The organism is Candidatus Krumholzibacteriota bacterium, assembly GCA_016931295.1.
GTDB lineage: Bacteria > Krumholzibacteriota > Krumholzibacteriia > Krumholzibacteriales > Krumholzibacteriaceae > JAFGEZ01.
The window spans coordinates 1-57,671 of sequence record JAFGEZ010000011.1; the positions used below are offsets into that span (position 1 = coordinate 1).

A 57,671-nucleotide genomic window follows, 5' to 3' on the forward strand; every position below is an offset into this window, starting at 1 on the left:
ACGAAGCAGGCGGAGAGCTGCTGGAGCTCGGCGCCGGCGTTCATCAGCGTCGGCGAATTGGGGAGGAACTCGAGGCTCGTCATGAGCCGGTAGAACTCCTCCTGCCACGTCTTCCGGTTGGCGCTGTCACCGTAGCGGCGCTCGGCCGAGGCGATGTTGTGCGCGACTCGCTGGAACATCTCCTCGGGCGTCTCGGCGAGCCTGCCGTCGATGTCCTTGCGCAGGTAGCGTCTCTCGACCACGCGGAGGGCGTTCTCGGAGAGGTGCGGCGCCGGCCGATCCACAGACATTCCAACCTCCGTTCCTTCAATGCCTTATCATATTGTGTCTGAATCGTGTATGTATCCCGATTGCGCAATATCTTGCGGCGAGGAGACTATGCCACACGACATATTGTGCGTCAACAGGAAATTTTCCCGGCCGTTTTTCGTGTACTTTCGGCCCGCCGGCACGTATACATACAGACAGTGGAGCGGCTGAACCCCGCCGACGATCAGGAAGGTGCGACGTGACGAACAAGAGATCGACCAGGGCCCGTGTTGCGGCCGTCGTCGCCGCGGCGGCGCTCCTCGTGCCCGCCGCCGCCGGCGCGCAGATCTTCGGGACGCTCACCAACGCGGCGATCGCCTCCGACGGCGAGGGCGGCGTCTTCATGCTGGGAGGCGGCGACGTCTTCCGCACCGGCGTCATGGCCCGATTCCGGACGACGAAGAACACCGACCTCGGCTTCCAGGGCGGCTACGACCGCATCGAGGGGGAGAACTCCTGGGGCGCGGCGGTCGACTTCAAGGTCTACATGATCGGCGGCGAATCGACGATCCCCGTCGATCTCGCCCTCGACGGCGCGCTCGGGCACCTGCGCTCCGACGATTTCACCCGCAACATCTTCCAGCTCTCCCTCCTCGCGAGCGGCATCCTCCGGGCCTCGACGGCCGTCTCCCTCGAGCCGTACGGCTCGATCGGCCTCAGGAGCTCCTTCTTCTCGAAGAAGGGCCCGCGGGGCGCCGACGGCCCCGGCGAGTGGCCGCGCGAAAACGACAGCGTGGACAACCTCACCGAGGCGCTCCTGCGCGGCGGCGTGCGGATCCATCTCTCCGAGGAATACCAGATTCTCGCGGAATTCGAGATCGGCGAGGATTCGTCGTGCTTCGGCGGCGGCGTGAACGTCGTCTTCTGACCCGCCCCCCGCTCAGCGCCTTCTCGCGACCACGACGGTGATGTTGTCCTCGCCGCCCGCGGCGTTCGCCGCCTCGACGAGGCCGGCGCAGGCGCCGCGCACCGAGCCGGCTGCGAGTGCCGCGGCGATCTCGTCGGCGCCGATCATCGAAGTGAGCCCGTCCGAGCAGACGAGGAGCACGTCGCCCAACTCGACCGGCAAGGGCGCCGAGACGTCGGCGGCGACCGATCCACGGAGCCCGACGGCCTTCGTGATGACGTTGCGCCGCGGGTGCTTCATCGCCTCGTCGTCGCCGATGAGCCCCTTGCGGAGCATCTCCCCCACCTCGCTGTGGTCGTCGGTGAGCTGCTCGATCGCGCCGCCGCGCAGGAGGTAGGCGCGCGAGTCGCCGGCGTGCGCCACGACGATGCGGTCGGGGAAGAGGATCGCCGCCGTGCAGGTCGTGCCGGCCACGGAGTTCCGGCCGCCGCCGACCTCGTCGAAGACGGCGCGGTTCGCCGCGGCGAACGCGTCGGCGAGCCGGTCGGCCGGGGAGGGTTCCTCCTCATCCTTCTTCCGCTTTTCGCCGGCGTCCCCGTCGTCGCGGAAGTACTCGTCGCCGAGGGCCTCGACGGCCGTTCTGCTCGCCCGGCCGCCCGAGAGATGCCCGCCCATGCCGTCGGCGACGACGACGAGTATCCCGCGGCGGCGTTCGAGCTCGGCCGTTTCCGGCTCGAACACCCCGAAATAGTCCTCGTTGCGCTCGCGCTCGCGGCCGCGGTCGGTGGCCGCCGCGATCTCCCACGCTCCGTTCGGTTCGGTCATCGGGTGGCCTTTCCGTTCAGTTCGAGCCCGGGCGCCGGGCCAGATCGATCGTCATCGGCCTGCAACCGGCGTCGAGAGCCTCCCGCACCGCGCGCCGCCCGCGCAGCTCGCCGGGAAGCCGCTCGGCCGGCACGATCCGGAAGCCGAAGCGTTCGAAGAAGCCGCCTGCCGGGCCGGCGACGACGAAGACGCGGTCGCAGCCGGTCGAGAGGAAGAGGAGCAGGTGGTTGACGAGTGCGCTCCCCGTGCCCTCCCCGCCGGGCCGCGCGGCGACGAGGTGGATCACCCCGTCGCGGTCGAGTCGTTCGGCGAGCGCGATCCCGAGCGGCGAACCGGCGCCGCCCAGGACGGCGAAGAGTTCGGCGTCCGGCGTCCAGCGGGCCGCCGTGCCGGTCTCCTCCACGAGCCGCGCGATCTCCATCCCGAGACCGGGCGTCGGCTCCGCGATCCTCACCACCTGTGCTGCCATGCGCATCGTTCCGGCCGGGGACGGTGCGTCCCCGCGGCGGATTTGTACGTTACCACGGCCGCGCGGCCGCCGCAACGACGAATCCCCCGCGCGGCCAGGCGCGCCGGACACGGCCGCACTCCCGCGGCCGCCGCATCCGCCGCCTGTCGCAGAACACCCGCCGCCTCTCGCAGGACACCCGCCGCCTCTCGCAGGACACCCGCCGCCTGTCGCAGGACACCCGCCGGACCGCTTGCCCCCCCGCGGGGGGCGTGCTAGCATGGGGACAGGAGGTGCCCGTGAAGCGTTCCTTTCCCCCGTACGGCTGGCTCGGCGTGGCGATCGTCGCCGTCGCCGAGTACCTGGTTTACCGCGGCGTCCGCGTCGTGGAACTCTACTTCACGCCGATCGCGTGGACGGGCTGGATACTCTTCGCAGACGCGCTCGTTCATCGCCTTCGCGGCGCCTCCCCGATCGCCGACCGCCGGCGCGAGTTCCTCCTCGCCCTGCCCGCGTCGATCGCCTGCTGGTACGTCTTCGAGGGGGTGAACCTGCTCCTCGGCTCGTGGTCGTACCACGCGATGCCCGAGCACACCGCGGCGCGCTGGCTCGGCTACGCATGGTCATACGCCACGATATTCCCGGCGATCTTCGTGACGGCGGCCCTCGTCGAGGCGCTCCTCGGCGACCGCCTCCGCGAACGCCGCCCGGTGGACCCCGGCCCGACAACGCAGCGGGTCTTCTTCTGGACCGGTCTCGCCCTCTTCGTCGTCCCGCTCCTCTTCCCCTCGCCGTGGCTCTGCCCGCTGCCGTGGATCAGCGCGCTCCTGCTCTTCGAGGGGATGAACGACCGCCTCGAAATCGGCTCCTTCTCAGCCGGCCTGCGCCGGGGCGATTACACCCTCCCCGTCTCCCTCCTCGTCTCCGGGCTTTTCTGCGGGCTGCTCTGGGAGGCGTGGAACTTCCAGGCGATCACGCGCTGGCACTACCACGTGCCCTACCTCCCCGGCGTGAAGCTCTTCGAGATGCCGGTCCTCGGCTTTCTCGGCTTCCCCCCATTCGCCCTCGAATGCTGGCTGATGTACCGGTTCGTCCGGCACGTGACGCCGATCGACACACCCGCCGACCTCCTCGACCGCCCCTGGCGGACGGGCGCCGGCGACTGACGCGCCCCGCGAACGGAAAGGAAGACCCGTGACGAACACGGATACGCTGAAAAGAATCCTCGACGGCGCGAAGGCCGTCATCTTCGATTTCGACAACGTCGTCGTCGACTCCGAGCCCTTCCATTACGAGGCCTACGCGGCGGTCTTCGCCGCGCACGGCCACACGATCGACCGCGACGACTACTGGCTCGAATGGACGTCGAAGGGGGGCGGCGCGGCGAAGGAGATCCGCCGATACGGCCTCGATCTCGATCCGGCCGCGATCCAGGCGGAGAAGGATCCGATCTACGCGGCGTTCTGCCGGGACGGCTCCGTCGCGCCCTTTCCCGAGGCGATCGAGACGGCGCGGCTCCTCCGGGGGGCCGGCTTCCTCGTGGCCATCGCCTCGGGCTCGTACCGGAGCGACATCGAGGCGATCCTCGAGGCGAACGACGCGCGCGACCTTTTCGCCGCGATCGTCGGCAAGGACGGCATCGCGCGGTACAAGCCCGATCCCGAGACCTACCTCGCCGCCTGCGCCGAGCTCCGGCTCGCCCCCTCGGCGTGCGTCGCCGTCGAGGACGCCGAGAAGGGCGTGAAGAGCGCCCGGGCGGCTGGAATGAAGGTGATTCTCGTGGAGACGGCGATCACGCGGGGGCTCTCGATCGGCGGGGCCGACCTGTCGCTTTCGGGCGTCGCGGAGCTGCGCGACCTGCTTCGCCGGATCCTCGCCTGACAAAGAAACCGGCGCTTTCGAGGTTGAACGCGGGAAGCGGGCGCAGGATCGCCTTCACCCGGATATTCGTCCGGACGCACGCCGACCTTGGGCCCGGTTTCTCCGGTCCGCGGGGAATGTCGCGCAGATCGACGGATCAGTCGAGACGCAGCTTGATGTCGCCCCAGCTCGAGCTCTCGACCGCGATCTCGCCGTCGGTGAAGGTCGTGTCCGTCGACTCGCACTCGACGAACCCGTTCTTCAGCACGGCGCCGTTGCCGTCGGTCGTCAGGGAGAAGGCGGCGTAGTAGAGGATCTGGCCGCGCGGCGCTCCCGTGTGGAAGTACTGCTGGTGCTCTCCCGGCGCGCTCGGCATGGAGACGACGAACTCGCCGTCCTCGTAGCCGGTGGGGAAGCGGTCCGTCCGGTACCGGAGGACCGTCGTATTGCCCGTGCCGGCGGTCCAGACGAGCTTGACCGAGAGGCCGAAGCCCGAGGAGGCCTCGAGATCCATCACCTGCACGTTCGGCTCCGGGCAGACCGGAGGCTGGCAGGTGTAGAGGTAGCTCGAGCCGATGTATGCGCCGTGCTGGGGCGGGAAGAGGTAGTGCTGATCGCCGTAGCCGTCGACGACCTGCATCTTGAAGAACATGCGGTTCGGCGTGAGCTCGACCCAGATCGGATCGACGCCCCGCGTCGGCACGATGAGGGCATAGCCGACGAGGACCGGGCCGCAGACGGGGCCGAACGCGGAGAGCTTGAGATCGAGGCTGTAGTAACCGTCGTGGACGGTGAGAACCTCGCTGTCCACCTCGAAGCCGTCGCGCGGGTCGAATCCCGCGATCGAGTCGTTGCTCTCGACGGCGAACCAGGCGGAGACGATCCCGTCATGGACGTTGTACGCGTAGATCGGCACCTCGATCGGCGATTCGCCGGGGACGAGCGACCGGCTGCAGTCGATCCCCTCGGGAATGGCCGAGACGTCGCCGAAATGGACGCAGAGACGCACGAGATAGTCGTACTTGAAGAAATCGGGGGCGAGCAGCAGCGATCCGTAGCACTGCGCGCGCGCGGGCGCGGGCACCGAGATGACCGTGGCCGCAAGAATCAGCAATGAAAGAAACAGGGCGTTCGCACTCTTCATGTTGTCATTCCTCCGTTGTGCCCCGTTCAGGTAATCGTTACCGGGCGAAACATGCACTCCGACACGCCAATTATCGCACAGCGCAAGGGAAAAGTCAAGCGAGGGAAAGAGGTTGCGGGGCCGCGCGGAAAGCGGCCGCCGGCGCGCCGCGGCCGCGGGTTCGCGGCCGTCATTCCTTCGAGTCGCGCCGCTCGGCGCGTTTGCGGCGCCAGTAGGCCATCCGCTTGGCGATCTCGCGCTCGAAACCCCGCTCGACGGGCTCGTAGTAGCGGCGACCGACGAGGCCCTCGGGCAGGTATTCTTGGTCGACGACCGCATCGGGATCGTCGTGGGGGTACCGGTACCCCTCGCCGTAGCCGATCCGTTTCATGAGACGCGTGGGAGCGTTGCGGATCCAGAGCGGGACGGGCAGGGGGCCGCGGTCGCGCACGTCCTTCGCCGCCGCGGCGTAGGCGACGTACAGCGAGTTGCTCTTCGGCGCCGCGGCGAGGTAGACGACCGCCTGCGCGAGGGCGAGGCTCGCCTCGGGCATCCCGATGAACCGGACCGTGTCGGCGGCGTCGAGGGCCGTCCGGAGCGCCTGGGGATCGGCGTTGCCGATATCCTCCGATGCGAAGCGCACGAGGCGGCGCGCGACGTAGAGCGGGTCCTCCCCCGCCTCGAGCATCCGGGCGAGCCAGTAGAGCCCCGCGTCGGCATCGCCGCCCCGCAGGCACTTGTGGAGGGCCGAGATGATGTTGAAGTGCCCCTCGCCCCCCTTGTCGTAGAGCAGGTTGCGCCGCTGGAGGGCCTCCTCGAGAATGCCGCGCGTCAGCAGGATCGGCCCGGCCGACTCGTCCATCGAGCTCACCGCCATCTCCAGCGCGTTCAGCGCCGTCCGGGCGTCGCCGCCGGCCAGCTCGGCGAGGTAGGCCAGGTCCTCCGGGGCGCAGGAGACGTCGAGCGATCCGAAGCCGCGCTCGGCGTCGGCCAGGGCGCGTTCGAGGAGCCGGGCGACGTGTGCGGGACCGAGCGGCTCGAGGACGAAGACGCGGCAGCGCGAGAGGAGCGGGTTGATCACCTCGAAGCTCGGGTTCTCCGTCGTCGCCCCGATGAGGACGATCGTGCCCTTCTCGATGTGGGGAAGGAAGGCGTCCTGCTGCGCCTTGTTGAAGCGGTGGATCTCGTCGACGAAGAGGATCGTCCGGCTCCCCCCCTCGCGGAGCTTCAGGTCGGCCTCGGCGACGATGCGCCGGACGTCGGCGATCCCGCTCGTCACGGCGGAGAAGAAGACGAACCGTGCCTCGACGGAGGCGGCCACGAGGTGCGCGAGCGTCGTCTTGCCGCACCCGGGCGGCCCCCAGAAGATGACGGAGGACTCGAGCTGGCCCTTGTCGAGTATGCGCCGGAGGATCTTCCCCTCGCCGACGATCTCCTCCTGGCCGACGAACTCCTCGAGCGTGCGGGGGCGCATCCGCTCGGCGAGCGGCGGCGTCACCTCGCGTTCGAAGAGATCGTTCATGCGCTCACGAGTAGTCGGGTGCCTTGTCGAAGAAATGTTCGGTCCTGAGATACCGGATCGTGCCCGACTTGCCGCGGAAGACCACGCTGTCGGTGATCGCGCCGCCGGGCCGGAAGCGCACGCCGTCGAGGACGTCGCTGTGCGAGACGCCGGTGGCGGCGAACATCACGTTGTCTCCGCCGACGAGGTCGCGCTCGGTGTAGACCGTGCGGTACTCATCCGGAAGGTCCCGCGCGTCGATCCCCTCCGCCGGCACGAGCCGGCCGCGGAATCCCCCCCCGATGCAGGCGAGGGCCGCCGCGGCGATGACGCCCTGGGTGGTGTCGCCGATCCCCATCAGGACGTCGACGCCCGTCCCCGGGAGGGCCGCCGCGATCGCGGCTGCGAGATCGCCGCTGCGCAGGAGCTCGATGCGCGCCCCCGCGCGCCTGACCTCCTCGATGAGCCCGCGGTGCCGCTGCCGGTCGAGGATCGCCACGGTCAGGTCCTCCACGTAGATGCGTTTCGACTGGGCGATGGCGACGAGGTTGTCGAAGACGGAGGCCTCGAGGTCGATCGCCTCGGCCGCCTCGCCGTCGACGGCGATCTTGTCCATCCGGGGCGCGGCGAAGTTGCGGAAGGCGCCGCGCGGGCCGAGCGCGATCGCCGAGACGGCGTTGGCCTGCCCGTCGGCCACCGAGTCGATGCAGTCGAGGGGATCGAGCGCGACGTCGACCTCGGGCTCCTCGCACGTGCCCACCGTGTCGCCCGCGCAGAGACGCGACGACGCGCTCAGCCGTTCCTCGCCGATGACGATGTGGCCGGTGATCTTGACGCCGCGGATTGCCAGTTCCATCGCGCCGACGGCCGCCGCGTCGGCGGCCGTCGGATCGCCCTTGCCGAAGAAGCGCGCCGACGCGAGCGCGGCGGCCTCGGTTACCCGGACGAGTTCGAGGGCGAGGTTGCGGTCCACCGCTGCCTTTCGTTACAGCTCTTCGAACGTGCGATCGACCTCGGGCTCATCCACGTCCGCATACCCGTTGGGGGGCAGCGGAGGAAGCATGCCGTTCAGGTCCTTCGCCATCTGGTACTGATGTATGGCGAGCACGATCGGGAGCAGCGGATACGCGAACCCCACGGACAGCGGGATGGCGAAGATCTGGATGGCGAAGGTCAGCCAGAACCAGTTCCACTGCCCGAGGTAGATGTACCCGACCGGTCCGAGGAAGATCCAGCCGAGGAAGAACCCGATCGCAGCAGCGACACCGGGACTCTTCTGCTCGTCGACAGGCTTCAGCCGGGTGACTTCCCACGTGTGGTAGAGCTTGCGGGAGAAGGTCTCGCCGTTCTCACGCTGCTTCTTGCCGCACCCGGGGCAGTACTCGACGGCCTCCTCGATCTCCCTGCCACAGTGTCTGCAGAACATCGCGTTACCTCCGTTCCTGGAATCTCCATCTATCTATACGATTCCAGTCGCGGTGTTGTTTCAGGGGGGGATTCTACCGCATGCCCCGCCGCGGCACAACCCCTTTCACCCGACGACGCATCTCATCCGTCGCCCGTTCGAGCTGTTCGAGATTGTATGCGGCGGTGGCGTTCTCCGGATCGATCTCGAGCGCGCGGCGGAGGAGGTCGCCGGCGATCGCCAGCTCCCCCCGCGCCGCGCGGATGACGGCGAGATTGACGAGGTAGATTGGCTCGTCGGGGGCTGCCTCGTTCGCCCGCAGCGACCAGGCGAGGGCCGCCTCGTTGTCGCCGAGCGCGTGGTGGCACATCGCGACGCGGTCCATCGACTCGGCCGTCGGCGGCAGCGCGCCGAAGAGGTCGAGGGCCTCCTCGAACCGCTTTGCCGAGAAGAGGACGCGCCCGAGGCGCAACCGCACGGCGTCGTCGTCCCCGCCGCCGAGGAGCCCGCGCAGGACGGTCTCGGCGTCGTCGAACGAGCCGAGCCTGCGCCAGGCCTCGGCGAGGTTCATGCGCAGCGTCCGCTCGCGTTCTCCGCCCGGCGGGACCCGCTCGAGGATCGCGGCCGCCTCCCGGGGGCGACCGGCCCGCAAGAGCAGGAGGGCATACTGGTAGGAGAACTCGGGATCGGCGGCGCCGCCGGCCGTCGAGGCGGCGAGGAGGCTCTCCGCGCGGACCGGCTCGGTCTCCGCGACGAGCAGCCCCTCGAGGCCGAGGAGCCATGGATCGCCGGGGCGCTCGGCGAGCCCGCGCCTGACCTGGTCGACTGCCCGGTCGTAGCGCTCCATCTTCATGCAGGCGACGGCGATGTTCCGCCGGACCGTCGCGCGGTCGACCCCGTCGCAGAAGAGGAGGGCCTCGTCGAATTCGGTGATCGCGCGGCCCGTGCGGCCCATCCGCATCAGCAGGACGGCGAAGTCGAGGTGGCTCGCGCAGGCCTCGTAATCGAGGATGATCGCCCGTTCCCACGCGGCGACCGCCTCCTCGGGGCGGTCGAGGCCGGCGAGCGATCGCGCCCGCTGCGCATGGAGGCGCGCGTCCGCCTCGCCTGCGGCGAGGGCGCCGTCGACGAGCGCGAGCGCGTCGCCGTACTGCGCGGTGCCGACGAGCCACTCGATCCGCCGGTCGAGCGCGGCTCGCTCGGCGTCCCACTCCCTCCCCGCGGCTCCCGCCCGGGGCCCGCCGCCGCAGGACACGGAAAGCACGGCGAGGGCGAAAAGCAGCAGGACGAGGCCCGGTGCGGCCGCGAAGCGGGACGCGGCCGCGGCGTGACGCGGGGGGGCGCTCCCGCGGCAGGGACCGGCCGGGCCGGTCGCGCGGTCTGTTCGTCGGAATGGCATGACAGGGTGGATTCTAGAGGGCGCGGGCGCCGGGCGCTACTGCTTTTTCAGTTCCTGGCTCCGCCAGCAGGAGATGCGGTGGCGCAGCTTGCCGAGATAAACGTTCAAGGGATGATTCCGCGGGAGGAACTTCAGGACCGGCCGTCTGCGGACGCCCATGCGGGAAAGCTCCAGGGCCGCCGGGGCGTTGGTGTTGTCCATGCGGTAGGCCCGCATGAAGTGCTCGCGGGCCTCCTGGCGCTGTCCCCTGCACAGCAGGACACGTCCCATGTTGACGTACATCATCGGCTCCTTCGATCGCATCGCCGTGGCCGTCATGCACATCTTCTCCCCCCCCTCCACGTCGCCCCGCATCGCCACGCAGACGCCGAGGTAGGAGAGATAGAGCGGGTGGTTCGGGGAGATCTTGAGGGCCTCGGTGAGCAACCCCGCGGCCCGCGCGTACTTGTTGCGCCTGAAATGGATCTCCGCCTTGCGGAAGAGATCGCGCGACTCGAAGGTCTCCGTGTCGAGCGTCGTCGTCAACTCGCATGCTCCTTCGAAATCATTGCAGACTACAACACGGCCCGTCCGGGGACCGGGGGGCGCCGCAAGACACAACTCGTTGCGCGGCAGGGTATTGACTCCGCAGAACGCCGCCGCCCCACCGTGACCTTTGCAAAAACCGTTCCCGGCCGAGGGGCCGGCAGGCAGGGCCCGCGAGGCGGCCCGCCTCGTTGCCGGCGGAGCGGGCGGCGGAGCGGCCGGCCGGGGTTGATCCCGACCTCGTGCATATGTTTGACGATTGACTTTAACTCCTTTGTCAGGTATACTTTGTTTAACATATGGGTTCCTTTTTACGGCTCCGACTACACGACATCGCATCGATAAAAGGAAGTGCAGACGTGACAGGTACGATCTCGAAGGGTGTTGTCCTCGCCGGCACCTTTTTGTTTTTTGCGGCGACGGCGTTCGCGGGAACGGTCGCGTCCGTGCAGCTCGTCGGCAGCGTCGACGGCGTTGCGTGCGATCCGGCCGACCCGGAGAACGGCATGGAGCGCGCCGGCGACCATCTGTGGCGGAAACTCCAGCTGGTGAGCGGCGCGGACGGCGTGGACACCGTCTATTTCAAGTTCACGAAGAACTGGGAATACTACCCGCAGCACTGGGGCTACGACCACGTGCGGGGCTGGGGCTACGCCCGGTACGACTTCGACCCGCCCTGGATCGTCTCCATACTCGACGACGGCTACTACTGGTTCTGGTTCGACGACTCGCTCGAGACGTACGGGATCGACCGCCCGACCGGCCTGATCGAGGGCACGCTCACCTGCGGCTCCGAGTGCGGCGTACCCGACGGAGCGAAGATCGACCTGATGACCGCCGAGGCCGAGTTCGTCGGCCGCTTCGACGAGTTCGCCGACCAGGAATACGCCTTCGCGCACCTGCCGGCCGGCCTCTACGTGCTGAGCGCGTCGGCGCCCGGCTACCGCGACACGACGATCACCGGCGTCCTGCTCGGCAACGGCACCGCGGAGTGGGTGCCGATCAGTCTCAGCGCCACGACGGGGGTCATGATCTCGCTCTACGCCTGCGAACGGATCGACGGCGGTGTGATGATCTCCTGGTGCACGGACTGCGGAGGCACCGGATCGAGCTTCGACGTCTACCGCGGGCAGAGCCCGGAGTTCGCCTCCTGCGTGAAACGCAACGCCGCGCCCGTCTACTCGACGGGCGACTTCCGCTATTTCGACGAGGTCGAGGACCCGGCGGTCGACCACTGGTACTTCATCGTCGAGACCGGCGTGTCCGATCCGTCGGTGGCCGGACCGCTCTTCGTCGAGGGATCGGTCCCCTCCTCGCGGAACGCGCTCCACCAGAACTACCCGAATCCGTTCAACCCCGCCACGACGATCCCCTTCTCGGTGGGTTCCGGGACAAACGGGGGCTCGCCGGTGCGCATCGCCTTCTACGACGTCAGGGGACGGCTCGTCGATGGATATTCCCTCGGCGTGAAGCCGCAGGGAGACCACGAATTCAGGTGGAACCCGTCTCTCTCCGGGCATCGCGACATACCGTCGGGAGTCTACTACTGCAGACTCGTCATCGGTAAGGAGAGCTTCACGCGGAAGCTCATCCTGCTTCGCTGATCTTACCCGGGGAGGGCGAGAGGTGCACCGCCCGCTCGACAGACCGGCTCCCGCGGCGCGGGGCGCCGCCATCCTCCTCGCCGCGGCGGCGATCCTCGCGTGCGCCGGCGGCGCGGGGGGCTTCGTCGGCTACGACTTCGAACAGGCCGTCTTCGCCGATCCCGGCTTCATCGTGAAGGACCACTCCCTCGTTTGCATCGACGGCCTCTGGCACCTCTACTACATCCGCGGCGACCAGACGAGCTTCGGGCATGCGACCTCGGCCGACCTCGTCGTCTGGAAGATCCACGACACCCTGCTCGAGACCGGCCCCGGCGACGAGGACGCCTTCCAGATCTGGGCCCCCTGCGTCGTTGCCTTCCCCCCCGCAGAGGGATACTGGCTGATGTACTACACGGGCGCCAACTGGAGCGCGGCCCAGCGAGTCTGCCTCGCCATCTCGATCGGCCCCGACGCCTGGACGAAGGCCCTGCCGCAACGCTTCACCCCCTTCCACGGCGACACGTCGTGGACGCGCTGGCACGCCGACGAATGGTCGAACTACCGCGACCCCGCCTTCTTCGAGAAGGATGGCGTCTACTACCTCCTCAACACGGCGATGACCCGCGACAACCTCGGCTGCATCGCCCTCGCCCGCTCCACCGACCTCTTCACGTGGGAGGACGCCGGCCCCCTCTACGTCCACGACAACTGGCACGCGCTGGAAAGCGCCCGGCTCGTCGAGCGTAACGGCCGCTACCATCTCTTCTTCACCGAGGAGGGCGTCGGCGGGGTCTCACACCTCTCCTCCGACTCCCTGACCGCGGGATGGAACATCATTTACCGCACGATCGTCGATCCGGGCGCGGCCGCCGAGATCGTCGACATCGGCCTGCCCGACCGGCAACTGATCTCCCGTCACTCGTACTACCCCGCCCCCGTCGGGGAGGGCCTCTCGACGATCCGCGTAGACACGCTTCGCTGGAACGGAAACGACCCGGAGGTGGCGATCCCCGATCCGCCCGGGCCGGGGTGGTCGGTCCTGTGGGGCGACGCCTTCGATCACCAGCCGGTCTACGGCGACAATCCCGCCTGGCGCGGCGCGGACACGACGGCGATCGGATTCGAGGGAAACTGGTGGATCGGCACCTACGAGAGCTTCGCCGGCCCCCTGCGCGGCACGACGCCGGGGCAGGCGCAGGGAGACGCCCCGCGCGGCGCGATCCGAAGCGACGCGTTCACCGTCACCGGCCGCTCGATGCGCCTCCTCGTCGGCGGCGGCGACAGCCCCGACTCGCTCTACGTCGCGCTCTGCGACGCGGCCACCGGCCGCGTCCTCCTGCGCGAGACCGGCCGCGGCACCGATGCGATGGACGAGCGCACATGGGATCTCGAACGTTTCGGCGGACGCGAGGTCTACCTCGTCATCGTCGACGACAGCTCGGCCCCCTTCGGCCACATCAACGTCGACGCGATCCGCGAGCTGCCCCACGCCATCCCGCCCGACGACACGGTCGTTCCCCGCCGACCCTCCCCGAAAGATCCCGACCGCCGCATCGAGCCGCTCGCCGGGCCGGACGCGAACGGCGATCCCGGAACCGACGCCCCGCCGATTTCCGCGATCGGCGCCTTCCCCAACCCCTTCAACCCGGCGACGGAGATCCGCTTCGCCTGCCGGCCGGGGGCGGCTGTCGCCGTGTCGATACACGACGTGGCCGGGCGCGAGATCCGGCGCATCGACGGACGGGCCGGCGGCGGGGGCCGCGGTTCGGTCCGCTGGGACGGCCGGAACCGCGCCGGGTCGGTTGTCGCCGCCGGCGTCTACACGGCCCTCCTGCAGGTCGACGGACGTCCCGTCGCCCGCGCGAAGCTCGTGCTGATCCGCTAGAGGCGGGATTTTCGATGACCGCGCCGCGGGCGTATGCTATCCTGCATGCCATGAAACGGACAACGGCACTCGCGGTCCTTCTCCTCGTCGCCCTCGCCAGCCCGGTCGCCTCCCAGGGGATCAAGGGCCGGGAGCTCTTCGGCGTGCGCATCGGCGGCGTCTTCTCCACCGGCGCCTTCAAGGACGCGTTCGGCGACGGGACGGAGATCGAGCTGCACTTCATCGAGGGGATCACGCCGCGCTTCGGCGTCTCCTTCTCCCTCTCCTCGCACGATTTCGGGGACTCCAAGGACCGCATGAAGAACATCCAGTTCATCAACCTCGACCGCGACGTCGATCTCCAGGTCTATTCGGTCACCGTGGGCCCCCTCCTCATGGGCGGTCTCGGCGGGCGGATGCGCTGGACGATCGAGTGTGGCGCAGGGCTCTACGCGGTGAGCGCCGTCATCCCCACCGGCATCTACGAGGGAACGGTGACCGACAACCAGTTCGGCTTCTTCGGCGGCGCCGGGCTCCTCTACCGCATCACCGAGCGCTGGCTCGCCGTCAACCTGAACGCGAAGTACCACTACTTTCTGTCCGGGGACGAGTACCGCGACACGATCTGGTTCTACACGGGCGAGGAACGAACCGCCTTCTACCAAATCGCTCTCGGCGTGATGCTCTTCACCGGCTAGCGCGCCCGGGCGATCCCCCACGCCACCGGAAGGGAAAAACATGGACGACCGCGAAGCCCTCAAGCAGATCCTCGAGACCCGCTCGATCCTCAAGGGCGATTTCACCCTCGTCTCGGGCAGGAAGAGCAGCTACTACATCAACGGCAAGATGACGACGCTGCACTCGAAGGGGCTCAACCTCGTCGCGCGGCTGATGCTCGACCTGATCGGCGACCTCGAATTCGACGCGATCGGCGGCCCGACGATCGGCGCCGACCCGATCGTCGGCGCGCTCCTCTCCGTGATGGCCGAACGGGGCATGGACAAGGAAGGGCTCCTGATCCGGAAGGCGTCGAAAGAGCACGGCACGAAAAAGCTCGTCGAGGGCAATCTCAAGCCGGGGATGAAGGTCGTCATACTCGAGGACGTCGTGACGACGGGCGGTTCGCTGCTCAGGGCGGCGGAGGAAGTGAAGGCGGCCGGCGGCGAGATCGCGGGGATCGCGGTCGTCGTCGATCGCGAGGAGGGAGCGACCGAGGCGATCGCCGACGCGGGCTATTCGCTGCGTTCCCTCTTCAGGGTGAGCGAACTGCTCTGATCCCGGTTCGCCGCATCGCCGGGAACGCCCGGCGATCCGGGGCATGCAGCCGGGACGGGACTCGCGTCCTCCGGCCCGGCCGCGAGAGGCCGCTGCACGAGAATGCGGCGCTCGCCGGCGAGCGTCCGCCATTCCACCGACACGTTCACGCGCCTGTTCTCGCCGCTGCCGACCACGTCGACGCGCCTCGTGTACCGCTCTCCCCCCACCCGGATCTCCATCGGCAATCCCGCCGCCGCGTTCGCCATCGAACCGGCGAGCGCCTCCTCGGCGATGCGCGATGCGTGGATCGTCATGCGGGCGGACTCGCGCTCGACGCGGTCCATCACGACGAGGATGAAGACGTTGGCAAGAAGAAGGATGCAGACCGCAACGGTGAGAACGACTATCGATCGAGCGTAGGTTCTCGATCCGGGCGTGCATCCGCGCCCGAATTCGCGTTCAGCGAGCATTCCCATGGCTGTCGGTCTCCAGGTGCGTGGTCCGGGAAAAACTCATCCGCCGCCGCGCCGGCCCGTCCGGCGCAGCGAAACCGGCCAGCGGCCGGTTTGTTCCGTTTGCCCTGGAGACATGCAGGGAATATGCCAAACGCCGGCGGCGAAGCCGCCAACCTGCGCGTCACGGGGTCGCCGCGGTCGTGTCCCCGGCCGCCGTCGGCCGGTAGATGTCGGCCGTGTCGGCGTGGAGGACGCCGAAGAGCGAATCGGGCGAGGTCACGCCGAGCTCGAGCACGGGTATCATGTACTCGAAGTACGGCTGTCCCATGTAGGTGCCGGTGAACCGGTTCGGAAAGGGCGTGCCGTCGACGACGCGATAGTCGCCGTATTGTTCCGAGAAGACGAAGGAGGTGTCGGTGAGGCTCGTGATGACCACCTCGCGCAAAAGCCAGCTCTCCTCGTCGATCTTGAGCGTGACGAGGTCCTCTCCCGCCTCGAAGGCGACGAGGGCGACGCCGTACTCGATGTCGTCGGGCACGACAGACGCCGAGGCGACATGCTCGTGCGCCCACCGGAGCACGCGGGGGAACCGCCAGGCCGTGATTTCCGTCTCCCAGCCCGCGAGGTCCCTGCGCCCGGTCAGCCAGTCGTACTGCCACGAGTTCGTTCCGTCGCTCGAGATGATCTTGACATCGACGAGCCGTCCGCGCTCGACGCGCATCATCTTCGTCTTGATTCTTGCACCGCTCTGGCGAAGATCGAAGGGATGGCTCGTCGCGATCGCCTTGTTCGAGAGGGACCGCATGAAACCCTTCCCCACGAAGTTCTCCACCCGTTCGATCCCCTTCTCGCCCCCGTAGGCGCCGATCATCCGGTCGACGAGCACCCGCGGATCGTCGACGTTTCCGGCGCAGGCGGCGATCGCCAGCGCCCCGGCGAGCAGGATGGGCGTCATGACTCGTCTGTTCATCGTTCCGTCCTCTTTTCCCCGGCCCGTCGGGCTCTGCCCGCCGTTACCCGGTTCAACGCAGGCTGTCGGCCGCGACGAGTTCGTTCCGGCCGTCCCGCCTGATGGCGTATTCGAATCCCTCCCGGAGGGAACACGCGCCGACGTTGCCCGTTCGATCGAGGGCGACGAAGGCGACCTGGAAATCCGTCCGTCCCCCGTGCGCCAGCACGATCCGTTCGAGCGCCTCGGCGCAGGCATCGCGGGGTGAACCGCCTCTTCTCATATGCTCGACCACGAGAAACGTTCCGCAGACCCGCATGATCGCCTCGCCCCGGCCGGTGGCCGCGGCCGCGCCGACCTCGTTGTCGACGAAAAGCCCCGCGCCGGGGATCGGCGAATCGCCCACCCGGCCGCGGAGCTTGAAGGCCGCGCCGCTGGTCGTGCAGGCGCCGGCGAGATCGCCGGTCGCGTCGAGCGCGAGAACGCCGATCGTGTCGTGGTCTTCGCCGGGCGGGATCGTCTTTCCCCCGCCCCGCTTCCACGTCCGCCACGCCTCCCGGGCCCGGTCGGTCAGCAGTCCGCTCTTTTCGAAACCGCACCGGCGGGCGAATGCTTCGGCGCCGGCGCCGGCGAGCATCACGTGGTCGGTCCGCTCCATCACCGCGCGCGCGATCGAGACGGGGTGGCGGAAACCATCGACGAAGGCGACCGCGCCGGCCAGGCCGTCCGGGCCCATGATCGATGCGTCGAGGGTGACGCGCCCGGCCGCATCGGGATAACCGCCGTAGCCGACGCTCGTCACCCCGGGGTCGTCCTCCGTCACGCGCGCCCCCGCCTCGACGGCGTCGAGGGCCGTCCCGCCGGCGGCGAGGATCGCCCACGCCGCCTCGTTGGCGGCGAGGCCGTGCGGCCACGTCGAGAGCGCCGTCGGAACCGATTCGCCGCCGCGCGATGCGCCCTCCGCGTTCAACCTGTCGAGCGGCATCGCACCTCCCGCCGCGCGGGGCGCGGGCGCCGTCCGGAACCTGTCGCCGGCCGCCGCGCCCGACCTACCCGATCTTCCTGCGGACGAGCTCCTTCTTGAGTTCGGATATCGCCTTCGTCGGGTTCAGGTCCTTCGGACACGCCTCGACACAGTTGAAGATCGTGTGGCAGCGCCACAGGCCGTGCTTGTCGTCGCACGCGTCGAGATGGGCCTTCGCGCCGTCGTCGCGGCTGTCCGCCACGAAACGGTACGCCTTGAGGAAGGCGTGGGGCCCGATGTAGTCGCCGTCCGCCCAGAAGGAGGGACAGGAGCTCGTGCATGCGCCGCAAAGGATGCACTCGTAGAGCCCCAGGAGCTTCTCGCGCTCCTCGGGGCTCTGCAGCCGCTCCTGGTCGGTGGGCGGCGGGCCGTTCGCGATGAGCCAGGGCTTGACCGCCATGAGCCCGCGAACGAGCGGATCGAGCGAGACGGCGAGATCCTTGACGACGGGATAGCCGGGCATGGGCCGGATCTCGATCCGGTTCGAGCCGAGCGTGGCGGCCTGCGTCTCGCAGGCGAGCCGGTTCATCCCGTTGACCCACATGGCGCAGGAGCCGCAGATGCCGCTCCGGCACGAACGCCGGAAGGTCAGGGTGCCGTCCTGCTTCCACTTGATCTCGTTGAGGCAGTCGAGGATCGTCATCCCCTTGCGGACGTCGACCTGGTACTCCTGCACGTACCGGCCCCGGCGCTCGTCGTCGGGATTGAACCGATGAATCTTGAACGTCATCATCGCCATTGCGGGGGCCTCCTTTTAATACGTGCGCTCTTTCGGCTGGAAGCGCGTGATGACGACGGGCTTGTAGTCGAACCGCACCTCGCCGCCTGTCTTCCAGGCGAGGGTGTGTTTGAGCCACTTCTCGTCGTCGCGCTTGGGGAAGTCGACGCGGCTGTGGGCCCCGCGGCTCTCCTGGCGCTTGAGGGCGCCGGCGACGATGAGCTCGGAGAACTCGAGCATGTGGCCCAGCTCGATCGCCTCGAGCAGGTCGTAGTTGAAGCGGCGGCTCCGGTCGTCGATGCGTATCCGGGCGAACCGCTTCTCGAGACTCACGAGGTCGGCCATCATCGCTTCGAGCTTCTCGGCGTTGCGGAAGATCCCGCAGTCGCGCGTCATGCGCTCCTGCAGCTCCTCGCGCAGGTCGGAGACCCGCTGGTCGCCGTCGGCGGAGAGGACGCGGTCGATCTCCGCGATGGAGACCCTGGCCGCGTCGGCCGGAAGCTCGGGGAACTCGCGGGTCTCGCGGAGGAACCGCACCATCGACTTGCCGGCGCGGCGCCCGAAGAGGGAGGCCTCGAGCAGGGAGTTCGTCCCCAGGCGGTTTCCACCGTGGACGCTGACGCAGGCGCACTCGCCGCCGGCGAAGAAGCCGGTCACCGGCGTCTCCTTGCCGTCGAGCAGCACGCGGGCGTCCTTGTCGGTGGGAATGCCCCCCATCGAGTAGTGGGCCGTCGGCTGGATCGGGATCGGCTCCTTCGTGCAGTCGACGTGGAGGAACTTCCAGGCGAGCTCGTGGATCTGCGGAAGCTGGCGCATGATCTTCTCGGCCCCGAGATGGGTGAGGTCGAGGTGGACGTACGCCTCGCCGCCGATCCCGCGCCCCTCGTTGATCTCCGTCTGGATCGAGCGGGAGACGAGGTCGCGGGGCGCGAGCTCGAGCTTGTCGGGGGCGTACCGCTCCATGAAGCGCTCGCCCGTGTCGTTGATCAGGTAGCCCCCCTCCCCGCGGGCCGCCTCGCTCACGAGTATGCCCTGCAGGTAGAGGCCCGTCGGGTGGAACTGCACGAACTCCATGTCCTCGAGGGGCAGGCCGGCGCGGAGCACGAGGCTCAGGCCGTCGCCCGTGTTGGCCAGGGCGTTCGAGGTGATCTTGAAGACCTTGCCGTAGCCGCCCGTGCCGAACATGACCGCCTTCGCGTGGAAGACGTGCACGCCGCCGTTGATCACGTCCCAGGCGACGATCCCGCGGCAGACGCCGTCGCGGATGATCAGCTCGGTGGCGTAGAACTCGGGATAGAAGCGGACGCCGTTCTTCATGCAATGCTCGTAGAGCGTGTGGAGCAGCGCGTGGCCGGTGCGGTCGACGGCGTAGCAGGCGCGAAGGACGGGGCCGCCGCGGCCGAAATCCTTCGTGTGCCCGCCGAACTTCCGCTGGGCGATCCGTCCCTCGGGTGTGCGGGAGAAGGGCGAGCCCATGTGCTCGAACTCGCGCACGACGACCGGGGCCTCCTTGACGAGGATCTCGATCGCGTCCTGGTCTCCCAGGTAGTCGCTCCCCTTCACCGTGTCGAACATGTGCCACTCCCAGTGATCCTCTTCCTCGTTCGCGAGGGAGGCGGCGATGCCGCCCTGGGCGGCGCCGCTGTGGGAGCGTGTCGGGAAGACCTTGCTGATGACCGCGACGTCGAATTCCGCGGAGGCTTCGACGGCGGCGCGCATGCCGGCAAGACCGGCCCCGACGACGATCACGTCGTGGCGATGGACGTAATGGACGCCCACGCCCTCGACGTCATGGATGGTTTCGGGATCCATCGTTGCCATGAGCCATCAACCTCCGGCTTGGAAGGGCAGGAGCGTCAGGATGCCGAGCGTCGTGAAGACGAGCGCGGCGATCGCGATCCCGCCGTAGAGCAGCACCCTGAGCCAGTCGCGGTGAATGTAGTCGTCGAGAACGATCCAGAGCCCGTAGAGGCCATGGAAGAGCGCCACGACGAGAAATGATATGTCGACCGTCTTCCAGAGCGGAGTGGCGACCCGGTCGGCGACCTGGTCGAACGAGAGCTCCCCCCTGATCAGCACGTGCGTCATGATCACGTGCAAAAAGAGGACGACGGCGAGGTAGACGCCCGTGACCCGCTGGAAGAACCAGAGGAGAGCGCCGCCTGATCTGACCGATTCCCTGTAACTCATCACGCCCCCCTTTCCGTCAGTGTCCGCCCACGAGGCCGAATCGCTGCATCATCACCGCGCCGACCGCCGCCCACGAGGCGAGCCAGAGAACGATCGAGACGACGAAGACCGCCTTCTGCCGTTCCACCAGCACGCCCATGTCGACGAGAGTCACGCGCAGCCCGTTGAAGAGATGGTAGAAGATCACGCCGATGAGGCCGATCTCGAGGAACTTGAAGAGCGGGTTGTTGAACCACTCCATGATCCCGTCGAACGACTCGCGACCGCCGATGAGATGGCTGATCACCCAGATGTGGAGGAGCAGGTAGAAGATCAGCCCGAGACCGGACAACCGGTGCAGGATCCATGCGAAGGTCCCGGTGTGTATCCGGTATTTCTGGATCACCCTCATGGGGGTCCCTCCCTGTTGAAACGGGTCCGCGTGCCTGGACCGGAGCGGACCCGACGCCGATTCACAAGACGATCGTTGCAAACGAGCGCGAGCACTATAGCACAGGGGGATACGGACGTCAATTCCGCCGTGGAAATGTCCATAACCGTCACCGCCGCACCCACTTGACGGCGTCGGCGGCGACCGTCGGACCCTCGCACGCGTCCGAGAGCTCGACGCGCGCCGGGCCGGCGGCGAAGCGCCAGGCGCCGAGATGGACCCAGAGCTCCCACTCCCCGGCGAGGTTCTCCGGTCGCGAGAGGGGCGGCGACACGGCCGCCTCCCCCCCGTCGTGGCGGACGACGAAACGCGGGTGGACGAGCGGTGCCCGCTCGCTCGGGGACATGTTCATGTTGATGAACGCGACGAGGAAGATCCGCGCGTAGACGTCATAGAATCCGTCGCCGGGAAGGTCGGCCGTCCAGGAGACGCCGCTGCGTCCCTCCCCCGAGCGCCGCACGCAGATCGTGCGCAGGCCGTCCCTGCCGATCGCGTCCTCGACGATCCTGCGCGTCCAGCGGGCGGGGCGGTCGTTCCAGTGCCAGTGCGCGAGCAGTTCCCTCCCCGTCCCGTCGCGGCCGAAGAGGGAGGCGAGGAGCCGGGGCGGCCGTTCGTGCACGGCGAAGCCGGGATCGAGATCGTCGACGACGATCGTCCCCGGCTCCCCGGCCGGCTCGCGGAAGGAAAGCGGCCGGCTCCCGTCGAACGGGGCGCGGGCCCCGGCGGCATCGATCTCCCGCAGCGCGAGGTACTCGTAGGGGGGGACGTTCGCCCAGCAGGGCAGGCGGAAGTGCATCCTGACGGGGCGGCGGTCGAGGAGGAGACCGAACTCCCGCGTCTCGCGCGGACCGATGACGGCGTTCGCCCAGCCGGTATCGTCCAGTTCGTGTCGCGCCCCGTCCTTGAAGACAGTGCAGCGGTACTCGAAGACCCCGCCGGCGTCCCCGCGATTGGTCGCGACGAAGCGGACGGCGAAACGCGCCCGTCCGTCGACGACGACCGGGCGCATCTCCTCGTCGGACACGTCGAAGAGCGGCAGTCGCGCGTCCCGGTACCAGTCGTCGAGTCGCGCGGCGAGATCGATGCCGAGGGCCTCCCGCATCGCGGCGATGAGGGTGTCGGCGGAGAGGCGCCGGAACCGGCGATCCGCGAGATACCCGCCGAGGAATCCGCGGAAGGCCCGTTCCCCCGCCTCGGCCTCGATCCCCGCGACGAGGCGCTCCCCCTTGCAGGCGAGAACGCCGGGCGCCACGCGGCGCATCGCCGGGTCGGCGAGGACGCCGGCGAGGCTCTTCTCCCTGAGGGCGAGGTTGACCTCCTCGAAGGAGGCGAGCCCCGACTTCCGCCGGGAGAATACGGGCTCGTCGCCGACGAGGTAACTCTCGATCGCCCGGCCGAGGGCGGGCCAGCGCGGCGCATCGACGAAGCCGGCCCGCGTCCACGTGAGTTGCACGGGGCTCGTCGCCGGATCGGACGAGAGCAGGTTCGAGAGGAGGAGCATCGCCTGGAAGGCCTGCTGCGCCCGCCTCGTCGTGTAGTACATCGGCTCCTGCCTCCCGCGGACGATCCGCTTGATCCACGCCATCTCGGCCATCCCGACCGTCGCGCCGCGCTCGGGCAAAAGGATCATCGCCGGCTGCTGGCAGGGGGTGGCCGCCGTCGCGAGCCCCCCGGCGACGGGACGGAACTGCACCGGGACCTCGACGAGATCGAGACGGGAGAAGGGGTAGTCGAGGCACCAGCCGGCCGTCAGGCGGTCGCGGACCGCGCGGACGACCGCCGGGAGGGTGTCGCCGAGGGCATCGACGTACGGGGCGAACCAGTCGTGCCCCGCGACCGTGTGCGCGGCGCAGGCGATGCCGTCGACGACGATCTCGCGCGACTCGTAGCGGCCGATGACGAGGGTGAGCCCGCAGAGCGGTTCGGCCGGCATGAACCGGAACCGCCCGGGGGCGAGACGTTCGCGCGGCCCCTGCGAGACGGCGACGAGCCCGGGGGCCGTTTCCACCTCGAGGCAAAAGCGGGTGAACTGCGCGTCGCGCGCGACGGGATCGCCCGGGGCGAACCCGCGGGAGGCCGCCGGATACCAGAGCGCCCCGGGGGTGAGGAGCGCGTATCCGCCGCCGACCCACGCGAACCGCCGGCCGATCGCGCAGAGCCCGCCGGCGCCGCCCGTGCATGCCTCGCCGCGGCCCTTTTCGTCGAATTCGGGATGGCAGGCCGCCTCCTCGATCGCCCCCTCGTACCGGACGACGAGGGTGTCGCGGGCGCCGGGGGCGAGCGGGGCCAATGGCGTCAGCGCGAGGATGTGGCAATCCCGCCGGACGGCGGCCGCCGCCCCCCCCATCGTCGCCGAGCGGACGGCGAGGCCGGGATTGAGGCGCAGGACGCAGCGCGCGAGCGGCTCGTCGTGCGGATTGCGGAGGACGAGCGTCACCGCCCCCTCGATGCGGGTTCCCTCGTGGCGGATGTACAGATCGCACGCATCGACGAGGGGGCGCCGCTCCTCCCGCAGCGAATCGTTCAGGGCGCGCATCCGGTCCCGCAGCGCGGGCCCGCCGCGGCGCGCCGTCTCGAAGCGGGCGCCGAGCAGCGCGGCGAGGACGACGAGGGCGACGGCCGCACCCGCGGCGAGTCGGCGCGAGCGACGGCGGGCGGGGATGCGCGAATGCGCGGCCGCCGTGCCGGCGAAACCGCCGAGACCGAGGAGGAGCCACCACCCCCGCTGGAGGAGGCCGTCCGGGGAAACGAAGCCGACGATCTCGGAGCGAAGGAGGGGCAGGCGCAGGGCCGGCAGATCGAGAAGCCCGCCCCCGAGACGGTCGCGGAAGACGACGGCGATGACGGCGAGCAGGAGGGGCGCGGCGAGCGCCGCGAGGCGGCTCCGCATGGCGGTGACGAGGAAAGCCGCCGCGCCGGCGACGAAGAGGACGCCCGGCACGGTGACGACGAGCGCGTACAGGAGATACGCCCCCGGCCTGACCGGTGCGTCGAAGATCGCCACGTTCAGCCCCAGCCCCGGCAGGGCTGCGAGGAAGGCGAGGACCATCGGGAGCCCGCAGGCGGCGACCGCCTTCCCCGCGACATGCGCGGTGTTGCCGGCGGGACGCACCCACACGGCCCGCGACGTGTCCTCGCGGCCTTCTCGCCCGAAGGCCTCGACGGCGGCGAGCGCGGCGACGGCCGTCACGGCGATCCCCGGCAACAGGAAGGAGAGGAGCGCGAAGGAGGAGGGTACGGCCTTCATCAGCCAGTCGATCCTCGGCGGCATGATGCGCCGGGCGCGCATGAACCAATCCATGGCGTGGATCGACAGCACGACATCGAAGAAGAGGATCGAGGCGAGGAGAACGAGGACGGCACAGATCCGCAGCGGCCAGCTCCTGAGCAGGATCCGCGCCTCGGCCCGCGCGACGGCGGCCACCTGGAACAGCCACGTCATCCTTGCCCGCTTCCCCTTCCATGAGGCTGTGCGCGAACACGCCCGATCATCGGTCCTCCGTTCCGCCCGGGCCGGCCGGCCGCCGCGCGCCGCCGCGCCCGCGGTCGCCGGTCCGGCGGTGCGTCCGCACGAGCGCCTCGCGGAGCTTTCCCTCCACCTCGACGGGGAGCGGCTTTCCGGCCGGGCGCGGCGGCGCCTCCTCCCCCGCGCGCGATCCGGGAGCCGACGGTTCGTAGGGATCGAGTCCGAGCAGCGCGTGGAGCACGACGAGGGCCGCTTCCTTGTCGGGGATCATCCCCCGCCCGCCCGCGTCGGGATCGAGCTGCGAGAAGGGCGGGATCGGCGAGCCGACGCAGGAGGGGCAGCCCCCCGCGCAGGGGCACTCCCTGATCAGGTCGAGGGCCGCCTCCATGATCTCCTCGACGAGATCGTACGCCTTGAGCGCGAAGCCGACGCCGCCGGGATACTTGTCGTAGAGATAGAGGGCCGGCCCGCCCGTCGAGCGGGAGTTCACCGTGGTGCCGATGTCGAGCGGATCGCACATCACGAAGAGGGGAACGACCTCGCGGAGGACGTTCGAGAGCCCGAGGAGCCCCTCGCCGGGCACGCGCCCGTGCCCCCTGACGAGGGCGTGGACCTCGGCGGGCGGAACGATCCACATCCCCGCCGTCTCGAGCACCTGCGGGGGAAGGTCGCACTTGCCGTAGCCGATCGAATCGCGGCTGCCGAACTTGATCTTGCGGAACATGAAGGTCAGGTCGGTCACCGAGACGTCCCCGAAGCCCGTCTCGGCCACGCGCCAGGCGCCGCTCTTCTCCTCGCGGTCGACCCTGACCTGCGTCTCGGTGATCGACTGCGTGTAGTAGTCGACGTTGGTCTTCTCGACGAAGGCGATCCGCTTCTCCGTATCGAGGTCGTTGACGATGTACGTCTCCGCCTCGTGCAGGTAGATCGCCTGGGGATGGACCTGCTGGAAGGCGCTCGCCTCGTCGATCGTGCCGATGACGACGTTGCCGGACGATTCGTCGACGATCGTGTAGATGTTGGGCGAGATGTTGCGCAGGTCGACATCGGCGCTCGGGTAGCCGCGGCCGCGCCAGTACCACTTCCCCCGGACGAAGTTGAGCTCGCGCTCCTCCTCGAGGAGCCCGGCGATCGCCGGGGCGTACTCTCCCCACTCCTCGACCTCCTTCGCCCCGAGGGGAAGCTCGGCCGCGGCGGCGCGCAGATGCCCCATGAGGAGGTGCGGGTTCGACGGATCGATGATCGCGTTCTCCGGCGACCGGCCGAAGAAGTAGTCGGCGTGTCGCACGAGGTACTGGTCGAGCGGCGTGTTGTGCGGGATGAAGACGATCAGCGCCTCCTCGTTCCCCCGCCCCGCGCGCCCCGCCTGCTGCCACGTCGAGGCGATCGAGCCGGGATAGCCGACGATCACCGAGGCGTGGAGCGCCCCGACGTCGATCCCCAGCTCGAGGGCGTTCGTCGAGATGACCGCCTTCAGCTCGCCATCGAAGAGCCTGCGCTCGATCTCGCGCCGCTCGGCGGGAAGATAGCCCCCCCGGTAGGGATGGACGAGATCGGCCATCGAGGCACGCCGGCGCCCGAGCATCTCGCGGACGTAGCGGGTGACGACCTCGCTCACCACGCGGGCCCGGACGAAGCAGATCGTCTGGACGTCGTCGAGGACGAGACGCGAGACGAGCTCGGCCGCCTCGATGTTGGCGCTCCGCCGCTCCATCCCCGCCGTGTCGATCGTCGGCGGGTTCCACAAAAGGAAGCGCTTGCGACCCCGCGGCGAGCCGTCGCGCGTCACCGTCGTCACCGCGCGGCCGAGGAGCCGCGCGGCGTGCTCGGCGGGATTGCGGATCGTCGCCGAGGAGGCCACGAAGACCGGCGAGGCGCCGTAGTGCTCGCAGACGCGGCGCAGGCGGGCGAGCACGTTCGCCACGTGCGAGCCGAAGACGCCGCGGTAGGTGTGGATCTCGTCGACGACGACGAAGCGGAGGCGCGAGAAGAAGGGCGCCCACTTCGCGTGGTTCGGGAGGATCCCCGAGTGGAGCATGTCGGGATTCGTGAGGATGATCCTCGCCTCGTCGCGGAGCGTGCGGCGCGTGGCGCGGGGAGTATCGCCGTCGTAGGCGCCCGCCGTGAAGTCGAGCCCCGCCTCCCGGTAGCGGAGCAGCACGCGGAGCTGGTCCTGCGCGAGCGCCTTCGTCGGGTAGAGGTAGAAGGCGCGCGCGTCCGGCTCGGCGAGGAGCCGCTCGAGGACCGGCACGTTGTAGCAGAGGGTCTTGCCGCTCGCCGTGGCGGTGACGACGACGGTGTCCCTTCCCGCCCGCAGGGCCTCGATCGCCTCCACCTGGTGGGTGTAGAGCCGTTCGATCCCCGCCGCTTCGAGGGCCGCCCGCAGCGGCGCGGGCAGCGGCTCGCCCAGCTCGGCGTACCGCGCGCGCCGGACGGGGATGGTGTGGGTGTGGGCCACCTGGTCGCGGTAGAAATCGTCGACCCGCACCCGGTCGATGAAGCGGGTTACGTCCACATCGTCTCCTCGCGGTCGTCGCGGCGGCGCCGCCCGGGGAACCCGGTCAGCGACAGCCGGAGAGAAAGACCGTCACGAGCTTGAGCATCGTGACGAGATCGAGCCGGTTGTGGAGGATGACGCCGGCGATGCCGCCCGCGTCCCCCGTCCGCACGAATTCGTGGTAGACGCCGGGAATCTCGCGCCCGGGCACGTCCCCCGCCCGTTTCATGCCGAGCAGGTGCCGCTCGAGCGTCTGCAGCCGGTGATTCGGCGTCCGGCGCCCGACGGCGCGCCGCGCAACGCGCAGCAGGTCCACGTGCCGCCGCGGCGGCCTGAAGGGCAGGCTCGTGTAGGCCATGCGCCCGGCGAGAAAGGGCACGTCGAACCGAAGCCCGTTGTAGGTCACCAGCGTGTCGAAGCGGGCCATCGTTTCCGCGGCGAAGAGGAGGACCGCCGCCTCCTCGGCGTAGTCCCGCGCGAAGAGCTGGTCGACGACGAGCCGGTTTCCCTCCTCGTACATCAGCCCGACGAGGAAGAGGGGCGCCATCGAGAGCCCCGTCGTCTCGAGATCGAGCCAGAGGACCCGGCCCGTTTCCGCCTCGGCCAAAAGACGGAGTTCCTCCAGCCCCCGGTTTTCCGGGGGGAAGGGGCCGGCGAGGGCCTCGCGATACTCGGCGAGAAAGCGGTCGGCCGACGGCCAGATCGCCGCCGCGTCCTCGCGGACGCGGTAGAAGCCGCCTCCGGGCGCCTCCGCACCGGGCACGAGCGCCTCGAGCGTGCCCGTGGGTTGCGCGGCGTCGGATGCCGCCCCGCCTTCTTCCGGGGGCGGTTTGATCCCGGAAAAGGGGCCCGGCAGGATCCCGGAAGCGTCAGCCGCCCCGCCCTCGCCGGGGGGCGGACCGATCCCCGGGAGCGGACGCCTCCGGCCGAAGGCGGCCGCCGCCCGTCTCCGCAACTCCTCGAGCTCGACTCGCAGGTCGCCCCCGCGTCGCGTCATGATCGCTCCTCCGCCGCACGTCCCGCGGCGCCCCGCCGTGTCGGGGAACCGGTTCAGCGTACCCCATCCGGGCTCATTTTTCAACACGCGGCGGCTTCGACGAACGGTCGCCGCGACGGCCCGTTTCTTGCTATCACATGGTACGGTTTTCCTTGACGTTGCCGAGGCGACTCGGATATCTTTCGGCAGATTCGATATCCGTTATGAGACACGACAGACACATACAGGTGTTCCTCCTCGCCGCCGCCCTCGCCGCGATCGCGATCGGGCTGGCGATCGACCGTCCAGGGATCCTCACGGAGCCTGCCGTGGCCCCCGCCGGGGATCCCGTGCCGGCGTCCGTGGACGCCGCGATCCCCGGGAAGGCGTGCCCCGTGCCGACCCTCGCCGGCCGCGTCGACCGCAACGGCAGCTTCTTCGACATCGTGAGCGCCTGCGGCATCGAGCCGGCGGAGATCTACGCGGCGGCCCGTTCGGCCAAACAGGTCTACGACTTCCGCCGGATCTACCCCGGCCAGCGATACGAGGTCTACGCCGATTCGGCCCGGATCGACTCGGTCTTCTTCTCGATCAGCGAGGAGGAGTACGTCTCCCTCGTCCGTACCGGGGACGGGTACGAGGCGGAGCGCCGGAGCTACCCCTTCGACGTCGTCACCAGAACCTGCTCGGGGCTGATCACGCAGTCCCTCTTCGCCTCTTTCCAGGAGCAGGGGCTCCCGATCGAGCTCGGGCTCCAGCTCGTCGACATCCTCGCGTGGGACATCGACTTCTTCAGCGACATCAGGAAGAACGACTACTTCCGCGTCATCTACGAGGAAAAGACGCGGAGCGACGGCCTGCAGCGCATCGGGCGCATCCTCGCCGTCGAGTTCAACACGCAGGGGACGAGCCACTACGCCTTCCTCTTCGAGAACGAGGACGGGCTCGCCGACTACTTCGACGACACGGGGCGGTCCCTGCGCAAGCAGCTGCTGCGCGCCCCCCTCTCCTACACGCGGATCTCGTCGAACTTCAGCTCCCGGCGGCTCCACCCGGTGCTCCACCACTACCGGCCACATTACGGCATCGACTACGCCGCTCCCGAGGGAACGCCCGTGATGACGACCGGCGACGGAACGGTGCTCGCCGCCTCGCGAACGCGGGCGAACGGCAACTACGTGAAGATCCGCCACAACAACGGCTACATCACGTACTACCTGCACCTGAGCCGCTTCGGCTCCGGCATCCGCGGCGGCGTGAAGGTGCGCCAGGGACAGGTGATCGGGTACGTCGGGCACACGGGATACGCGACGGGCCCGCATCTCGACTACCGCGTCAAGATCGGCAACAGGTTCGTCAACCCGCGCCGGCTCAAGCTCCCGCCGGCCAAACCCGTGTCCGAGGAGAAGATGCCCGCGTTCGCCGAGCTCCGCGACGGCCGGATCACCGAGCTCTGCACGATCCCGATCCGCGATTCGCGGACCGTCATGTATGCGGCCACCCCCGAGCACGACTCCCCCACCGAGGGTTACCGGCCGCCGCTCGAGGAGCGGACCGCCGGCGCGGCCTCGCAGTGAGGGGCGCGATGACCCCGCCCGAACGCATCCTCGTCCACGTCTGCTGCGCCTCCTGCGCCTCGTACGTCCTCGACCACCTCGCCGCCCGATACGCTCCGACAGCGTGGTTCTACAACCCGAACGTCTTCCCGCCCGGGGAATACCGGCTGCGGCGAGACGAGACGCGCGAGCTGTGCCGCCGCGGGAACTTCCCCTTTCTCGAGGGGCCGTACGAGCCGGAGCGCTGGGAGGCCGCCGCCGGGCCGTACCGCGATCGCGGCGAGAAGAGCGAGCGCTGCTGGGCCTGCTACGGGCTGCGTCTCGACGCGACGGCGCGCGAGGCCGCCCGGCTGGGCTTCCCCCTGTTCACGAGCACGCTCTCGGTGAGCCCCCACAAGATCCACCCGCGGATCGTCGAGGCGGGCGAGCGGGCCGCCGCCGCGCACGGCACGGGATTCCTCGCCGAGGATTTCAAGAAGAAGGACGGGTTCAGGAAGAGCGTCGAGCAGAGCCGCGAGCTCGGTTTCACCCGCCAGGACTACTGCGGCTGCGAGCCGAGCCTCGCCGAGGCGCGCGAGCGCCGCCGCCGGAAGGCCAAACAGGAAACCGCGGCGGCGCCGGGGATTCCCGGCGGCCGCCGCGGCCTCGATCGTTCGTGACCGCCGGCGCGGTCACTCGCCCGAAATCGCTTCGACCGGGCAGACCTCGATGCAGGCTCCGCAGTCCGTGCAGAGCTCGGGATCGATCTCGTACCGTTCCTCGCCCTCGGAGATCGCCTCGACCGGGCACTCGGTCGCGCAGGCGCCGCAGGAGATGCACTCCTCGTTTATCTTGTGGGCCATCCTTCCCTCCGTTGGTGATGGTCTCGCCGGCGGACGTTTCCCGTTCCTCCCGGCAATCTCGCACTCGTCGAGCGGTCGCTGAAAAACCGCCCCCTATACATACGTAATCGCCCGATGACGAGTCAACCCCGAAATCACCGCATGCCGGGCATGCCGGGAGGCGGCCGGCGGCGCGGCGCCGGGGGCTCGTCGGCGCCCGGCAGGAGACGGACGGCAACCCCTCCGGCGGGATCGAGCCGGCGGACGATCGCCGCCTGCACCGCCGCCGCGTCGACCGCCGTTACGTTTTCCCCTCCCGGCTCGCCGGGGTAGAGAAAGAGCCGCAAACCCAGGTCGGCCGCCTCGTTGACGCTGGAGAGCAGCCGCCGGGCGAGGCGCCCGCGCAGGCGGTCGGTCGCCGCGGCCGTCTCCTCCGCCGTCGGGGGCGCCTCGGCGAGCGAGCGGATGAGCGAATCGAGAACGGCCGAGACCTCGTCGAGATTCGCGGCGCGCGAACCGACCGTGGCCGATACGACGACCGCGCCGGGCAGGAGCCTCGCGCCGCAGCCGGTCGAGTAGGCGAGTCCGCGCGTCTCGCGGATCTCCTCCTGCATCCGCCGGCTGAGCACCTCGGCCGCCACCCGGAGCGCCGCGGTCTCGCCGGGTTCGGGATCGACCACCAGCCAGCCGCGGCGCAGATAGATCCCCTCGATCGCCGCCGTCTCCTCGACGACGGCGCCGCCCGCGACGGCCGCGGGGCGGATCGATTCGGCGCCGCCGCCGGGCGGCAGGTTGCCGAACGCCTTCTCGACGATCCGGATCGTCTCCTCCGGATCGCGCGGCCCGACGGCGGTGACGATCAGGTTCTCCCCTCTGTAGACATCCCGCATCAACCTCTCGAAGGCCGGGGCGGAGAGCTCGCCCGCCGTTTCGGGGAAGGCCCCCGTCCCCCACGGATGGTCGCCGAAGAGGGCCCGGCCGAGTTCCCGGTCGAGCGCGAAAAACGGCCGGCCGGTCCGCGCGCCGAGTTCCACCGCGATGCGGCTTGCCGCGGCGGAGACCCCGCTTTCCTCGACCGGGGCCTGCAAGAGGAAGGAGGCGAGGAGCACGACCGCCTTATTGAAGTTGTCCGCCGGCGCCTCGAGGCGCACGAATGCCCACGCGGGACTGACCTGGTAGTCGTCCATCGAAATGAAGGGATTATCCCCCCAGGCGATCCGGGCGCCGATCCTCTCGAGTTGCCCGGCGAGCTTCCGGCCGGCGGGCGAGTGATCGAGGATCCCGTGGAGGAGCGAGATCCGGGCGCCGTCGTGTTCTCGCTCGAGCATGGCACGGTCGCGCACGAGCACGTGGAGGGCGGCGACGGGCGAGCCGGGCCGGCTCGTCGCGGCGATCAGGACGCCGTTTCGCGCGCGGGTCGTCTTCACCGGCTGCGCCGCCGCCTCTCCCTTCGCCGACGAGGCCCCGGGGAGGACGACGACGGCGTTGAAGGGGGGATCGACGAGCCGACGACGGGCGAGTCGCGCGACGTCCGGCCGCTCGACGCGGGCCACCCCCTCGTCGGCCGCGTCGAGGTAGCGGTCGCCGAAAAGGGCCACGGGCTGCCCGGCGAGCATCATGTAGTAATGATAGCGTTCGCGGTCGAACGCCTCGGACGCCCCGACCGCCGTCCGCGCCGCGGCGACGGCGTGGACGTCGGGCTCCCAGTGTGCGAGTCGGCCGAGGACGACGGCCAGCGCCTCCTCGAGGCGGCCGGCGGTCTCCGCGGTCCCGTCGATCGAGATCCGCAGGGCTGAGAAGGCGCCGTGCGTCTCGAGCGAGACGCCCGGGTCGGGCAAACCGAGGGCGTCCAGGCATCCGGCCAGAGGCCCCGCGGGAGAGCCGAGGATGCGAGCCGCGACGAGGGCGGCGGGGAATCCCGGCTCGTCGACGCGCGGAAGGGGCAGCATCGCCTCGAGGCCCGGATCGAGACCGGGATCGACGATCCGGGCGATCCTGCCGCTCCACCGGGGCGCTGGGACGGCGGAGCCGTCCCGCGCGGGACGGCTCCCGTCCCGCCACTCGCGCGGGCCGCCGCAGAAATGATCCTCGACGAGACCGCGGGCCCGGTCACGGTCGAATCCGCCCATGAGGAGGATACGCATGCGCTCGGGGCGGTACCGTTCGCCGTGGTACGCGCCGATTTGTTCCCTGCTCACCGTCTCGATGGTGGTCTCGAGTCCGATCACCGGCTCGGCGAGGGGGGATCCGGCGTAGAGACGGCGCGAGACGAGACGTTCGCGCCGTTCGCGCGGATCGTCCCGCCCCTGCCGCATCTCCTCGAGGACGACGCCCCGTTCCTTTTCCAGTTCCGCCGGCGGGAAGACCGGTCGCAAGAGCATCTGCGAGAGGATCTCGATCCCCTCGTCGACGAGATCGCTCCGGGCCAGCAGGAAGAAGACGGCCGTCTCCTTTCTCGTGAACGCGTTGAGAAAGGCCCCGTTCCGCTCGACCCACGCGGCGATCTCCCCGCGGTCGAAGCGCTCGCTCCCGTCGAAGAGGAGATGCTCGAGCAGGTGGCTCAGTCCGCGAGTCATCGGCGTCTCGCGCGCGCTGCCGGCCTCGACGGCGACGGCGGCGAGAAAGACGGGCGACGCCGGGTGGCACTCGTAGATGACTTCCGGAGCGCCGGGCGCGTGCTCGACGACGCGCGTCGGCTCCGCCGCGGCGGCGGCCGGGATGACGAGCAGCGCGGCGGCCGCAAGCAGGATGCGTCTCACGTTTCTTCCTTTCGTTCGCGGTATCGATCGTGGATCTGCCGGCGAGACGGCGACGCCCCGTACCGGTCGTCCTGTCCGCGAACGACCCGCGCCGGCGCCGGATCTAGAGCAGGTGTATCGCCTCGCCGCGCACCGCCTCGGCCGCCTCGGCGAGGGCCTCGCAGAGGGTCGGGTGGGGGAGGATCGCGGCGGTGAAGTCGTCGATCGTCATTTCCCTCTCGACGGCGAGGATCCCCGCGGCGAGGAGCTCGGTGGCCTGGGGGCCGAGGATATGCAGGCCGAGCAGCTGGCCGGTCTTTCGCTCGGCCACCCACTTCACGAAACCCTCCTCCTCGCGGAGCCCCTTCGCCTTGCCGTTCGCGGCGAAGGGGAAGCGGCCCGTCGCGAAGTCGATCCCCGCCTCCTTCGCCTCCGGTTCGGTCATCCCCACGTGGGCGGCCTCGGGCAGCGTGTAGATCGTCGAGGGAACGGCCCGGTAGCTGATCTCCCGCTCGCGGCCGAGCGCGTTCTCCGTGGCGACGATCCCCTCGCGCGTGGCGACGTGCGCGAGCAGCCAGCCTCCGACGACGTCCCCCGCCGCGTAGAGATTCGGCCTGTTCGTCTGCATGCGGGCATCGACGGCGATTCCGCCGCGCCCCGCCTCGACGCCGGCCGCCTCGAGCCCGATCCCCCCCGTGTTCGGCCGCCGGCCGACCGAGACGAGCATGATCTCCGCCTCGACGGCGGCCCCGTCGTCGAGGATCGCGCGGACGCCCGCGCCGGTCCGTTCGGCCTTCACCACCGTCCGGCCCGCCATGACGCCGATCCCGCGCTTCCGGAACGCCGCCTGGAGAAACCGCGCCACGTGCGGATCCTCCGTGGCGACCAGCGTGGGAAGCATCTCGACGATCGTGACCTCGACGCCCAGGGCGGCGAAGATCGACGCGAACTCGCAGCCGATCACGCCACCGCCGACGACGATCATGCTCGCGGGGATGCGTCCGAGATCGAGCAGGTGGGTCGAGGAGAGGATCCGCTCGCCGTCGAAGGGGAGAGCGGGCAGTTCGATCTCGGAGGAGCCCGTGCAGACGACGACGCCCCGGGCGCCCCGGACGGTTCCCGCGCCGTCCACCTCGACGGTATCGCCGGAGACGAGGCGCCCCTCGCCGCGTACGAGTTCGACCTTCCGGCCCTTCAGCAGCTTCTCGACGCCGGTGACGAGCCCGTCGACGACGCGCCGCTTGTGTTCCCAGAGCCCCGCGGCGTCCGGTCGGACCGGCCCGCCGCCGACGCCCGCCTCGCGTCCTCCGGCGGCCGAGGCGACGAGGTGCGCGAGCGCATGCATCGTCTTGGTGGGGATGCAGCCCCGGTTGAGGCAGACGCCCCCGAGGGGCCCCTTCTCGACGAGACAGACCGAGGCGCCGAGCCGGGCGGCGCGGAGCGCCGCCGGATACCCCGCCGGTCCGCCGCCGAGCACGACCAGATCGAATTCCCTCTCCATCGTCCTCTCCTTACGCGATCCCGTCGACCTTGCTCTTGAGCAGCGTCGCCTGCGACCGGTTGAGCGTGACCTCGGTGCGATTCCCGTCGAGCAGGGTCAGGATGTAGTGTCCTCCCGTCCAGGGAACGATCTTCGCGATCCGGCGGAGGTTGACGAGCATGTCCTTGCCGAGGCGAAGGAAGAGGGAGGGATCGAGCTGCGCCTCGATCTCGTCGATCGCCGCGTAGTTCGTGAGGAAATCGCCGTCGACGGTTCGCGCGCGGACCCCCTCGGGCGACGCGAAGAGCATCGCCACCTTCTCCGTCTCGTAGAGATCGACCTCGTCCTTGCGCCTGATGACGATCCGGGGCAGGAAGCGCGTGACGTCCCGGATGCTCTCGGTGAGCCGTCGCACCCGCTCGATGTACTCGTCGGGACGCGGGCGGGAACGTCTCGCCTTCTCGATCGCCGCGCTCAGGCGATCCTTCTCGACCGGCTTGAGCAGGTAATCGAGCGCGTTCACCTCGAAGGCCCTGATCGCGTACTGGTCGAACGCCGTCGTGAAGACGACGAGGGGAAGATCCCCCGCGGCCAGGAGCGCCCGGATTACCTGGAACCCGTCCATCTCGGGCATCTGGATGTCGAGGAAGACGAGATCGGGTTGCTTCTCGGCGACGAGCCTCACCGCTTCCGCCCCGCCGCCGGCCTCGCCGACGAGCTCGACGCCCTCCTCCGCCTCGATGAGGAACCGCATCTCGTCTCGGGCCAGGGCCTCGTCATCGACAATTATCGCCTTCAACGCCAATGCTCTCACCCCTCTCGTCGATCCCGGGTATCCGGAGACGCACGACGACCCCGCCCCCGTCGCGCGGGGCGATCTCGAGCCGCCCCGATTCGCAGGCGTAGATGCGGAGCCGCTCGGCCACGTTCCTGAGGCCGACGCCCCGTTCCATGAGCTCGCGGAGATCCATCCCCGCGGCGGGCGGACCGTCGTTCTCGATCTCGACGACGACGCCGTCGCCGTCCGCGCGCGCGCGGATCCGTATGGCGCCCCCCTCGGCGCGCCTGGAGATCCCGTGCTTGATCGCGTTCTCGACGACCGGCTGGAGGATCATCGTGGGCACGTTGCGGCCGAGGGCGGCCTCGTCGACGTCGGACTCGACGCGGCACTTCTCCTGGCCGAACCGGACCCGTTCGATCGAGAGGTAGTCGTCGATGAAACGAAGCTCTTCCTCGAGCGAATGCGTCTCGGACCCGTCGTCGAGCGCCTTCCGGAAGATCGCCGAGAGGCGCCGGGTCATCTCCCGCGCCTTCTCCGCATCGGTGCGGATGAGCGCGGCGATCGAGTTGAGCGTGTTGAAGAGGAAATGCGGATTGATCTGGCTGCGGAGCGTCTGGAGCCTCGCGCGGGACAGCTGCTGCTCCTCCTCGTGGAGGAGAAGCTCGGTCCGCGTCGCGTTCGCCATCCTGAGGGCGATCCCCACGGCGTAGAGGGTCACGAGGAGGTCGAGGGCCACGAAGACGGGGTAGCCCGGCAGGTAGCCGTAGAGGAGCCCCCTGGGGCGATAGATCCTCAGCGCCGCGTACCTCGCGTAGGCGAGAAGGAGCGCGAAGACGAATGGCAGGACGTTGTGGTCGAGCCGGCGGGAGGCGAGCTTCTCCACGAATCCCGAGACGACGAAGAAGGGATTCAGGGAAAAGCTCCAGATCTCCCCGCGCCTGCCGAGGCGGGAGTAGACGAGGCCGCAGAGAAGACCCACCCCGAGGTAGAGCGGCAAGGCCGCCGTCTCGCCGAAGAGGAGGCAGGCGAGCCCGATCGCCGCGCCGACCCCCCCGCCGACCCAGACGCCGCCGAGGAATCCCGCGATGATCGATCCCTCGAGGGAGAGATCCATCGCTCCCTGCGCCGAGATCCGGCGGACGACGACGCCGAGGACGAACACGAGTCCGAGGAGCAGCCCGAGCCGGAGCCGCCCGCTCCTCGCTGCGCGCGGATCGACCAGCATCTCGCCGACGAACCGGAAAGAGAAGACGAAACTGATCATCCCCGCCATCACCGCGATGCGAAGAAGCAGGTTGATGAGGATGAGCTGTTCGCGCGTCAGATCGATGATCATGGCGTTGCCCGCGCTTCGTTACAGCCGGTGGGAGATCAGCTTGATGAGGACCTCCTCGTAGTGCCGCTGCAGCTTGAGTCCATCGATCCGCTCGAAGACCTCGCCGTCCCGCATGAGCACGTAGACGGTCGGCACGGCCCGGTACCCGCCGAAATCGCCGACGATCTTCTCGCCCCCGACGAAGATCGGGACGTCGACCGGGTTCGCGGTGAAATAGCTGCGCACGGCCGACGCCTTCCCGCGGTCGAGCGCGACGCACAGCACGTTCACGTTCTTGTAGAATCGCCGGTTGATGTCCGCCATGATCGGCATCAGCTTCGCCGTGTCCTTGTTCCAGGTGGTGAAGAAGGCGAGGAGCACGAACTTGCCGCGGTATTCGCTGATCTGCACGGTGGTGCCGTCGAGCCGTTCGAGGAGGACGTCGGGGGCGATGAAGGGCTCGAAGGTCGCCTCCGTCTGCCGCTCCTCTCCGGCGTCCCGCTCCGCGGCCTTCCCGGCGGATTCGTCGGAACCGCCGCATCCGGCCGATGCCACGAGGAGGGCCGCGAGCGCGGCCGTCGCGATGAATGTCGCCGTGTCACGCAATGCTGATCACCTCACAACTGTTTGACGATCTGGGCGGCGATCGTGTTCTTCTGGATTTCCTTGGTTCCCTCGTAGATCTCGGCGATCTTGGCGTCGCGGTAGAACCGCTCCACCTCGTATTCGAGCGTGTAGCCGTATCCCCCCATGATCTGGATCGCCTCGTCGGCGACCATGCAGGCGGTGCGCGCCGCGACGTACTTCGCCATCGAGGTCAGCCGGGGATCGATCCGCCCCTGGTCGTAGTTCCATGCCGCCTTGTACGTCAACAGCCGCGCCGTCTCGATCTCCGTCGCCATGTCGGCGATCTTGTGCTGGATGACGGGCATGTCGACGAGCCTCTTGCCGAACTGCTCCCGCTCGACGCCGTAGGCGAGCGCCCGGTCGAACGCGCCCTGCGCGATGCCGAGCGCCGTCGCGGCGATCTCGACGCGGCTCTCGTCGAAGAATTCGAGGACGTGGTAGAACCCCTTCCCCTCCTCGCCGACGAGGTTCCCGAGCGGCACGGTGACGTCGTCGAAACCGAGCTGCGCCGTCGAGGTCATCCGGATGCCCATCTTGACGCCGATGTCCTCGGCGGAGAATCCCGCCGCTCCCTTCTCGACGAGGATCAGCGACATGCCCCGGTAGGCTGGCTTCGCGTCGGGATCGGTCTGGCAGAGAACGAGGAAGAAATCGGCCGTTTCCCCGTTGGTGATGAACATCTTCGAACCGTTGATCACCCAGTCGCCGCCCGTCCTGACGGCGCGCGTGTCCATGCGCGTGATGTCGCTGCCATGATTCGGCTCGGTGAAGGCGCCGGCCGAGATCATCTTCCCCGCGGCGACCGCGGGCAGCAGCCGTTTCTTCTGCTCGTCGGTGCCGTGGCGCATGACGATCTCGGAGGCGAAATCGGACAGGGCCAGGGCCGTGCCGAGACCGGAATCCGCCCGGCAGAACTCCTCGACGACGAGGCAGTTCTCGAGAACGCCGAGCCCCGCGCCACCGAATTTTTCGGGAAAGTGCAGGCCGATGAATCCCAGTTCGCAGGCCGATCGCCAGAGCTCGACGGGAAAGGAATGCTCCTCCTCGTGTTTGAGCGCGAGTTCCCTCGTGAACTCCCCCCTGGCGAACCGCCTGACGGCCTCCTGAATGTCCCCCTGTTCCGTCGTCAGCGCGAAATCCATGCTCTCCTCCAGGATTACCCCGAGTGTGCGGCGAATTGCTGACATCCTACCAGATGGATCGAGGCCCGTTCAACAGATATCGCCCCGGCCGCCGCCGCCACGCCCCGGAGGCCCGGAAATTCAACCTCGTGCTGGAACGGTAATTGCGATGAAACAGCGAGGGAGGAAACGATGACGCGACGCGTGCATCCAGCGGTACTGCTCTGTATCTGCCTAATCTCCGTTCTCGCAGTCGATTCCGTCGCCGGCACGGGACGGATCGAGGCGGAACGGCTCTTCGTCGAAGCGCAGAAGGCGCTCGCGAGAGGCGACGTTGCGTCCGCCGAGACGCTCCTTATGCAATCCCTCGAGCGGGACGACTCCTTCACCTCGGCGATCTGGCAGCTCTCGCAGATCTACGAGAAGCGAGGCCAGCTCGAGCACGCGCGCGAGCTGCTTTTGAGGGGTCTGCACCAGGAGCCCGGCGCGTCGTGGGCGCGCGGGAAGCTCGCCCAGCTCGAGAAGGCCCTGACCCGCGATCTCCTCGCCGAGGCCGACGCGCTCATGGGGGCGGGGTCCTACGACAAGGCGATCCCGAAGCTCTCCCTCTTCCTCGGGATCCGCCCCTTCGACCCGATCCCCCTGATCAGGCTCGGCAGGTGCCACCTGGCCCTGGGCAATCTCGAGACGGCCCGCGAGTACGTCGCGCAGGCCCGTGAACGCGATCCGACCGACGAGGACACGGCGGCGCTGCTCGAGGAGATCGGCGCCAGGATCGAGGAGGGCTCGGTCGCCGCGGCGGTCGCCGCCGCCGAGCGTATCCTCGCCGACTACACGCCCGACCACCGCGATGAGGCCCGGCGCGCGCTGGAGACCGTGCTCGAGCGCGATCCCTCGAACCGCTGGGCCGCGGCGAAGATCGAGGAGATCGAGGACCTCGTCCGAGAGGCGGAACCGCCACGGGCCGTCGATCTCGAGCGGATCGGCCAGGAGGGGCTCGAGCGCGTCAGGACGCTGCGCGAACCGATCGCCGGCATCGGGGTCTTCGTGTCGCGTTACCTGCTGATCCTCGTCATCGCGGCCGTCGGCGCGCTCCTCGCGATCGACATCCGCAAACGGACCGGGCGGCGTTCCTACCCGCTCGAGGGCAGTCTCGCCGTGATCCCCCTTCTCGACGTCGTCTCCATGCTCAACAGCAATCTCAAGACGGGACGGCTCGTCGTGTCGACCGCCGAGTCCTCCGGCGAGATCTATCTCGAGAAGGGGGAAATCGTCCACGCCCGCTGGCGGAACACCGACGGCCGGGACGCCTTCCACACGATCATGGGCAGGAAGCGGGGGACCTTCCGCTTCCTCAACCACCTGCCGAACGTGCGGCACACCATCGCCGAACCGCTCAGCCTGCTCCTGCTCTCGATGAAGTCAAACGAGGGGCCGGCTCCGGTGGAGCCGCGGCCACGCCGGCGGGTCAAGCTCTTCTCCTAGGACATCAGACGGTCTCGAGCGCGGGGATGTCGAGCCGGGGGCATTCGGTGTGCTCGTTTGCCTCGCGGCTGAAGCGGATCTCCCACCGGACGGTCGGATAGATCTCCTCGCCGCTGCGTCGGCAGGCGGTCTCGAAGCGTTTCCTGACGCTCCGCATGAGCCCGTCGATTCCGCCGACAGGCTCGCCGGCGACGAAGACCGAATAGCCGAGGGGCTCGTCGGACCGCGAGACGGCGCAGTCGTCGCCGATCTCCCGGCAGAGGCTCGACTCGACGAGACGCGAGAAGCGCACGGCGTCGTCGATGGCGCCGACGAGGCGCAGCGAGACGAGGCGGAACGGGAGCCCGGCCAGTTCGGCGCGCTCGGCCATCATGTGCATCGGCTTGACGAGATCCTTCTCGCGGTCGAAGGCCGGGTGCAGGGGCAGCAGGAGGGTGATCGCGCCTCCCGCGCCCAGGTCGAGGTCGCCGTCGAGCGCCGCGGCGAGCCGCGCGAGGACGAGACCGCGATGCGCCTCGTCGCAGGAGAGGAACTCGCCGAGCGACGGCCCGTCGCTCCCGCGGCTTCGCAGCCGCGGCCGGAGAACGAGCTTGATGCGGCGATCGATCCCGCCGGCATCGTGGAAATCCTCGCGGATCGAGGCGGAGCACTCCACGAAGGGCGCCTCGCCCGCCCACTTGGCCAGCGACGCGGCGGCGGCGGAGAGGAAATCGCGCAGCCGCCCGCGGCCCACGAGGGCCGTCACGCCCGGCGCGCGCATCCGGAATCCGCGGATCGCCCCCTGCTCGTCGAGGCCGGCGAGATGGCGCTTCACGAGGGCGTCGAGCCGCGCGAGCGTGCGCGCGACCTCGGTCTCCTCCGACTCGATCATGAAGACCTTCTGCAGCTCGTCGAGGTTCTCGACGAGCCGCTCGATGTTCCGCCAGCCGATCTCCAGGAGCCGCTCCCGCTGCTCCACCGGCACGGGTCGCTCGGCGTCGCTGAGCAGACGGACCGCGTTGCGGGCCGAGGTCAGCGGCGTGCGCATCCGGTGGGAAAGGGACGTGGCGAACCGCGTCCGGACATCGTCGAAGCGCCGCCACCGGGAGAAATCGTGCAGCAGCACGAGGTGCACGATCGAGCCGTCGCTGGCGAGGCGGTGCGCCTCGAGACCCACAAGGAGACGCGTCCCGTCCTTCGGCAGGAGGATGTCGCTGTAGGTGACGGCCGGCTTCGCCTCGAGGCTCGAGCGGACGAGGCCGCTCGGGCAGCATCTGGCGACCGCCTCCGCGAATCCGGCGGGATCGTCGGCGCCGAGTATCCGGCGCGCCTCCCGGTTCGCGAAGATCACGCCGCGATTCCCGTCGAGGAGCATCGCGCCCTGGTCGACACGCCTGAGCGCCGACACGACCGCGTCGAGGCGGCCGTCGCGCGGTCTCCTCGCGGCGATCCTCGCGGCGGCGACGGCGAGCTCGCGCCCGCCGACCGGCTTGAAGAGGACGCAGTCCGCGCCGGCGGCGACCGCCTCGCCGATTCTCGAGGTGTCCGTCTCCGCGGTGACGAGGGCGACGAACCCGGCGTACCCCGCCTCGCGCGCGGAGGCGGTCACGCCGATCCCGTCGAGGCCGGGCATCTCGAGGTCGGTGAAGATCCCCGCGGGCGGGCGGTCCCCGAGGGAGGCGAGCAGGAGGCGCGGGTCGTCGAAGCACACCGCGTCGAAGCCGTGCCCCTCGAGCCGCCGCGCGAGCAGCCGTCGCATGAGTTCGTCATCGTCGACGATCAGGACCGCCGGTCGGGCGAGCCGTTCGTCATCGGTCCGGTGCATTGCCATACGCTGCGTCTCCTCGCCTCATGAACCGATTCCGGGGAGGGAAAACGCAAAGGACGTGCCCCGCCGAAGCGGGGAATCCCGCGGCAGGCGAAATGCTCATAGGGGGCGATAGGGAACAACGGGGACGTGGCGGAGCGTGCACAATGCGTTCACGGGGAAGCTATTTGCCGCTTCCCGGGCGGCTCGAGGCGCGGCCGTCCCGCGGCTCGCCCTCCCCGCCGGGAGGAGGACCGGCGGCCGGCCGGCCGCCGCCGAAGCGGTATTCGAAGGTGATGCCGCCGAGCGTGTTGAAGACGCGCTCGCTGTCGCTCCCCGCGTCGACCGCCGCGTGGGCAGAGAGCCAGAGCGGGCCGGCGACTCGCCGCCGGAGGGTGAAGAGATAGACCTCGCGCGTGTCGCCCCCGCGGAAGGACAGGACGAAAACGCCCACGCCGCACTCGGTGCTCTCCCCCGGATCGAAGCCGAGGAGAACCGAGGTGGCGAGATGGTTGCGGTGGATGCGATCCCCCGTCTTCCGCCGCTCGCCGACGAGCGTGTAGACGGCCGCGGCCCGCAGCCGGAGCATCCCGAGGGGCAGCCTCGCCTCGAGACCGCCGCCGCCGTCGAGGGAACCGAGCGAGAAGGGATAGAAGGTGTTTGACCCCATCGGCACGCGGAGCTCGCCCCGCGCGAAGAGGCCCCGCGTATCCAGCGTGTCGCCCCAGGCGCGCCACGAGGCGCGGATGAATCCGTCGCCGCCGCCATGGACGACGCCCGCCCCGGTTTGCATCGCAGGGTAGAGCAGCGCGGCCCGCACGACGCCGCGGCGCCAGCGCCGGGAGGTGATCCCGATCTCGAAGACCGAGGCCCGCCCCGCGTCGCGGTCGAGCAGTGACTGGCCGACGTCAAGCGAGATTGCCGACGTGTCGGCGGGAAGATACCAGTGGGGGAGATCCTCGTAGAGGCCGGTCGCGCCGGCAGGCGGAGAGGCGAAGAGGATCGCGGCCGAGACCGCGATCGCGAGAACTGGGAACGCCCGTGTCACGGAGGATTACCTGCCGACCCCTTCGAGGAGCCGGATCCTTCCCTGGTTGACGAACTGGACCTCGATCGTCTTGCGTTCGCCGGAAAGCTGCTCCTTGGCGACGATCTTTCCGTAATCGTTCCAGGAACGGTGATAGACGATCTCGCCGACCTCGTATTCTTCGGATTCCGAGTACTCGCGGGCCGATTCCGGGTCGAAGTCCTCGGGCGCGAGATCCTGGCCGCCCGCGTCTCCCGATCCGTCGCCCTCCCCCGGCTTCTCGCCGGTCATGAACGGGAGGTATCCCTTGCAGCCCGGGCACTGCAGCCAGACGACATCGTCGCGCTCCTCGGCGACAGGCATGTCGAAGGTCTCCTTGCATACCGAGCAGTACTGCTCGATCGATTTCGTCTTCCTGGCGATCATCGCCGCCTCCCGCGACTCGACAATCCACCGGACGGGGCATCGGGGCGCCGCGTCATGGCCTGTCCCGACTCCCGCGCGGGGTCGCTATCAATCGGAGATGATGCGGCAGCAGTCGTCGGCGTCCTTCGCCGTGAGGTAGCTCATGCCGCACACGGGGCACTTGTATTTGCCGCCCAGCCGCCCTTCCGCTTCCGCCTTGGCGAGCAATCTATGAAACTTGACGTAGTTCTTCTCTTTTTGCAGAATGGATGCTTCTCTTCCCTCGAGCTTCATATCCACGCCTCCCTTCCCAGGGCAAGAAACATATCTACCACAGGATGATGTGGCGAGTTCCCCCAGAACCACCATATATGGTGGCTTTATAGCAGAACGGTCGAACCCCGTCAACCATAAATGTTCAAATTCCGTAACCATAACAGGTTACATCACACAATATACCACGCGAACGCGGTATGTGCAAGGGGAGCGGCGGCGAAAACACGTCCGGGAAACCGCGGAACCCGCTGGATGGAAACGAGGTCGGCGGCCTGGCGCGCGCGCGGACGGGCAGCCGGACGCCCGTCGCCGGCGACCGGCGGACCCGCGGGCGGCGTCACCTGAGGATGACCAGCTTCCTGGTCGTCTCCTCGTTGCCCGCCTTGATCCGCATGAAATAGACGCCCGGCGTGACGGGCCGGCCGTTCCGGTCGATGCCGTCCCAGGCGATCGTCATCGGCCCGCCGAAGCGCAGCATGTCGTAGACGGTGGCGATCCGGCGGCCGGTGACGTCGTAGACGCCGATGTCGACGTGCGTGCGGAGCTCGGTCGCCGCCCGCGCGTAGCTGATCCCGCCGTCCGGGACGACCCGCGTCGTGTTGTTCGTCGGATCGTGGAAGGTCCTCGGCACGTTCACGGTGAAGCTCGTCCGTCCCGGGGTGGGATTGGGGACGATATGCGAGGCGAGGTGATCGGCGAGGGGCATCATCGCCGTCGCGCCGAACTCGTCGGTCGAGTACTCGAACTCCCGGTGCTCGCCGTCGATGTCGAGCTCGAAGGAGCCGACCACGCGGTAGAAGTATTCGTGCCCCGGCTCGATGTCGTCGTCGACATGGACGAAGTGCCGCCGGCCCCCTCCCACCGAGGCGCTCTCGGTGATCGTCGCGAGGAGTTCCTCGCCGCCGCCCGCGGTGAGGTCGCGCCGGAAGAGATCGAAGGAGGCGCCGAACGTCTCCTCGGCGGTCTTCCAGGTGATCTCGTGGAAGCCGAGATCGACGTTGACGGCCACCTGGTAGTACCGGAGGCCGATGTAGTAGATCTCCTCGGTCGCCTCGCCGCGGAGGCCGACGTGGTTCTCGACCCTGATGTTCAGCGTGTTGTACCCCGGCTCGAGCCCCTCGAAGAGGAAGCCGAATTCCTCGCGCGATTCGTCCCACGCGCGGTCGGAAGGGTTGAGGTCCTCGGTGATGCCGTTGTTGATCCAGTACCACCCGCGGGCGAGCCGGGGCGCGTAGTGGAGGCGCAGCACCCCGCGGCCTTCCCAGTCCTCGGGATTCTCGTTCTCGACGGGATCGTTCCAGGCGCGCGCCGCCACGACGTAGTTGCCCGTGTAGATCGTGTCCTTGGGAATGCCGGGGATGTCGAGGTACTGGACCGTGGGCGCGATCTCGTAGAGGTCGACGATCGAGTTCTCGTTCTCGTCCCACAGGCCGATCTGGCCCGCCGTGTACATGCAGATGGGCAGCGGCCGCGTGATCGGGCGGTTGTTCATGATGCAGGGAAGCTGCTCGGAGAGCGGGTTGTCGTAGCAGCTGTGCGCGTTGTTGTTGGCGATGGCGAGGTAGCCCCCCGGCTGGCCGCAGTTGCCGAACTGCATCTCGTACTCGTCGAGCGCCCAGAAGGTGTGCCCCATCTCGTGGTCGAAGACGTGGGAGAAGCCGTCGCCGCTGCCGAAGCGGCAGGCGGGGTACGGCACGAGGAGATAGGGACCGCCGAGATAGGAGTACGCGACGTAGTTCGCCTGTTCGTGCTGCCAGCAGCCCGACGTGGAGGCGTCGACGACGACCGCGGTGAAGGCCCAGTCCGTGCCGTGCGCGTTCCTTGTGGCCTCGTTGAGCAGGTGGGCGTTGCCGTAGGCGCCGTACATGGGATCCATCCCGAGGGAAGCGAAGACCTCGCCGATCCAGATATGGTCATCGCCCATGTTCCCCTGGACGATCGGCTCCCACGTCGTTCCGGCTCGCACGTAGTCGGCATAGAGGATCGTGAACTCGACGCCCCCCGCCCAGTTCGCCTTCTGCTGGTAGTCGTCGAGCCCGTTCGAGATGGCGAGGAGCGCGTCGGCGATCTCCTGGTCGGTCCAGTTCTCGATCGGCCCGTCGCTCTCCGCGAAGATCACGTTGACGACGACCGAGCCGATGAGGAACTCGCTGTTCTGGTCGGGGGCGCGCGAACGCATCTCGCCGGCGGAGAGACGATTCGGCCCCGCGATCTTCGGATCGAAGCGGGCGATCTCGGCGGGGTCGGGACGGCGGATGTCGTTCGAGAGCATGCGCCGGACGTAGTCGGGATCGATGTCGAGCGGCGCGGCGGAGGCGGGAGGCGCGAGACGGCCTGCGAGCAGTCGATGGGTGATGGCATCGAGCCCCGCGCCGGCGAGGCCCTCCGGCGTCCGTTCGACGCGGACGGGCAGTCCGGCGAAGGCCGACTCGATCCCGGCCGGGGCATGCGCCAGCGCCGCCGAGGGCGGGAAGAGCTGGATGCCGGCCCCCTCGCGCTCGAGGATCGCGCGCACGCGGGCAAACAGGTCGGCGTCGCCGTTCTCGACGATGACGACGACCGGCTCGAGCCCCCGGTCCGAGAAGACGCCAGCGACGGCGACGGCGGGCAGCACGATGCACAAAACGATCGGGATGATGCTCGACAGTCTCTTCACCGCGTATCTCCTTGTGATGTTGACCCCACATGGAAAAATACGGCCGCGGAGGCCGTACTGCAAACCGAATTATCGCCTGAGGATCGATCCGGTCACCGGGACGCCGGGCGGCGCGAGCTCTCGCGGAGGATCGATTCGGTCACCGAGGTGCGCGGCGCCGGACCGCCGCCGCCGGGGATCTTCGTCGTCGAGGCCCGCTCCACGCGGCTCCGCACGAGTCCCCAGAAGGGGACCGTCGCCGAGCGCCAGAGGACGGTCCGTTCCGATTCCACCCGCTCCGCCTGGATCCCGCCGATCGTGACGGGCCGGACGACGGAGTCGATCGTCTCGCTCTTGTCGCAGGAGAAGAAACCGGCCGGCGTCTCGACGCTCTCCTCGCCGAGGAGGCGTTCCTCTCCCCCCTCGCGCGAGCGGATGAAGATCCGGTCGATGTCGAGATCCTCGATCTCCTCCTCCGCCGGCTCGCGGAAGGGCTCGAGGCCGTCGCGCACGAGGATCTCCCTGACGCATCCGCCGAACTCCTCCGGCGAGAAGATCCCGCGCACCCGGTCGTCGAGCCGCAGCCTGACCGTGAAGGTCTCCTCGTCGGTCCGCGGCCACGGCGACGAGGCGACCTCGAGCAGGACCTTGCCCCCGGCGTGCTCGATGACGGCGAGATCGACGAGCGAGGTGTCGGCCACGCCGAAGGCCTCGGAAACGATGAAATAGGAGACGCGCGCCCCCGGCTCGAAATCGACCGCGGCCAGCGAGACGCCCGGCACGAGGAAATCGATCGAGCCGGCCGCCGCGGCGCCCGCGGCGAGCAGAACAACGGCGAGCGGCCCGGCGGCCGCGCGCAGCCTCACGGCCGCGCCTCCGCCCGGAGCGTATCGGGCCGGGAGGGACCGTGCCCCCCGCGGCTCCAGTAGGTCTCGAAATCGAAGTCGGGGCTGTACGCGTCGGTATGGCAGGCGCGGCAGGATGTGCGCGCCGCCTCCACGTACGCCCCGTCGCGCGTGTGGCGCGTCCCCGCGCCGTGGCACGCCTCGCACTGGACGCCGCGCAGCGTGTAATCGCGGTTGGCTTCCGCGACAGGATCGTAGCCGCTGAAACGCCCGTAGCCGGTGGTGTGGCAGGCGAGACACTTCGGCTGCCCCTCGACGCCCTGCAGCTCGAGCGTATGGAACGCCCGGAAGTGACGCCCCCCGATGAAGGGCGCGAGCAGGTCGGCATGGCAGCGCACGCAGGTCTCGTAGCCGATGTACCGCTCGCGGATCTTGCCGGTGACATCGTCGCGGGCCAGCAGGTCCTCGAGACGATGCTCGCGTCGTCGGCGCGCCTCGAGCGCGTAGAAGGCCCGCAGTGCGGCGGCCGTCTCCTCGTCGTCGGGGACGGAGGCGTCGAGGTGGACGAGCGCGGCGGAGACGCTCCCCGCATCGGGGCGGAAGGAGACCCTGCCCAGCGCCCGTCCGCGGTCGCCCGCCGAGAGCACCGGCACGCCGATCTCCTCGAAGGATCCGCCGGTCGTGTCGGCGCAGTCGTCGGCCGGTTGCCCGTCGCGCGAGACGTGCCCGCGGATCACGAGATCGATCCCGTCGAGCGAGGGCATCAAATCGACGAGACGCGAGCGCTCCATGTGAGCCAAAAGGATGACGACGTCGCAATCCCGCTCGTCGCGCAACGCGCGGATCGCCTTCCGCCCCGCCTCGACGGGGTCGCCGATCTCGACGAGACTCCCCGAGGGGGGATCGACGTCGAGGAGGGCGAACACGCCGACCGTCAAACCGTGGCTCTTCTTCACGACCCAGGGCGGGAAGACCGCCTCGCCCGCGGCGGTCAGGTTGGCGCAGATGACGGGAAGCCCCTCGTCGGCGTCCGCCTTGAGCGCGCGGAGCTCGTGCGCCAGCTCCCGCTCGCCGACCGCGACGGCGTCATACCCCCAGAGCCGCATCCGTTCGGCGATGAACCGGCTGCGGTACATGTTGAGGATCCCCGGCCGGCCGTAGAAATCGCCCGCCGAGAAAAGGAGGAGTTCCTCGTCGGATCTCCGCTCGTTCGCGATCGCGGTGGCCCGCCGGGCCACGCCGCCGAAGGCGTTGTCCCCTCACCCGGCCGGGCCGAGACGGCCCTGCACGTCGCTGGTGAAGAGGATCGTCAGCTCGCCGCGGCGGCTGTCGCACGCGCCCGCCGCGAGTGCGAGCAGAACGAGAGCGGCGCCGAGAATGCCGGTTCGCATGAGACGACTCCATCGTCGAAAGGATTGCATGCTCCAATATAGGAAAGGGGCGAAGACGGTTCAACATCTTCGCCCCCGTATATCGCGTATGCCTCCCTCACTTGGCGACGCGGCTCTTGAGAGCCTTGCCTGCCGTGAAGGCGGGGAACTTGGTCGCGGGGATGGTGATGGTCTCTCCCGTCTGCGGATTGCGACCCTTGCGCTTCTTGCGCTTGCGCGTCTGGAACGTGCCGAAACCGGTGATCTGCACCTTCCGTCCGGCGTCCAGCTCCGTCGCGACGATGCCCTGCCGGGGAGCCGTGCTGAAGATTGCGTCGACAACGGCACGGGAATCCTTCATCGTGAGACCCGTCTTCTTGGCGACCCTCTCGATCATCTCTGTCTTGTTCATCGTGTCACCTCCTTTTCCATGGAATGGCAATTCGTGATGACAGTAGCGACCGCCTCAGAATGCTGTCAACACTTTTGTACCGATTTCTTCCCGTCCGTCCAACATTTTTCGTCTCCCCGCCACCTCGGCGACGGAACGTTCCGGAGGCCGCCGGCCGACCCGCCGCCGCCCGGGACGCCGAACCCGGACGGTGCGCCCGGGCCGGGGGCGCGCGTCGATCAGAAGGAGAAGCCACCCTGCAGCCCGCGGTTGCCGCGCTCGTACATGATGTCCGGGTGGGCTTTTATGGCGATCTGGAAGTAGTAGCTCCAGTCGTCGCCGAAGCGGCGATGGATGAAACTCGCGCGCCAGCAGTGCAGGTCGCGGTCGATCGTGTACATCTGGCTCGTGAAGTTCCGCTCCTCCACGTCGTAGTACGCGCTGTAGCGGACCGCCCAGTTTTCGGTGAGCTGGACCTTGCCGGTGACGTCGAACTGGCTCGTGACGCGTTGGTAGTCGCCCATGCCGCTCCTGGAGAGGCTGTAGTTCAGGTTCATCGACCAGGAGCCCGGCTTGCCCGGCGTGACCGGCCCGGAGAGGTCGAGGTCGCGGAGCTCGTCGATGTCCCGGTCGGCGGCCGCGCTGTCCGGCGCGTCGGGCGCCGCGTCGCGCGCCGCGGCGATCTTCTCGACATCCCGTTTCTTCCAGCCGCCCGGGTAGGTGAAGGAGCCGCCGAGCGAGAGGCTCGATCCCAGCGAGATCGTCGTCGACGAGATCTTCCCCTCGTAGGGGTCGTAGGTGTTGCTCATGCGGAAGGTGGCGAGCCGGCCCAGCCCCGAGGAGAAGGAGCTGGAGACGTCCGAGAAGGGCCGCTCGGTGGCCTTCGGATTGTAGGAGCCGTTGACGTCCCAGTTGAAGAGCTTCTGCTTCCGCTCCTGCCCGCCGCGCAAGATCTTCATCTCGACGACGTTCCTCACCGAGTAGGAGACGCCCTGGCTCTCCCGCTGGTTCTCGGTCAGCTTCGGGGTGAAGGAATACGTGGCCGTCGGGTTGAACGTATGGCGGATCCCCACGAGGGGCCCGATCTTCGGGTAGAACGTGCCGTAGAGGGAGGTGCCGACGCCGGTGGCGAAGCGCATGGAGAACTCGTTGCGGTCGGCGCTCGAGACGACCGACGCCGGATCGACGTAGGCGGTGTCCACGCGGTCGTAGAGGGTCTCGAAGTACGACCAGCTCGTCGAGACCGACGGCGAGAGGTTGAGGAAGGACAGCTTGAGCTGGCGACCGAACGAAACCCCGGAGCTCGCCGTCAGCGTCGACTTCTCGCGCGCGTCGCTCTCGGTGACCTGCCGGGTCGCCTTCAGGTTGGGCGAGAAGGTGAAGCCGCCGAGAAAGCGCTCCCAGAGACCGCGCTGTCCCTCCGGGTGCTTCTCGCCGAACCACAGGCTCGTCCTCGGCAGGGTGAGCGAGAGGCTCGGCAGGGTCATGTTGAGGCTCGTCTGCGTCGGGGTCGTCACGTTGAGCGTCTGGTCGCGGCTCCCGGAGAGGGAGAGCCTCGTCTCCCCCCAGTTCTTCCGGAAGGTCGCGCTCGAGTAGATGCGGCGATCGACGAAGCGCTCGACGTCGTCCGCCTGGTGGAGCGACTGCTGCGCCCCGTCGCTCGAGACGAAGCGCAGGCTGCTGTTGAAGGAGGCCGTCTTCCCGAACGTCTGGTTGTGCGTCGAGCTCAGGGTCCACTGGTTGGAGTAGTCGTCGAGATCGCGCAGGTAGTTGAACCGGACGTTCCCGTCGAGGAGGTACCTGATCTTGTAGCGGTTGTCCACCTGGACGCGGAAGTTCTGGTACTCGTTGAAGTCGGTCGTCACCGTGAAATCGGTGTAGTCGTTCGTGGCCCAGTAGTAGCCGAGCCCGCGGATGAAGCGGCCGTCCCTGCTGTTGATGCCGATGTCGAAATTCGGCCGGAGCAGCCCGGAGTGCCGGTCGTGGCGGAGCGAGTTCGCCATGTACGGAAGGTAGAAGACCGGCATCTCGCCGATGTAGAGATAGATCGGCCCGGAGACGATCTTGTCGCGCAGGTAGACCTTCATCTTCGCCGCGCGCAGCGAGTAGTGGGGATGCTCGTGGTCGCACGTCGTGTAGACCGACCGGTAGACCTTGAGGACGTCCTGCCCCTCCTTGAAGATGTGCTCGCCCCGGTAGAAGCCCTCCTCGTAGCGCGTCGATCCGTCGACGACGACGCCCCCCTCCCCCTCCATGTCGTATCCCATCCGGTCGCCGTACATCTTCTGGTCGTCCTCGGTGAGGACGGGCTCCCCGGTGGCCTCGAGGACGTTCAGCCGCGAGTTGAAATCGATATGCGCCGCCTCGAGCGACTTGTTGCCGTAGTCGACGACCGCCCTCCCGTCGAGCTTCATGTCCTCGGTGTCGGCGAAGTACTCGATCAGGCGGCCGCTGTAGCGGACCTTGTCCGCGGCGAGCCGGAAGTTCCTCCAGGCGAGGGCCGAGTCGATCGCGGCGGCGGTGCTGTCGATCGTCTCACCGGGCCCGAGGGTGAGGAAATTGTAGACGCCCTTCGCGTTTCCCGAGATCCTGACGTAGGAGAGGTCGTCGCCACGGAACCGGAAGTACATCGTGTCGCCCTCGGCGAAATTGTTGGAGACCTTCCCCGCCTCCCCCTCGTAGGGGTAGTACATCGCCCGCGCGCCGCCGACGATCTGCACCGAGTCGACCGCCTCGTCGGTGAGATGGATGACGATCGAATCGCCCTCGATCCACGAGTCTTCCCGCCACGGCGAGTCCTCGCCCGGACGCTCGGTGAGCCGGCCCTTCGAGGGGATCACGATCCGGTGGACGTCGACGCTGTCGTAGTGCAGGACCATCCACTCGCCCCGCATCCCCGAACTCCCGCTCGTCGCCGAGGGCGATCCGTGCAGCTCGATGACGCCCTCGTCGTCCCGGACGGCGGCCGAATCGCACGAGGCGCGCGTCTCGCCCTTCTTGAGCATCACGTTGCCGACGGCGACGCCGACGTTCTCATCCACGAGGAAACGCATCCATTCGCTCGTCACGTTGCCCTGGTCGGTGGAATCGAGGTCGAAGGCGAGGACGGGGCGGTCGTCGACGACGGCCGAGTCGTCGTTGCGGTCGAACCGGGCGTGCCGGCCGGAGATCGAGTAGTTTTCGACCGGGTCCACGAGCACGACGCGCCCGGTGGCGTCGGCCAGCCCCGCGTCGCGGTCGTAGCGCACGCTGTCCGCGTACATCGTCCGGGAGGAATCGGCGATGACGACGTTCCCGACGAGGATGACGATGCGCAGCCTGCGGTCGTACCGGGCGCGGTCGGCGGTGATGTCCCAGCCGCGATCCTTCATCCGCACGTCCCCGTGGACGGCGAGGACGTTCTCGTCGCCGAAGTACTCGCCGCGCTGTCCCCACATCCGCATCGAGCCGTCGACGCCCTCGACGCCGTCGACGAGCACGATGTAGCGCCGTTCGGGGAAATGCTTGCCGCGGCCGCCGGTGATCGTCGTCGTCTGGTGATCGATTTGGACGCCCCCCTCGAGCAAAACGACCCGTTCGCCCTCCTCCTGGGTGAGGCGGACCTTGCCGGCGGAGACCTCGTAGAGCGCGGAATCGGCGGGAGCGGGGCGCGCGCGCGCGTTCGCCGCCGGCAAAGCCACGGCCATGAGGATCGCGATCGCGCAGGTTTTTCCGCTCGACATCACGTCCGGTGTTCCTCCCCCTCTCCGCTCACGCCCGGTCGGCCGCCAAAAGGGCGGCGCCGATGAACGCCGCGGCGTTGCCGAGCTCGGCGGGCACGATCCTGGCCGTCGCGAGAGCCTCGTTCATCGCGTGCTCGCGGAACGACCGGCGCGCCGGTTCGAGGATCAGCGTTCCCGCTCCCATGACGCCGCCCCCGAGGGCGATCGCATCGGGATCGAAGAGCTGGACGACGTTGGCGATCCCGACCCCGAGATACCGCCCCGTCTCCTCGAACACGCGCCGGGTCGCTTCGTCGCCGGCGGCGGCCGCCCCGGCGAGATCCTTCACCGAGAACGCGTCCCGGCCGGCGAGTTTGCCGCCGGGAAGGATGCGCCGCGCCCGATCGAGGATGGCGCCTGCGCCCACGTGCGCCTCGAGGCAACCGCGACAGCCGCAGGAGCACAGCGGCCCGTCGATGTCGATGATCGTGTGGCCGATCTCGCACGCCATGCCGCGCGCGCCCCGGTAGAGGGCGCCGTCCGCCACGAAACCGCCCCCGACGCCCGTGCCGAGCGCGATGCAGAAGAAATGGGAGGCGTCGCGGCCCGCCCCCTCCTTGTACTCCCCGTAGGCGGCGCAGTTCACGTCGTTCTCGACGAAGACGGGGCAGGAGAGCGCCTTTCCGAAAAGGGCGGCGATGGGCGTGTCGTTCCACGCGAGCATGTTCGGCGAATAGAGGAGCCGCCCCGAGCCGGCGTCGACGAGCCCCGCGCACCCGACGCCGGCCGCGTCGATCGCCGCCCCGGCGGCGGACTCCGCGACCCAGGCGGCCACCCGGGCGGCGGCGGGGCCGGGTCCCTCGTCGGCGCGCGTCGGCAGCGTCCCCCGCGCGCGCACCTCCCCCGCCGCCGACACAACGCCCACCTTGATGTCGGTGCCGCCGATGTCGATCCCCAGCAGCGTACGCATGCGATCTCCTCCCTCAGATATAAGCGACGGCCTCCTCGATCAGCACGTGCGAGCCGAGGAGGAGGATCGTGTCATCTTCCCGCGCGATCCGGCCGAGCCGGGCGAATGCGTCCCGCATGCCGCGCGCGTGCCGCACGCGCGCCCCCCCGCCCGTGTCGGGCCCGAACATCCCGGCGAGTTGGTCGGCGTTCGCGCCCCGGGGCCCGGGAAGGGGCACGAGGACGATCTCGCGCGCCGCCCCGCGCGCCGCGTGCGGGAACCGCCCGAGCTCCTTGTTCGACATGACGCCGAAGAGTATCACCGTTCGCCCGGGATCCGCCATGCCGCGGAGCGTCCGCAGCGAGGCCAGCAGCGATTGCTCGTTGTGCGACGCGTCGAGAACGAAGCGCGGCCGGCCGGACAGCACCTGGAACCGCGCGGGAAAGCGGGCAACCGCGAGTCCCTCCCTGATCGCCCGCGCGCCCGTCCGCGGGCGGAAGACCTCGACGGTCCGCACGGCGACGGCGGCGTTGCGCACCTGCGGATCGCCGATCATGCGGGTTTCGACGCGTCCGTAGCCGCGCACCGGCGTCTCGAGGAGGAAGGTCATCCCGTCGATACGGGACCTCGCCGACCAGGTGCGGGCCTCGATCCGCGCGTCGTGGAAGGGCGCGCCGAGCTCCAGGCAGCGCCGCGCCGCCTGCTCCCGCAGTTTCTTCGTCGGCAGCTCGGCGACGAGAGGGGCGCCCTGCCGGACGATCCCGAGCTTCTCGCCGAGAATCGCCCGCCTGGTCCGGCCGAGGTGCTCGCCGTGGTCCCGCGCGATCCCCGTGACGACGCAGACCGCCGGTTCGACGAGTTTCGTGGCGTCGAGCCGTCCGCCGAGTCCCACCTCGAAGACGGCCGCGTCGACCCCCTTTTCCCGGAACCAGAGCGCCGCCGCGGCGGTCAGCCCCTCGAAGAAGGTGAAGGGCGCCTCCCGGCGATGCGTCCCGAGGAGGCCGACGAGGCGGTCCAGCTCGGGCGAGGGGATCTCCGCGCCGTCGAGCCGGATGCGCTCGTTGACGCGGAAGAGGTGCGGCGAGTAGAAGGTGCCCGTGCGAAGGCCCGCCCGGCGCAGGATCGAGGTGATCCAGGTCGTGACCGAGCCCTTGCCGTTGGTGCCGGCGACGAGGATGGAGGGAAAGGCCCGCTGCGGGGAGCCGACGAGCTCGAACAGCGCGGCGACGTTCTCGAGACCGAGCTTCATGCGAGTCGGCTGCAGCGAGAACAGGTACTCGATGTGCGGAAACAACCGCCTGCTATCGGACGATCGAGATGGTATCGCGGTCATCTTCGCGGCTCTGCTCCTCCACATTCGCCGCCGAGCGGGAGAGGCTGTCGAGTACGAATCCGACCGTCTCCTTGATCTCCCGACGGCTGCAGATCATGTCGATCATGCCGTGCTCGAGCAGGAACTCCGACCGCTGGAAACCCTCCGGCAGCTCCTCGCCGACCGTCTCCTTGATGACGCGCGGCCCGGCGAACCCGATGAGCGCCCGCGGCTCCGCGATGATGATGTCCCCCTGGAAGGCGAACGAGGCGGCGACGCCGCCCGTCGTCGGATCGGTGAGGATCGAGATGTACGGGATGCCGGCCCGCGACAGCCGCGCGATCGCGGCCGACGTCTTCGCCATCTGCATGAGGGAGAGGATCGATTCCTGCATCCGCGCCCCGCCGGAGGCGTTCAGGACGAGGAAGGGCAGTTGCTCGTCGATGGCGCGCCTCGCCAGGCGCGCGATCTTCTCGCCGACCACCGATCCCATGCTCCCCCCCATGAACCGGAAGTCCATGACGGCGAGGGCGACGGCGCGGTCGTTCATCCGGGCCGTCCCGGTGATGACGGCGTCGTTCCGCCCGGTCTTCTTGCGCGCCGCGCGCACCCGGTCGCGGTACCGCTTGCTGTCCCTGAAATCGAGGGGGTCCCCCGAAACGAGCCCGCGGTCGATCTCGATGAAGGTCCCGCGGTCGGCGAGAAGATCGATGTACTCCTCCGCCGTGATGCGGAAGTGGTGGTCGCACGAACGGCAGACGGATTGCTGCCGCTCCAGCTCCTTGCGATACAGGATCTCGCCGCAGGAGGGACACTTCTCCCAGAGCCCGTCGGGCATGTCGCGTTTCTTCAGGGTCGTGATCCCCTGTTTCGCACGTTTCAGCCAGTTCATGCCCGGCTCACCCCCTGGAGTGGACGCGCGGCCACGCGCGGCCGCGCCCCGCGCTTAACATAGCACCTGCCCGGAGAGGCGACCAGTGTTTTCCGGCCCCCCTGCCCGGACCCATCATTCCACGATACGGCCGACGACGCCAGAATTATCTGGCGGCGATGCGGGAAACGACCCGGAGGAGCTCCGCGGCCCCGTTCCGCCCGGCGCGCAGCACGTCGCCGTGATCCGTTTCCTCGCCCGACACGTTCGCCGTGAAATTGGTGATCCGGCCGAGACAGGCGGCACGCAGGCCGCGCCGCCGGGCGGCGAGAAGCTCGGGCAACGCCGACATCGTCGCCGCGTCGGCGCCGATCGCCGCCGCCGCGCGCGCCTCGGCGGGCGTCTCGTACGCGGGGCCGGTCGTCCAGCAGAGGACGCCGGAGCTGACCGGCACGCCGGCCGCGTCCGCCGCCTCGGCCACCTCGCGCCGGAACCCGGGGCAGATGATCGGTTCGCCGCCGCGGTCTCCCGCGACGGCGCCGCCGAACGGGAAGAAGACGACGTCCGTGGCGAGCAGCCACGATCCGGGGGGCAGCCCGCGGCGCAGACTCCCCGCCGCCTGCGTGAGCAGGACGCGCCGGCAGCCGAAGAAGGCCGCCGCCTCGACGACGCTTTCGGCGGCGTTTGGTGCGCGCCCCTCGTACCGGTGGACGCGTCCCGAGAAGAAGAGGACCCGGCGGCCGCCGATCCTGAGGAGAAGGATCTCGCCCGCGTGCCCCTCGACGGCCGGCTCCTCGAGCCCCGGCACGTCGGCGTAGGAGAGCGTTTGCTCGATCTCGACCGCGTCGGCGGGCGGGGCGAGGCCGGAGCCGAGGACGACGGCGAGCTCCGCCCGGCCCTGCATCCTTCCCATCGACGTCCGCTCAGTCATCGAGGATCCTCTCCATCAGCACGGCGTCCTCTCCCGTCTCCCGGTAGTACCCCGGGCGCTCGCCGACCGTCCTGAACCCGTGCTTCTCGTAGAAGCGGCGCGCGGGATCGTTGCCGCGGCGCACCTCGAGCATCACGATGCGGCCGCCTGCCGGGCGCCCTTCCTCGATCACCGCCTCGAGCAGCGCCGTTCCCGCGCCGGCGCGGCGGTTCCGGGGATCGACGGCGATCGAGAGCAGATGTATCTCGTCGCAGATCGCCCACGCGGCCGCGTACCCCGTCACGAGCCCGCCGGAGACGCAGACTACGTTGATCGAGAAGGCGCCCTGGGAGAGCTGATCGAGGAACATCCCCCTCGTCCACGGCACGGGGAAGCTCTCCCGCTCGATCTCGAGGAGGCGCGGCAGGTCGTCGCGCGTCATGCGCCTGATGAGGCAGTCGCTCACGGCCGGCCGTCCCCGCCTGGCCGGAGCGGCGCGTGCCGGGGCAGCCTGGCGTCCGGCGGCCGGATGTAGACGGGCTCGAGCGCCGCGAGCTCCCCGTAGGGCACGGGGGGGCGCTCCGCGGCGAGCGCGGCGAGCAGGGCCGCCGACGGCACGGCCCACCGCGGGCCGGCGAACGCGGTGCCCGGTGGCAGGGCGGCGCGGAGCTGGTCGGCGTAGCGCACGGCCCCCGACCCGCAGAGGACGACGGGCCCCGCGATCCCCGAGGCGGCGAGAAGGGCGGAAACGTCCTCCGGGGACGCGGCGCACGGATCGAGAAGGGAGGCCGGCGTTCCCGCCGCGGTGTCGTATGCGGCGGCGTAGACCTCGCCACGCCGCGCGTCTATCAGCGGCACGACGGGAACCGGCGCGAAGGGGATCGCCGCGGCGAGGAGTTCGAGGCTCCCGACGGCGGCCACGGGGCGCCGCCTGATCGCGGCGAAGGCCTTGACCGTGGCGAGCCCGATCCTGAGGCCGGTGAAGGATCCCGGCCCCGAGACGACGGCGAAGAGGTCGATGCCGGGGATCGTTCGCTTCGACGCGCAAAGACAGGCGTCGATCGCCGGCATGAGCGTCGCCGAATGGGTCTCGCTCGCGTCGAAGACGATCTCGCCGGCGATCTCACCGTCCGCGACGACGGCGACGCTGCCGGTCGGATGCGAGGTGTCGAGAGCGAGAATCCACGTCCCGCCGGTCATGACGCCCCCTCCTCGATCGCATCGAGCAGATCCGCGGGCGCGTCGATCGAGATCGCGCGCGATCGCTCGCCGGTCACCGCGACGATCACGCGGACGTCGAAGGAGAATGCGCCGTCGGGAAGACGGTCCCCCCATTCGACGACGACGACGTTCCTGCCGTCGACGACGTCGAAGAGGCCGATCCGTTCGACCTCGTCGTACTCCTCGAGCCGGTAGAGGTCGAAGTGTTTCACGGGAAGCTCCCCCTCGTACTCCTCGACGAGGATGAAGGTGGGGCTCAGCACCTCGTCGGCGACCCCGAGCCCCGCGCAGATCCCCTTCATCAGCAGGGTCTTTCCCGCGCCGAGCCCGCCCTCGAGCGAGACGGTCGTCCCGGCCGGGACGCTGCGCCCGATCCGTTCGCCGAGCGACCGGG

At 69.2% G+C, this 57,671-nt stretch carries 52 protein-coding genes (1 of these 52 running past the window's edge); 10 read left to right on the forward strand and 42 right to left on the reverse strand.

The window, feature by feature from the left end:
* The coding region (locus tag JW876_03225) for a ribonucleotide-diphosphate reductase subunit alpha (GenBank protein MBN1884522.1) at positions 1-290 on the reverse strand (290 nt) is incomplete at its 3' end.
* Between the two features lie 218 nt (positions 291-508).
* Between JW876_03225 and JW876_03230 the strand changes: the two genes are divergently transcribed.
* The gene (locus tag JW876_03230) at positions 509-1,177 is read left to right on the forward strand and encodes a hypothetical protein (protein ID MBN1884523.1); all 669 of its coding nucleotides are present in this window, start codon (positions 509-511) and stop codon (positions 1,175-1,177) included.
* A gap of 12 nt (positions 1,178-1,189) precedes the next feature.
* On the opposite strand, the gene JW876_03235 is transcribed toward JW876_03230, so the two are convergent.
* Positions 1,190-1,981 (reverse strand): serine/threonine-protein phosphatase, encoded by a 792-nt coding sequence (locus tag JW876_03235; GenBank protein MBN1884524.1) that lies wholly within the window; start codon positions 1,979-1,981, stop codon positions 1,190-1,192.
* A gap of 16 nt (positions 1,982-1,997) precedes the next feature.
* Positions 1,998-2,450: a hypothetical protein gene (locus JW876_03240; GenBank protein MBN1884525.1), complete on the reverse strand. Its 453-nt coding sequence runs from the start codon at positions 2,448-2,450 to the stop codon at positions 1,998-2,000.
* A gap of 278 nt (positions 2,451-2,728) precedes the next feature.
* On the opposite strand from JW876_03240, the gene JW876_03245 reads away from it, so the two are divergent.
* Positions 2,729-3,595 (forward strand): hypothetical protein, encoded by an 867-nt coding sequence (locus JW876_03245; protein MBN1884526.1) that lies wholly within the window; start codon positions 2,729-2,731, stop codon positions 3,593-3,595.
* A gap of 28 nt (positions 3,596-3,623) precedes the next feature.
* Complete coding sequence (locus JW876_03250; protein MBN1884527.1) at positions 3,624-4,310, forward strand: HAD family phosphatase; 687 nt, start codon at positions 3,624-3,626, stop codon at positions 4,308-4,310.
* A gap of 136 nt (positions 4,311-4,446) precedes the next feature.
* Here JW876_03250 and JW876_03255 read toward each other — a convergent pair whose 3' ends face one another.
* From JW876_03255 to JW876_03280, 6 genes are all read right to left on the reverse strand, one after another.
* Complete coding sequence (locus JW876_03255; GenBank protein MBN1884528.1) at positions 4,447-5,433, reverse strand: hypothetical protein; 987 nt, start codon at positions 5,431-5,433, stop codon at positions 4,447-4,449.
* 169 nt (positions 5,434-5,602) lie between these two features.
* A complete protein-coding gene (locus JW876_03260; GenBank protein MBN1884529.1) occupies positions 5,603-6,934 on the reverse strand; it encodes a replication-associated recombination protein A in 1,332 nt (443 codons plus the stop codon).
* Between the two features lie 4 nt (positions 6,935-6,938).
* Positions 6,939-7,886: a class II fructose-bisphosphatase gene (glpX, locus tag JW876_03265; GenBank protein MBN1884530.1), complete on the reverse strand. Its 948-nt coding sequence runs from the start codon at positions 7,884-7,886 to the stop codon at positions 6,939-6,941.
* 12 nt (positions 7,887-7,898) lie between these two features.
* Positions 7,899-8,339: a zinc ribbon domain-containing protein gene (locus tag JW876_03270; protein ID MBN1884531.1), complete on the reverse strand. Its 441-nt coding sequence runs from the start codon at positions 8,337-8,339 to the stop codon at positions 7,899-7,901.
* 73 nt (positions 8,340-8,412) lie between these two features.
* On the reverse strand, positions 8,413-9,717 hold the full coding sequence (locus JW876_03275; protein ID MBN1884532.1) for a tetratricopeptide repeat protein: 1,305 nt from the start codon (positions 9,715-9,717) through the stop codon (positions 8,413-8,415).
* Positions 9,718-9,753: 36 nt separating this feature from the next.
* Positions 9,754-10,242 carry a tetratricopeptide repeat protein gene (locus JW876_03280; protein ID MBN1884533.1) on the reverse strand — a complete coding sequence of 163 codons (489 nt, stop codon included), beginning with the start codon at positions 10,240-10,242 and terminating at the stop codon, positions 9,754-9,756.
* Between the two features lie 359 nt (positions 10,243-10,601).
* On the opposite strand from JW876_03280, the gene JW876_03285 reads away from it, so the two are divergent.
* Genes JW876_03285 through pyrE form a run of 4 tightly spaced genes read left to right on the forward strand, consistent with a single transcriptional unit; the run spans position 10,602 to position 14,967 of the window.
* Entirely contained in the window at positions 10,602-11,846 is a 1,245-nt protein-coding gene (locus tag JW876_03285; protein ID MBN1884534.1) for a T9SS type A sorting domain-containing protein, read from the forward strand.
* A gap of 22 nt (positions 11,847-11,868) precedes the next feature.
* Positions 11,869-13,713: a family 43 glycosylhydrolase gene (locus JW876_03290; GenBank protein MBN1884535.1), complete on the forward strand. Its 1,845-nt coding sequence runs from the start codon at positions 11,869-11,871 to the stop codon at positions 13,711-13,713.
* 50 nt (positions 13,714-13,763) lie between these two features.
* Positions 13,764-14,390, forward strand: a complete 627-nt coding sequence (locus JW876_03295) for an outer membrane beta-barrel protein (protein MBN1884536.1) — start codon at positions 13,764-13,766, stop codon at positions 14,388-14,390.
* Between the two features lie 40 nt (positions 14,391-14,430).
* Complete coding sequence (pyrE, locus tag JW876_03300; protein MBN1884537.1) at positions 14,431-14,967, forward strand: orotate phosphoribosyltransferase; 537 nt, start codon at positions 14,431-14,433, stop codon at positions 14,965-14,967.
* Here the strand turns inward: pyrE and JW876_03305 are convergent.
* The 10 genes from JW876_03305 to JW876_03350 form a co-directional block, all read right to left on the reverse strand.
* Positions 14,925-15,425, reverse strand: a complete 501-nt coding sequence (locus JW876_03305; protein ID MBN1884538.1) for a hypothetical protein — start codon at positions 15,423-15,425, stop codon at positions 14,925-14,927. The genes pyrE and JW876_03305 overlap by 43 nt on opposite strands.
* 160 nt (positions 15,426-15,585) lie before the next feature.
* Complete coding sequence (locus JW876_03310; protein ID MBN1884539.1) at positions 15,586-16,374, reverse strand: hypothetical protein; 789 nt, start codon at positions 16,372-16,374, stop codon at positions 15,586-15,588.
* 52 nt (positions 16,375-16,426) lie between these two features.
* Positions 16,427-17,338, reverse strand: coding sequence for a N(4)-(beta-N-acetylglucosaminyl)-L-asparaginase (locus tag JW876_03315; protein MBN1884540.1), 912 nt, complete (start codon positions 17,336-17,338; stop codon positions 16,427-16,429).
* Positions 17,339-17,402: 64 nt separating this feature from the next.
* Positions 17,403-18,116 (reverse strand): succinate dehydrogenase iron-sulfur subunit, encoded by a 714-nt coding sequence (locus tag JW876_03320; GenBank protein ID MBN1884541.1) that lies wholly within the window; start codon positions 18,114-18,116, stop codon positions 17,403-17,405.
* 15 nt (positions 18,117-18,131) lie between these two features.
* Positions 18,132-19,907, reverse strand: a complete 1,776-nt coding sequence (locus tag JW876_03325) for a succinate dehydrogenase flavoprotein subunit (GenBank protein ID MBN1884542.1) — start codon at positions 19,905-19,907, stop codon at positions 18,132-18,134.
* Positions 19,908-19,922: 15 nt separating this feature from the next.
* Positions 19,923-20,285 (reverse strand): succinate dehydrogenase, hydrophobic membrane anchor protein, encoded by a 363-nt coding sequence (sdhD, locus tag JW876_03330; GenBank protein ID MBN1884543.1) that lies wholly within the window; start codon positions 20,283-20,285, stop codon positions 19,923-19,925.
* A gap of 16 nt (positions 20,286-20,301) precedes the next feature.
* Positions 20,302-20,676 carry a succinate dehydrogenase, cytochrome b556 subunit gene (gene sdhC / locus JW876_03335; protein ID MBN1884544.1) on the reverse strand — a complete coding sequence of 125 codons (375 nt, stop codon included), beginning with the start codon at positions 20,674-20,676 and terminating at the stop codon, positions 20,302-20,304.
* Between the two features lie 148 nt (positions 20,677-20,824).
* Positions 20,825-24,157, reverse strand: a complete 3,333-nt coding sequence (locus JW876_03340) for a hypothetical protein (GenBank protein ID MBN1884545.1) — start codon at positions 24,155-24,157, stop codon at positions 20,825-20,827.
* Positions 24,158-24,203: 46 nt separating this feature from the next.
* On the reverse strand, positions 24,204-26,696 hold the full coding sequence (locus tag JW876_03345) for a DEAD/DEAH box helicase (protein MBN1884546.1): 2,493 nt from the start codon (positions 26,694-26,696) through the stop codon (positions 24,204-24,206).
* Between the two features lie 46 nt (positions 26,697-26,742).
* On the reverse strand, positions 26,743-27,675 hold the full coding sequence (locus JW876_03350) for a ribonuclease H-like domain-containing protein (GenBank protein ID MBN1884547.1): 933 nt from the start codon (positions 27,673-27,675) through the stop codon (positions 26,743-26,745).
* Positions 27,676-27,878: 203 nt separating this feature from the next.
* Here JW876_03350 and JW876_03355 point away from each other — a divergent pair, with 203 nt between their 5' ends.
* Complete coding sequence (locus JW876_03355) at positions 27,879-29,231, forward strand: peptidoglycan DD-metalloendopeptidase family protein (protein ID MBN1884548.1); 1,353 nt, start codon at positions 27,879-27,881, stop codon at positions 29,229-29,231.
* A gap of 8 nt (positions 29,232-29,239) precedes the next feature.
* A complete protein-coding gene (locus JW876_03360; protein ID MBN1884549.1) occupies positions 29,240-29,869 on the forward strand; it encodes an epoxyqueuosine reductase QueH in 630 nt (209 codons plus the stop codon).
* Positions 29,870-29,881: 12 nt separating this feature from the next.
* Here the strand turns inward: JW876_03360 and JW876_03365 are convergent, their stop codons facing one another.
* The 7 genes from JW876_03365 to JW876_03395 all read right to left on the reverse strand — a co-directional run bounded on the left by JW876_03365 (position 29,882) and on the right by JW876_03395 (position 38,114).
* The gene (locus tag JW876_03365) at positions 29,882-30,052 is read right to left on the reverse strand and encodes a 4Fe-4S binding protein (protein MBN1884550.1); all 171 of its coding nucleotides are present in this window, start codon (positions 30,050-30,052) and stop codon (positions 29,882-29,884) included.
* A 134-nt stretch (positions 30,053-30,186) separates the two neighbouring features.
* Positions 30,187-32,790 carry an insulinase family protein gene (locus JW876_03370; GenBank protein MBN1884551.1) on the reverse strand — a complete coding sequence of 868 codons (2,604 nt, stop codon included), beginning with the start codon at positions 32,788-32,790 and terminating at the stop codon, positions 30,187-30,189.
* A gap of 103 nt (positions 32,791-32,893) precedes the next feature.
* Entirely contained in the window at positions 32,894-34,270 is a 1,377-nt protein-coding gene (lpdA, locus tag JW876_03375) for a dihydrolipoyl dehydrogenase (GenBank protein MBN1884552.1), read from the reverse strand.
* Positions 34,271-34,280: 10 nt separating this feature from the next.
* Positions 34,281-35,048, reverse strand: coding sequence for a response regulator transcription factor (locus tag JW876_03380; GenBank protein MBN1884553.1), 768 nt, complete (start codon positions 35,046-35,048; stop codon positions 34,281-34,283).
* Positions 35,026-36,366 carry a histidine kinase gene (locus tag JW876_03385; protein ID MBN1884554.1) on the reverse strand — a complete coding sequence of 447 codons (1,341 nt, stop codon included), beginning with the start codon at positions 36,364-36,366 and terminating at the stop codon, positions 35,026-35,028. The genes JW876_03380 and JW876_03385 overlap by 23 nt, the downstream gene beginning before the upstream one ends.
* 18 nt (positions 36,367-36,384) lie before the next feature.
* Positions 36,385-36,951 (reverse strand): TlpA family protein disulfide reductase, encoded by a 567-nt coding sequence (locus tag JW876_03390; GenBank protein MBN1884555.1) that lies wholly within the window; start codon positions 36,949-36,951, stop codon positions 36,385-36,387.
* 11 nt (positions 36,952-36,962) lie between these two features.
* Positions 36,963-38,114: an acyl-CoA dehydrogenase family protein gene (locus JW876_03395; protein MBN1884556.1), complete on the reverse strand. Its 1,152-nt coding sequence runs from the start codon at positions 38,112-38,114 to the stop codon at positions 36,963-36,965.
* A gap of 171 nt (positions 38,115-38,285) precedes the next feature.
* Here JW876_03395 and JW876_03400 point away from each other — a divergent pair, with 171 nt between their 5' ends.
* On the forward strand, positions 38,286-39,578 hold the full coding sequence (locus JW876_03400) for a tetratricopeptide repeat protein (GenBank protein ID MBN1884557.1): 1,293 nt from the start codon (positions 38,286-38,288) through the stop codon (positions 39,576-39,578).
* Positions 39,579-39,582: 4 nt separating this feature from the next.
* Here JW876_03400 and JW876_03405 read toward each other — a convergent pair whose 3' ends face one another.
* The 16 genes from JW876_03405 to tsaE all read right to left on the reverse strand — a co-directional run.
* On the reverse strand, positions 39,583-41,388 hold the full coding sequence (locus JW876_03405) for a response regulator (protein MBN1884558.1): 1,806 nt from the start codon (positions 41,386-41,388) through the stop codon (positions 39,583-39,585).
* 160 nt (positions 41,389-41,548) lie between these two features.
* Positions 41,549-42,412 carry a hypothetical protein gene (locus tag JW876_03410; GenBank protein ID MBN1884559.1) on the reverse strand — a complete coding sequence of 288 codons (864 nt, stop codon included), beginning with the start codon at positions 42,410-42,412 and terminating at the stop codon, positions 41,549-41,551.
* A gap of 6 nt (positions 42,413-42,418) precedes the next feature.
* A complete protein-coding gene (locus JW876_03415) occupies positions 42,419-42,817 on the reverse strand; it encodes a hypothetical protein (GenBank protein ID MBN1884560.1) in 399 nt (132 codons plus the stop codon).
* Between the two features lie 87 nt (positions 42,818-42,904).
* Positions 42,905-43,096: a hypothetical protein gene (locus tag JW876_03420; GenBank protein ID MBN1884561.1), complete on the reverse strand. Its 192-nt coding sequence runs from the start codon at positions 43,094-43,096 to the stop codon at positions 42,905-42,907.
* Between the two features lie 313 nt (positions 43,097-43,409).
* Positions 43,410-45,728 (reverse strand): T9SS type A sorting domain-containing protein, encoded by a 2,319-nt coding sequence (locus JW876_03425; GenBank protein ID MBN1884562.1) that lies wholly within the window; start codon positions 45,726-45,728, stop codon positions 43,410-43,412.
* 92 nt (positions 45,729-45,820) lie between these two features.
* Positions 45,821-46,573 carry a hypothetical protein gene (locus tag JW876_03430; protein MBN1884563.1) on the reverse strand — a complete coding sequence of 251 codons (753 nt, stop codon included), beginning with the start codon at positions 46,571-46,573 and terminating at the stop codon, positions 45,821-45,823.
* Positions 46,570-47,790, reverse strand: a complete 1,221-nt coding sequence (locus JW876_03435; GenBank protein MBN1884564.1) for a hypothetical protein — start codon at positions 47,788-47,790, stop codon at positions 46,570-46,572. Before JW876_03435 ends, JW876_03430 begins: the two co-directional genes overlap by 4 nt.
* Positions 47,791-48,040: 250 nt before the next feature.
* On the reverse strand, positions 48,041-48,334 hold the full coding sequence (locus tag JW876_03440) for an HU family DNA-binding protein (protein MBN1884565.1): 294 nt from the start codon (positions 48,332-48,334) through the stop codon (positions 48,041-48,043).
* 218 nt (positions 48,335-48,552) lie between these two features.
* The gene (locus JW876_03445; protein MBN1884566.1) at positions 48,553-52,035 is read right to left on the reverse strand and encodes a hypothetical protein; all 3,483 of its coding nucleotides are present in this window, start codon (positions 52,033-52,035) and stop codon (positions 48,553-48,555) included.
* Positions 52,036-52,063: 28 nt separating this feature from the next.
* Positions 52,064-52,984: an ROK family protein gene (locus JW876_03450; GenBank protein ID MBN1884567.1), complete on the reverse strand. Its 921-nt coding sequence runs from the start codon at positions 52,982-52,984 to the stop codon at positions 52,064-52,066.
* A 13-nt stretch (positions 52,985-52,997) separates the two neighbouring features.
* A complete protein-coding gene (locus JW876_03455; protein ID MBN1884568.1) occupies positions 52,998-54,257 on the reverse strand; it encodes a hypothetical protein in 1,260 nt (419 codons plus the stop codon).
* 7 nt (positions 54,258-54,264) lie between these two features.
* A complete protein-coding gene (locus JW876_03460) occupies positions 54,265-55,167 on the reverse strand; it encodes an acetyl-CoA carboxylase carboxyltransferase subunit beta (protein ID MBN1884569.1) in 903 nt (300 codons plus the stop codon).
* A gap of 145 nt (positions 55,168-55,312) precedes the next feature.
* Positions 55,313-56,077, reverse strand: coding sequence for a purine-nucleoside phosphorylase (locus JW876_03465; protein MBN1884570.1), 765 nt, complete (start codon positions 56,075-56,077; stop codon positions 55,313-55,315).
* Positions 56,070-56,522: a ribosomal protein S18-alanine N-acetyltransferase gene (gene rimI / locus JW876_03470; GenBank protein ID MBN1884571.1), complete on the reverse strand. Its 453-nt coding sequence runs from the start codon at positions 56,520-56,522 to the stop codon at positions 56,070-56,072. The genes JW876_03465 and rimI overlap by 8 nt, the downstream gene beginning before the upstream one ends.
* Positions 56,519-57,256 (reverse strand): tRNA (adenosine(37)-N6)-threonylcarbamoyltransferase complex dimerization subunit type 1 TsaB, encoded by a 738-nt coding sequence (gene tsaB, locus JW876_03475; GenBank protein ID MBN1884572.1) that lies wholly within the window; start codon positions 57,254-57,256, stop codon positions 56,519-56,521. The genes rimI and tsaB overlap by 4 nt, the downstream gene beginning before the upstream one ends.
* Positions 57,253-57,671: the 3' portion of a tRNA (adenosine(37)-N6)-threonylcarbamoyltransferase complex ATPase subunit type 1 TsaE gene (gene tsaE / locus JW876_03480; protein MBN1884573.1), read on the reverse strand. 73 nt of this gene lie beyond the right edge of the window; 419 of the gene's 492 nt are visible here — the last part of the coding sequence; its start codon lies beyond the right edge, outside the window — the gene reads right to left on this strand; the stop codon is at positions 57,253-57,255. Before tsaE ends, tsaB begins: the two co-directional genes overlap by 4 nt.

What these genes read in the sequence shown, in the direction of transcription:
- JW876_03465 (MBN1884570.1), bottom strand. Translation starts at nt 56,077, where the DNA reads ATGACTGAGCGGACGTCGATGGGAAGGATGCAGGGCCGGGCGGAGCTC.
- JW876_03255 (MBN1884528.1), bottom strand. Translation starts at nt 5,433, where the DNA reads ATGAAGAGTGCGAACGCCCTGTTTCTTTCATTGCTGATTCTTGCGGCC.
- JW876_03305 (MBN1884538.1), bottom strand. Translation starts at nt 15,425, where the DNA reads ATGGGAATGCTCGCTGAACGCGAATTCGGGCGCGGATGCACGCCCGGA.
- JW876_03395 (MBN1884556.1), bottom strand. Translation starts at nt 38,114, where the DNA reads ATGGATTTCGCGCTGACGACGGAACAGGGGGACATTCAGGAGGCCGTC.
- JW876_03415 (MBN1884560.1), bottom strand. Translation starts at nt 42,817, where the DNA reads ATGATCGCCAGGAAGACGAAATCGATCGAGCAGTACTGCTCGGTATGC.
- JW876_03445 (MBN1884566.1), bottom strand. Translation starts at nt 52,035, where the DNA reads ATGTCGAGCGGAAAAACCTGCGCGATCGCGATCCTCATGGCCGTGGCT.
- JW876_03460 (MBN1884569.1), bottom strand. Translation starts at nt 55,167, where the DNA reads ATGAACTGGCTGAAACGTGCGAAACAGGGGATCACGACCCTGAAGAAA.
- JW876_03450 (MBN1884567.1), bottom strand. Translation starts at nt 52,984, where the DNA reads ATGCGTACGCTGCTGGGGATCGACATCGGCGGCACCGACATCAAGGTG.
- JW876_03260 (MBN1884529.1), bottom strand. Translation starts at nt 6,934, where the DNA reads ATGAACGATCTCTTCGAACGCGAGGTGACGCCGCCGCTCGCCGAGCGG.
- JW876_03365 (MBN1884550.1), bottom strand. Translation starts at nt 30,052, where the DNA reads ATGGCCCACAAGATAAACGAGGAGTGCATCTCCTGCGGCGCCTGCGCG.
- JW876_03320 (MBN1884541.1), bottom strand. Translation starts at nt 18,116, where the DNA reads ATGGCGATGATGACGTTCAAGATTCATCGGTTCAATCCCGACGACGAG.
- JW876_03405 (MBN1884558.1), bottom strand. Translation starts at nt 41,388, where the DNA reads ATGGCAATGCACCGGACCGATGACGAACGGCTCGCCCGACCGGCGGTC.
- JW876_03235 (MBN1884524.1), bottom strand. Translation starts at nt 1,981, where the DNA reads ATGACCGAACCGAACGGAGCGTGGGAGATCGCGGCGGCCACCGACCGC.
- JW876_03295 (MBN1884536.1), top strand. Translation starts at nt 13,764, where the DNA reads ATGAAACGGACAACGGCACTCGCGGTCCTTCTCCTCGTCGCCCTCGCC.
- JW876_03385 (MBN1884554.1), bottom strand. Translation starts at nt 36,366, where the DNA reads ATGATCATCGATCTGACGCGCGAACAGCTCATCCTCATCAACCTGCTT.
- lpdA (MBN1884552.1), bottom strand. Translation starts at nt 34,270, where the DNA reads ATGGAGAGGGAATTCGATCTGGTCGTGCTCGGCGGCGGACCGGCGGGG.
- JW876_03360 (MBN1884549.1), top strand. Translation starts at nt 29,240, where the DNA reads ATGACCCCGCCCGAACGCATCCTCGTCCACGTCTGCTGCGCCTCCTGC.
- JW876_03340 (MBN1884545.1), bottom strand. Translation starts at nt 24,157, where the DNA reads ATGACGTGGCTGTTCCAGGTGGCCGCCGTCGCGCGGGCCGAGGCGCGG.
- JW876_03325 (MBN1884542.1), bottom strand. Translation starts at nt 19,907, where the DNA reads ATGGATCCCGAAACCATCCATGACGTCGAGGGCGTGGGCGTCCATTAC.
- JW876_03315 (MBN1884540.1), bottom strand. Translation starts at nt 17,338, where the DNA reads ATGCCGCTCGACAGGTTGAACGCGGAGGGCGCATCGCGCGGCGGCGAA.
- JW876_03270 (MBN1884531.1), bottom strand. Translation starts at nt 8,339, where the DNA reads ATGTTCTGCAGACACTGTGGCAGGGAGATCGAGGAGGCCGTCGAGTAC.
- JW876_03275 (MBN1884532.1), bottom strand. Translation starts at nt 9,717, where the DNA reads ATGCCATTCCGACGAACAGACCGCGCGACCGGCCCGGCCGGTCCCTGC.
- sdhC (MBN1884544.1), bottom strand. Translation starts at nt 20,676, where the DNA reads ATGAGGGTGATCCAGAAATACCGGATACACACCGGGACCTTCGCATGG.
- JW876_03400 (MBN1884557.1), top strand. Translation starts at nt 38,286, where the DNA reads ATGACGCGACGCGTGCATCCAGCGGTACTGCTCTGTATCTGCCTAATC.
- JW876_03240 (MBN1884525.1), bottom strand. Translation starts at nt 2,450, where the DNA reads ATGGCAGCACAGGTGGTGAGGATCGCGGAGCCGACGCCCGGTCTCGGG.
- JW876_03355 (MBN1884548.1), top strand. Translation starts at nt 27,879, where the DNA reads ATGAGACACGACAGACACATACAGGTGTTCCTCCTCGCCGCCGCCCTC.
- JW876_03440 (MBN1884565.1), bottom strand. Translation starts at nt 48,334, where the DNA reads ATGAACAAGACAGAGATGATCGAGAGGGTCGCCAAGAAGACGGGTCTC.
- JW876_03350 (MBN1884547.1), bottom strand. Translation starts at nt 27,675, where the DNA reads ATGACGCGACGCGGGGGCGACCTGCGAGTCGAGCTCGAGGAGTTGCGG.
- tsaB (MBN1884572.1), bottom strand. Translation starts at nt 57,256, where the DNA reads ATGACCGGCGGGACGTGGATTCTCGCTCTCGACACCTCGCATCCGACC.
- JW876_03310 (MBN1884539.1), bottom strand. Translation starts at nt 16,374, where the DNA reads ATGAACAGACGAGTCATGACGCCCATCCTGCTCGCCGGGGCGCTGGCG.
- pyrE (MBN1884537.1), top strand. Translation starts at nt 14,431, where the DNA reads ATGGACGACCGCGAAGCCCTCAAGCAGATCCTCGAGACCCGCTCGATC.
- sdhD (MBN1884543.1), bottom strand. Translation starts at nt 20,285, where the DNA reads ATGAGTTACAGGGAATCGGTCAGATCAGGCGGCGCTCTCCTCTGGTTC.